General features: G+C 72.9%; 50 protein-coding genes (2 of these 50 cut by a window edge). 24 read left to right on the top strand and 26 right to left on the bottom strand.

Annotated features, from left to right (window positions below; all coding sequences use genetic code 11):
* The 3 genes in view from NYF13_RS16830 to NYF13_RS16820 are tightly spaced (each overlapping or abutting the next) and all read left to right on the top strand, a layout consistent with a single transcriptional unit that may run on beyond the window.
* On the top strand, positions 1 to 910 hold the 3' portion of the coding sequence (locus NYF13_RS16830; protein WP_315657945.1) for an NAD(P)/FAD-dependent oxidoreductase. Its footprint begins 674 nt before the window's first position; the window shows 910 of its 1584 coding nt (coding positions 675-1584); its start codon lies off the left edge, out of view; the stop codon is at positions 908 to 910.
* Complete coding sequence (locus NYF13_RS16825) at positions 910 to 1827, top strand: alpha/beta fold hydrolase (protein ID WP_315657944.1); 918 nt, start codon at positions 910 to 912, stop codon at positions 1825 to 1827. Before NYF13_RS16830 ends, NYF13_RS16825 begins: the two co-directional genes overlap by 1 nt.
* Entirely contained in the window at positions 1824 to 2669 is an 846-nt protein-coding gene (locus tag NYF13_RS16820) for an SDR family NAD(P)-dependent oxidoreductase (RefSeq protein ID WP_315657943.1), read from the top strand. Before NYF13_RS16825 ends, NYF13_RS16820 begins: the two co-directional genes overlap by 4 nt.
* Positions 2670 to 2719: 50 nt before the next feature.
* Here NYF13_RS16820 and NYF13_RS16815 read toward each other — a convergent pair whose 3' ends face one another.
* The 3 genes from NYF13_RS16815 to NYF13_RS16805 form a co-directional block, all read right to left on the bottom strand.
* On the bottom strand, positions 2720 to 2950 hold the full coding sequence (locus tag NYF13_RS16815; protein WP_315657942.1) for a PspC domain-containing protein: 231 nt from the start codon (positions 2948 to 2950) through the stop codon (positions 2720 to 2722).
* Between the two features lie 303 nt (positions 2951 to 3253).
* A complete protein-coding gene (locus NYF13_RS16810; protein ID WP_315657941.1) occupies positions 3254 to 3838 on the bottom strand; it encodes an HAAS signaling domain-containing protein in 585 nt (194 codons plus the stop codon).
* On the bottom strand, positions 3835 to 4155 hold the full coding sequence (locus NYF13_RS16805) for a PadR family transcriptional regulator (protein ID WP_315657939.1): 321 nt from the start codon (positions 4153 to 4155) through the stop codon (positions 3835 to 3837). The genes NYF13_RS16810 and NYF13_RS16805 overlap by 4 nt, the downstream gene beginning before the upstream one ends.
* A 171-nt stretch (positions 4156 to 4326) precedes the next feature.
* Here NYF13_RS16805 and NYF13_RS16800 point away from each other — a divergent pair, with 171 nt between their 5' ends.
* Positions 4327 to 5223 carry a hypothetical protein gene (locus tag NYF13_RS16800; protein WP_315657937.1) on the top strand — a complete coding sequence of 299 codons (897 nt, stop codon included), beginning with the start codon at positions 4327 to 4329 and terminating at the stop codon, positions 5221 to 5223.
* 9 nt (positions 5224 to 5232) lie between these two features.
* On the opposite strand, the gene NYF13_RS16795 is transcribed toward NYF13_RS16800, so the two are convergent.
* Both NYF13_RS16795 and NYF13_RS16790 read right to left on the bottom strand, forming a co-directional pair.
* On the bottom strand, positions 5233 to 5970 hold the full coding sequence (locus NYF13_RS16795) for a VIT1/CCC1 transporter family protein (protein ID WP_315657935.1): 738 nt from the start codon (positions 5968 to 5970) through the stop codon (positions 5233 to 5235).
* Between the two features lie 153 nt (positions 5971 to 6123).
* Positions 6124 to 6885 (bottom strand): sulfite exporter TauE/SafE family protein, encoded by a 762-nt coding sequence (locus NYF13_RS16790; protein ID WP_315657933.1) that lies wholly within the window; start codon positions 6883 to 6885, stop codon positions 6124 to 6126.
* A gap of 92 nt (positions 6886 to 6977) precedes the next feature.
* Here NYF13_RS16790 and NYF13_RS16785 point away from each other — a divergent pair, with 92 nt between their 5' ends.
* The 3 genes from NYF13_RS16785 to NYF13_RS16775 all read left to right on the top strand — a co-directional run bounded on the left by NYF13_RS16785 (position 6978) and on the right by NYF13_RS16775 (position 9517).
* Positions 6978 to 7748 carry a helix-turn-helix transcriptional regulator gene (locus NYF13_RS16785; protein ID WP_315657931.1) on the top strand — a complete coding sequence of 257 codons (771 nt, stop codon included), beginning with the start codon at positions 6978 to 6980 and terminating at the stop codon, positions 7746 to 7748.
* 187 nt (positions 7749 to 7935) lie between these two features.
* On the top strand, positions 7936 to 8679 hold the full coding sequence (locus NYF13_RS16780) for a DUF4232 domain-containing protein (protein WP_315657929.1): 744 nt from the start codon (positions 7936 to 7938) through the stop codon (positions 8677 to 8679).
* A 106-nt stretch (positions 8680 to 8785) separates the two neighbouring features.
* On the top strand, positions 8786 to 9517 hold the full coding sequence (locus NYF13_RS16775) for an HAD hydrolase-like protein (RefSeq protein ID WP_315657928.1): 732 nt from the start codon (positions 8786 to 8788) through the stop codon (positions 9515 to 9517).
* Positions 9518 to 9627: 110 nt separating this feature from the next.
* Here NYF13_RS16775 and NYF13_RS16770 read toward each other — a convergent pair whose 3' ends face one another.
* Positions 9628 to 10452: an alpha/beta hydrolase gene (locus tag NYF13_RS16770; protein WP_315657927.1), complete on the bottom strand. Its 825-nt coding sequence runs from the start codon at positions 10450 to 10452 to the stop codon at positions 9628 to 9630.
* Positions 10453 to 10580: 128 nt separating this feature from the next.
* Between NYF13_RS16770 and NYF13_RS16765 the strand changes: the two genes are divergently transcribed.
* A complete protein-coding gene (locus tag NYF13_RS16765) occupies positions 10581 to 10925 on the top strand; it encodes a helix-turn-helix domain-containing protein (RefSeq protein ID WP_315660338.1) in 345 nt (114 codons plus the stop codon).
* 96 nt (positions 10926 to 11021) lie between these two features.
* On the opposite strand, the gene NYF13_RS16760 is transcribed toward NYF13_RS16765, so the two are convergent.
* A complete protein-coding gene (locus NYF13_RS16760) occupies positions 11022 to 11957 on the bottom strand; it encodes a LysR family transcriptional regulator (RefSeq protein WP_315657926.1) in 936 nt (311 codons plus the stop codon).
* Positions 11958 to 12049: 92 nt separating this feature from the next.
* Here NYF13_RS16760 and NYF13_RS16755 point away from each other — a divergent pair, with 92 nt between their 5' ends.
* On the top strand, positions 12050 to 13027 hold the full coding sequence (locus NYF13_RS16755; protein ID WP_315657924.1) for a M64 family metallopeptidase: 978 nt from the start codon (positions 12050 to 12052) through the stop codon (positions 13025 to 13027).
* A 102-nt stretch (positions 13028 to 13129) separates the two neighbouring features.
* Here NYF13_RS16755 and NYF13_RS16750 read toward each other — a convergent pair whose 3' ends face one another.
* On the bottom strand, positions 13130 to 14014 hold the full coding sequence (locus tag NYF13_RS16750) for a type 1 glutamine amidotransferase domain-containing protein (protein WP_315657922.1): 885 nt from the start codon (positions 14012 to 14014) through the stop codon (positions 13130 to 13132).
* Between the two features lie 272 nt (positions 14015 to 14286).
* On the opposite strand from NYF13_RS16750, the gene NYF13_RS16745 reads away from it, so the two are divergent.
* Complete coding sequence (locus NYF13_RS16745; protein ID WP_315657920.1) at positions 14287 to 15465, top strand: hypothetical protein; 1179 nt, start codon at positions 14287 to 14289, stop codon at positions 15463 to 15465.
* A gap of 61 nt (positions 15466 to 15526) precedes the next feature.
* Here the strand turns inward: NYF13_RS16745 and NYF13_RS16740 are convergent, their stop codons facing one another.
* Entirely contained in the window at positions 15527 to 17800 is a 2274-nt protein-coding gene (locus NYF13_RS16740; protein WP_315657918.1) for a M4 family metallopeptidase, read from the bottom strand.
* A gap of 545 nt (positions 17801 to 18345) precedes the next feature.
* Between NYF13_RS16740 and ggt the strand changes: the two genes are divergently transcribed.
* Together ggt and NYF13_RS16730 are read left to right on the top strand one after the other, a co-directional pair.
* A complete protein-coding gene (gene ggt / locus NYF13_RS16735) occupies positions 18346 to 20145 on the top strand; it encodes a gamma-glutamyltransferase (protein WP_315657916.1) in 1800 nt (599 codons plus the stop codon).
* Positions 20146 to 20534: 389 nt separating this feature from the next.
* Entirely contained in the window at positions 20535 to 21572 is a 1038-nt protein-coding gene (locus NYF13_RS16730) for an NADPH:quinone reductase (RefSeq protein ID WP_315657914.1), read from the top strand.
* A 58-nt stretch (positions 21573 to 21630) separates the two neighbouring features.
* Here the strand turns inward: NYF13_RS16730 and NYF13_RS16725 are convergent, their stop codons facing one another.
* Positions 21631 to 23484 carry a hypothetical protein gene (locus tag NYF13_RS16725; protein ID WP_315657912.1) on the bottom strand — a complete coding sequence of 618 codons (1854 nt, stop codon included), beginning with the start codon at positions 23482 to 23484 and terminating at the stop codon, positions 21631 to 21633.
* Between the two features lie 249 nt (positions 23485 to 23733).
* Here NYF13_RS16725 and NYF13_RS16720 point away from each other — a divergent pair, with 249 nt between their 5' ends.
* Positions 23734 to 24168 (top strand): nitroreductase family deazaflavin-dependent oxidoreductase, encoded by a 435-nt coding sequence (locus NYF13_RS16720; protein ID WP_315657910.1) that lies wholly within the window; start codon positions 23734 to 23736, stop codon positions 24166 to 24168.
* A gap of 58 nt (positions 24169 to 24226) precedes the next feature.
* Here the strand turns inward: NYF13_RS16720 and NYF13_RS16715 are convergent, their stop codons facing one another.
* The 6 genes from NYF13_RS16715 to NYF13_RS16690 form a co-directional block, all read right to left on the bottom strand.
* Positions 24227 to 24535: a hypothetical protein gene (locus NYF13_RS16715; protein WP_315657908.1), complete on the bottom strand. Its 309-nt coding sequence runs from the start codon at positions 24533 to 24535 to the stop codon at positions 24227 to 24229.
* A 347-nt stretch (positions 24536 to 24882) separates the two neighbouring features.
* A complete protein-coding gene (locus tag NYF13_RS16710; protein WP_315657907.1) occupies positions 24883 to 26148 on the bottom strand; it encodes a cyclopropane-fatty-acyl-phospholipid synthase family protein in 1266 nt (421 codons plus the stop codon).
* 30 nt (positions 26149 to 26178) lie between these two features.
* Positions 26179 to 27576 carry an FAD-binding oxidoreductase gene (locus tag NYF13_RS16705; RefSeq protein WP_315657906.1) on the bottom strand — a complete coding sequence of 466 codons (1398 nt, stop codon included), beginning with the start codon at positions 27574 to 27576 and terminating at the stop codon, positions 26179 to 26181.
* A 282-nt stretch (positions 27577 to 27858) separates the two neighbouring features.
* Entirely contained in the window at positions 27859 to 29307 is a 1449-nt protein-coding gene (locus NYF13_RS16700) for a glycoside hydrolase family 30 beta sandwich domain-containing protein (RefSeq protein WP_315657904.1), read from the bottom strand.
* Between the two features lie 356 nt (positions 29308 to 29663).
* A complete protein-coding gene (locus tag NYF13_RS16695; RefSeq protein ID WP_315657902.1) occupies positions 29664 to 30410 on the bottom strand; it encodes a dienelactone hydrolase family protein in 747 nt (248 codons plus the stop codon).
* Between the two features lie 127 nt (positions 30411 to 30537).
* Complete coding sequence (locus NYF13_RS16690; protein ID WP_396287402.1) at positions 30538 to 32664, bottom strand: discoidin domain-containing protein; 2127 nt, start codon at positions 32662 to 32664, stop codon at positions 30538 to 30540.
* A gap of 240 nt (positions 32665 to 32904) precedes the next feature.
* Between NYF13_RS16690 and NYF13_RS16685 the strand changes: the two genes are divergently transcribed.
* Entirely contained in the window at positions 32905 to 33825 is a 921-nt protein-coding gene (locus tag NYF13_RS16685; protein WP_315657900.1) for a DUF1996 domain-containing protein, read from the top strand.
* On the top strand, positions 33822 to 34355 hold the full coding sequence (locus NYF13_RS16680) for a DUF305 domain-containing protein (RefSeq protein WP_315657898.1): 534 nt from the start codon (positions 33822 to 33824) through the stop codon (positions 34353 to 34355). Before NYF13_RS16685 ends, NYF13_RS16680 begins: the two co-directional genes overlap by 4 nt.
* 84 nt (positions 34356 to 34439) lie before the next feature.
* Here NYF13_RS16680 and NYF13_RS16675 read toward each other — a convergent pair whose 3' ends face one another.
* Positions 34440 to 35474 (bottom strand): LacI family DNA-binding transcriptional regulator, encoded by a 1035-nt coding sequence (locus NYF13_RS16675; protein WP_315657897.1) that lies wholly within the window; start codon positions 35472 to 35474, stop codon positions 34440 to 34442.
* A 226-nt stretch (positions 35475 to 35700) separates the two neighbouring features.
* On the opposite strand from NYF13_RS16675, the gene NYF13_RS16670 reads away from it, so the two are divergent.
* A complete protein-coding gene (locus NYF13_RS16670; RefSeq protein WP_315657895.1) occupies positions 35701 to 38358 on the top strand; it encodes an exo 1,3/1,4-beta-D-glucan glucohydrolase in 2658 nt (885 codons plus the stop codon).
* A gap of 39 nt (positions 38359 to 38397) precedes the next feature.
* Here NYF13_RS16670 and NYF13_RS16665 read toward each other — a convergent pair whose 3' ends face one another.
* A complete protein-coding gene (locus NYF13_RS16665) occupies positions 38398 to 39072 on the bottom strand; it encodes an NAD(P)H-dependent oxidoreductase (RefSeq protein WP_315657894.1) in 675 nt (224 codons plus the stop codon).
* 453 nt (positions 39073 to 39525) lie between these two features.
* Between NYF13_RS16665 and NYF13_RS16660 the strand changes: the two genes are divergently transcribed.
* Complete coding sequence (locus tag NYF13_RS16660) at positions 39526 to 40338, top strand: formylglycine-generating enzyme family protein (RefSeq protein ID WP_315657893.1); 813 nt, start codon at positions 39526 to 39528, stop codon at positions 40336 to 40338.
* A gap of 82 nt (positions 40339 to 40420) precedes the next feature.
* Positions 40421 to 41551, top strand: coding sequence for an epoxide hydrolase (locus NYF13_RS16655; RefSeq protein WP_315657892.1), 1131 nt, complete (start codon positions 40421 to 40423; stop codon positions 41549 to 41551).
* A 25-nt stretch (positions 41552 to 41576) separates the two neighbouring features.
* Here the strand turns inward: NYF13_RS16655 and NYF13_RS16650 are convergent, their stop codons facing one another.
* Positions 41577 to 42653 (bottom strand): YbhN family protein, encoded by a 1077-nt coding sequence (locus tag NYF13_RS16650; RefSeq protein ID WP_315657890.1) that lies wholly within the window; start codon positions 42651 to 42653, stop codon positions 41577 to 41579.
* A gap of 903 nt (positions 42654 to 43556) precedes the next feature.
* Positions 43557 to 44138: a TetR/AcrR family transcriptional regulator gene (locus NYF13_RS16645; RefSeq protein WP_315657888.1), complete on the bottom strand. Its 582-nt coding sequence runs from the start codon at positions 44136 to 44138 to the stop codon at positions 43557 to 43559.
* Positions 44139 to 44270: 132 nt separating this feature from the next.
* On the opposite strand from NYF13_RS16645, the gene NYF13_RS16640 reads away from it, so the two are divergent.
* The gene (locus NYF13_RS16640) at positions 44271 to 45290 is read left to right on the top strand and encodes an aldo/keto reductase (protein ID WP_315657887.1); all 1020 of its coding nucleotides are present in this window, start codon (positions 44271 to 44273) and stop codon (positions 45288 to 45290) included.
* A 25-nt stretch (positions 45291 to 45315) separates the two neighbouring features.
* Positions 45316 to 46182 (top strand): LLM class flavin-dependent oxidoreductase, encoded by an 867-nt coding sequence (locus tag NYF13_RS16635; protein WP_315657886.1) that lies wholly within the window; start codon positions 45316 to 45318, stop codon positions 46180 to 46182.
* Between the two features lie 290 nt (positions 46183 to 46472).
* Here NYF13_RS16635 and NYF13_RS16630 read toward each other — a convergent pair whose 3' ends face one another.
* Positions 46473 to 46649 carry a hypothetical protein gene (locus NYF13_RS16630; RefSeq protein ID WP_315657884.1) on the bottom strand — a complete coding sequence of 59 codons (177 nt, stop codon included), beginning with the start codon at positions 46647 to 46649 and terminating at the stop codon, positions 46473 to 46475.
* A gap of 127 nt (positions 46650 to 46776) precedes the next feature.
* Here NYF13_RS16630 and NYF13_RS16625 point away from each other — a divergent pair, with 127 nt between their 5' ends.
* Both NYF13_RS16625 and NYF13_RS16620 read left to right on the top strand, forming a co-directional pair.
* Positions 46777 to 48144: a sugar porter family MFS transporter gene (locus NYF13_RS16625; protein WP_315657883.1), complete on the top strand. Its 1368-nt coding sequence runs from the start codon at positions 46777 to 46779 to the stop codon at positions 48142 to 48144.
* A gap of 9 nt (positions 48145 to 48153) precedes the next feature.
* The gene (locus NYF13_RS16620) at positions 48154 to 49053 is read left to right on the top strand and encodes an NAD-dependent protein deacetylase (RefSeq protein WP_315657882.1); all 900 of its coding nucleotides are present in this window, start codon (positions 48154 to 48156) and stop codon (positions 49051 to 49053) included.
* Here NYF13_RS16620 and NYF13_RS16615 read toward each other — a convergent pair.
* Positions 49010 to 49591, bottom strand: a complete 582-nt coding sequence (locus tag NYF13_RS16615) for a TetR family transcriptional regulator (protein ID WP_315657881.1) — start codon at positions 49589 to 49591, stop codon at positions 49010 to 49012. The two genes, NYF13_RS16620 and NYF13_RS16615, sit on opposite strands and share 44 nt — an antisense overlap.
* A 280-nt stretch (positions 49592 to 49871) precedes the next feature.
* On the opposite strand from NYF13_RS16615, the gene NYF13_RS16610 reads away from it, so the two are divergent.
* Positions 49872 to 50276 (top strand): VOC family protein, encoded by a 405-nt coding sequence (locus tag NYF13_RS16610; protein ID WP_315657879.1) that lies wholly within the window; start codon positions 49872 to 49874, stop codon positions 50274 to 50276.
* A 1003-nt stretch (positions 50277 to 51279) separates the two neighbouring features.
* Here NYF13_RS16610 and NYF13_RS16605 read toward each other — a convergent pair.
* From NYF13_RS16605 to NYF13_RS16595, 3 genes are all read right to left on the bottom strand, one after another.
* Entirely contained in the window at positions 51280 to 53493 is a 2214-nt protein-coding gene (locus NYF13_RS16605; RefSeq protein WP_315660336.1) for a cation-translocating P-type ATPase, read from the bottom strand.
* A gap of 226 nt (positions 53494 to 53719) precedes the next feature.
* The gene (locus NYF13_RS16600; protein ID WP_315657878.1) at positions 53720 to 53998 is read right to left on the bottom strand and encodes a DUF1490 family protein; all 279 of its coding nucleotides are present in this window, start codon (positions 53996 to 53998) and stop codon (positions 53720 to 53722) included.
* 162 nt (positions 53999 to 54160) lie between these two features.
* On the bottom strand, positions 54161 to 54856 hold the full coding sequence (locus tag NYF13_RS16595) for a TetR/AcrR family transcriptional regulator (protein WP_315657877.1): 696 nt from the start codon (positions 54854 to 54856) through the stop codon (positions 54161 to 54163).
* Between the two features lie 143 nt (positions 54857 to 54999).
* On the opposite strand from NYF13_RS16595, the gene NYF13_RS16590 reads away from it, so the two are divergent.
* Positions 55000 to 55740 (top strand): SDR family oxidoreductase, encoded by a 741-nt coding sequence (locus NYF13_RS16590; RefSeq protein ID WP_315657876.1) that lies wholly within the window; start codon positions 55000 to 55002, stop codon positions 55738 to 55740.
* Positions 55741 to 55837: 97 nt separating this feature from the next.
* Here the strand turns inward: NYF13_RS16590 and NYF13_RS16585 are convergent, their stop codons facing one another.
* A protein-coding gene (locus tag NYF13_RS16585; protein ID WP_315657875.1) for a cytochrome P450 crosses the window boundary here: on the bottom strand, positions 55838 to 56128 show its 3' portion. Its footprint extends 924 nt past the window's final position; only the last 291 of its 1215 coding nucleotides appear in the window; the start codon falls outside the window, past its right edge; the stop codon is at positions 55838 to 55840.

Genomic DNA, 56128 nt, shown 5'->3' with positions numbered 1-56128 from the left:
GCCGACCGCCGCCCACGTCACCATGCTGCAGCGGACGCCGAGCTACATCCTGCCGATCTCGAAGAGCGACGCCCTCGCCCAGCGGTTCAAGCAGGTCTTCGGCGACGAGCGCGGGCACGCCATGGCCCGGTGGCTGGGGGCCTTCCGGCAGCGCGCGGTCTGGCGCTTCTGCCGGAGGTTCCCGAAGGCGGCCCGGCGGATCATCCGCTGGGTGACCGCCAAGCAGCTACCCGCGGGCTATCCGGTGGACGAGCACTTCAACCCGCCGTACGACCCGTGGGACCAGCGCCTGTGCCTCGTCCCGGACGGCGACCTGTTCCGGGCCATCCGCTCCGGCCGGGCCGGCGTCGTGACCGACCGGATCCGCACGTTCACCGAGAAGGGCCTGCTGCTGGAGTCCGGCCGTGAGCTGGAGGCGGACATCATCGTGACCGCCACCGGGCTCAACCTGCAGCCCTTCGGCGGCATCCCGCTGACCGTCGACGGCGCCGAGGTCGACCTCGCCGACACCGTGGCCTACAAGGGCATGATGCTCTCCGGGGTGCCGAACCTGTCCTTCGCCATCGGCTACACCACCGCCTCCTGGACGTTGAAGGTCGGCCTGCTGTGCGAGCACTTCTGCCGGCTGCTCTCGCACATGGACGCGCACGGCCACACCGTCTGCCGCCCCGAGCCCGCCGATCCGGCCATGCCGACCCGGCCGTTCCTGAACTTCGGCGCCGGCTACGTCCAGCGCTCGGTGGACCGGCTGCCCCGCCAGGGCGACCGCGCGCCCTGGCTGACCTCGATGGACTACCACTCCGACGTCAAGGTGCTGCGCCGGGCCAGCGTGCTCGACCCCGAGCTGCACTTCTCCCGCGCCACCGCGCCGGCGCCGGCCGAGCCCGCGGCCGAGGCGGTGGGCCGCTGATGCCCGCCGGAGACCGGTTCGCCGAACTCCCGGCCGGGCCCCGGATCTGCTACCGCGCCGAGGGCCCCGAGGACGGCCCGGCCCTGGTGCTGATCGCCGGGCTCGGGCTCGACCTGACCTCCTGGCCGCAGCGCCTGGTCGACGGGTTCACCGGCCGCGGTTTCCGGGTGATCCGCCTGGACAACCGCGACGCCGGCCGGTCGAGCCGGATCCCCCAGCGGTCCCCGGGGCGGCTGCGGCTGCTGCTGGCCCGGCCGCGGCCCGGGGCCTACGACCTCGGCGACCTGGCGGCCGACACCGTCGGGCTGCTGGACCACCTCGGGGTCGAGCGGGCCCACCTGGCCGGGATGTCCATGGGCGGGATGATCGCCCAGACCGTCGCGGCCCGCCACCCCGGCCGCGTCGCCACGCTCACCTCGATCTTCTCCACCACCGGGAACCGGCGGGTCGGGCAGCCGGCCCGCTCGACGCTGCGGTACCTGGCCCGGGCCCCGGCCCGCACGGCCGCGGAATCGGCCGCACGGCACCTGGCCCTGCTCGCGCACATCGGCTCGCAGACGCTGCCGCCCGACGCCGGGCTGGAGCACGCCTGGGCCAAGGCCGTGTGGGAGCGCACCGGCGGCCGGCTGCCCGGGGTGCCGCGCCAGATCAGCGCGATCCAGGCCTCGGGCGACCGCACCGCCGAACTGCGCCGCATCACCGCGCCCACGCTCGTCGTGCACGGCGACGAGGACCGCATGGTCCACCCGAGTGGCGGCCGGGCCACCGCGCAGGCCATCAGCGGCGCTCGCCACGTCGAAATCCCCGGGCTGGGCCACCACCTCGCGCCGGGGGTGCTCGACCGGCTGGTCGAGCTGACCACCGAGCTGGCGCGCACCGCCGTACCGTCGAAAACCCGTTCAGGAGGCATCCCATGAGCAGCGTGCACGGCAAGGTGGCCGCGGTGACCGGAGCCGGTTCCGGCATCGGCCGCCGGCTCGCGTTCGAACTGGCCCGCCGCGGCGCGCGCCTGGCCGTGTCCGACGTCGACGAGCTCGGCCTGGCCGAGACCGCGGACCGGGTCAAGGCCCTCGGCGCCGAGGTCCACTCCGCGCGGCTCGACGTCAGCGACCGCGAGGCGGTCGAAGCCTACGCGGAGACCGTCGCCGGGCATTTCGGTGTGGTGCACCAGATCTACAACAACGCCGGGGTCAGCGGCGGCCGCGGCGGCGTGCTCGACAACGACTGGGCGGACTACGAACGGGTCCTCGGGATCAACCTGTTCGGCGTCATCCACGGCACCAAGGCGTTCCTGCCGCACCTGATCGCCTCCGGCGACGGGCACGTGGTGAACGTCTCCAGCCTCAACGGGATCATGGCCCAGCCCGCGCTCAGCGACTACTGCGCGGCCAAGTTCGGCGTCCGCGGCTTCACCGAGAGCCTGCGGGCCGAACTGCTGCTGGCCCGCCACCCGGTGCGGGTGAGCGTGGTCCACCCCGGCGGGGTCAAGACCAACATCGCCAACGCCGGCCTCGAACGGGGACGGCAACTCGGCCTCCTGACCCCGCGCGCGGAGGCCAGGGCCCGCGTGTACAACGAAAAGCTGCTGAAGATGCCGGCCGAACAGGCCGCGGTCATCGTGGTCGACGGGGTGGTCGCGGGCCGCCCGCGCATCCTGGTCGGCACCGACGCCAAGGCCATGGACCTGATCGTCCGGCTGCTGCCCCGGCTCTACCCGAGGCTGGCCGTGGAGTTCGAGCGCCGGGTGATGAAGGGCTGATCCCGGCCGGGCCGAGACGGGTCCGGCCGAGGGGCAGGCCGCCGGTGCGGTCAGCGGCGCCGGGGCGCGTTCGGGATGGCGAACCACAGCACGAGGTAGAGCAGGAACTGCGGGCCGGGGATGAGGCAGGAGACCACGAACAGCAGCCGCACCTGGTACGGGGTCCAGCCGTAGAAGTCGGCCAGCCCACCGCAGACGCCCCCGAACACGTAGTGCTCCCGCGAACGCATCAGCTTGCGCGGCGCCGGGGCGGGCACGGGCGGGTTTTCGGGCTGGGTCATGGAAAATCCTCTCTGGAGCCGGACCGCGCACGGGCGATCCGGCGAAGTGGTTTCGAGGGCCCGAGGACCATCGAGCGGGACGAGAGCGGGATTTCGGGGCACGGCTGCACCGCGGCGGCGAGCGGCCGGACCACCGGGCCGCGGCGACGGTGAACCCCACGGTCACGGGCCCGGCGGCCGGACGCCGTCGCGGGCCCGCCTGCCGGACCCGCTCAAGCCCGCCGCCGGGCACCGGACACTGTCGCCAGCCCGGCGGCCGAACCGCTCAAGCCCGACGCCGGACACCGTCGCCAGCCGAACCGCTCAAGCCCGCCGCTGGGCCGCCGCGCGCATCAGCACCGCGAAGCCCGCGATCAGCCCGGCCAGGACGACCAGCCCGCCGATCAGCAGCACGGCCGGGCCCAGTCCCGCGTGGGCGACGAGCAGCAGCACCACGCCGACCACGATCGCGGCGGGCCAGATCAGGGTGCCCGCCCACTTCTCCCGGGTGCTCCAGCGCGGGCCGTTCCACAGCATCACCACGCCGGCGACCCAGCCCAGCACCGGGACCACGAACCCGCCGAGCAGCAGCACCAGTCCGGTGGCCACGTCGTAGGCCAGCTCGCCGCCGCCCGGGTGCGCGGTCCCGCCTTCGGCGGCCGCCGCGGCGGCGATCTCCTCGGGGGTGCCCAGTTCGTCGAGGACCTGGCGGGCCCGGGCCTCGTCGGCGTCCGGGCCGATCAGCTCGCTCAGGTGCGCGGTGATGTCGTCGATCAGCTCGGCCCGCCGCCCGGCGGGCAGCCCGGCGGCGGCCCGGCGCAGCCGGTCCAGGTATTCGGTGCTCAGTGCCTCGGCGGCGGACAACGGCTCGCTCCTGAACTGGCTCGTGGTGGTCGGTTCGGTACTCATGGGGCTCCCTTCTCCAGCAGCAGGTCGACCGCGTCGCGGAACTGCGCCCATTCCCCGCGGAAGGACTCCAGCGCCCGGCGCCCGGCCGGGGTCAGCCGGTAGTACCGCCGCGGCGGCCCCGACGGGGACTCCTTCCACGTCGTGACCACCAGCTCGTCCTCCCGCAGCCGGGACAGCAGCGGGTAGATGGTCCCCGCGCCGGCCGCCAGCGCCTGACTGTCGGTCAGCGCGCCGACCAGCTCCACCGCGTAGCGCTCCCGCTCGTCGAGCAGCGCGAGAACGCAGAACGCGATGGTGCCGCGCCGCAGCTCGGTCATCGGCTTCCTGCTCGCGCCAGCTACCATGCCACACATAGTACCTGGCGTCGCCCACCCGGGTCCACCGGTGGGCGATCTGTCCCGTTGTGTCAATGACAGCCGGAAAATCACCTCCTACCCTCATTTCCGGTCCGGATCGATGCCCCGTCCCCGAGGAAATCCGAGGCGATCATGCGCAGAGTCCTGTCCCTGGTGTGCGCCCTGGCGCTCGCCACCACCGTCCCCGCCACGGCCACCGCCGGACCGGCCGCGGCCGATCCGGCGGCCACCTGGCAGGAGCACTGGTTCGAGCACGACCAGCTCCTGAAGCGCGTGGCGTTCAACGACACCGTGGCGCTCTACTTCGACGACGACGTGGACCCCAGTGCGCAGAACTGGCTGATGCCCTACCTGACCGGACTGTGGAAGTACGCCCAGGGCACGTACGGCAACTCCGGCAACAGGATGACCGCCGACCGGCTGTACTCGATCCACCACGAGGGCAAGTACTCCGGCGGGCACCCCTCCACCGTCTACGACGCCTCCCACGACCACCGCAACGTCAGCGACGTCGGCGGCAGCAACTGGACGAGCCCGCAGTACGAGGTCGCCACGCACGAGACCGGGCACATCGTGGAGAGCATCGCCTCGGGCAAGCACGGCTCCCCCGCGTTCGGCCTCTGGGGCGACAGCAAGTGGATGGAGTTCTACATCTACGACGCCTACACCGCGCTCGGCCTGACCGCCCAGGCCCGGGACTTCTACGACCGGATGATGGCCGACAGCCACGTGGACGGCTTCCCGCGGGCGAACACGCACTGGTTCCGCGACTGGTTCTACCCGCTGTGGCGCGACCACGGGCACGCCCAGGTGATGGTCCGGTTCTTCGGCCTGCTGGGCCGGTACTTCCCGAACAACGGCACCGACTTCACCCGCGACCTGAACTGGGGTGAGTTCGTGCACTTCATGAGCGGCGCGGCCGGGGTCGACCTCAAACCGCTGGCCACCGCGGCGTTCGGCTGGCCCGCGGACCGGGAGGCCCAGTTCACCCGGGCCCGCGCCGACTTCCCGGGCATCACCTACCGCTGAGGGCGCCGGTCAGCCGACCGGCGTGCCGATCAGCTGGCCGATCCCGTAGGTCACCGCCACGGCCAGCGCGCCCAGCACGAGCTGGCGCAGGCCCGAACGCGGCAGCGGCCGTCCGGTGAGCCGTCCGACCACCATGCCGCCGGCCAGCAGCGCCAGCGCGGTGAGCACCAGCGAAACCACGAGGGTGCGGGCGCCGAACAGGTACGGCAGCAGCGGCAGGAGCGCGCCCAGGGAGAACGCGGCGAACGACGCCCCGCCGGCCAGCAGGGCGGACGGGAGGTCCTGCGGGTCGACGCCCAGCTCCTCGCGGGTGTGCAGCCGCAGCGCCTGGTCGGGGTCGCGCGAGACGGCTTCGGCCATGCGCTCGGCGGTCTCGGCGTCGGCGCCGTAGGAGGCGAACCGGCCGACCAGCTCCTCGTGCTCCTGCTGCGGGTAGCGGGCGTGCATCTCCGCCTCCAGCGCGACTTCGGCCTGCACCAGCTCGTTCTGGTTGGTCACCGAGACGTATTCGCCCGCGCCCATGGAGAACGCGCCGGCCACCAGCCCGGCCAGTCCGGTCAGCACGATCGTGTGCGGCGCCACGCCCCCGCCACCGACCCCCGCGATCAGGGCCGCGTTGGTGACCAGCCCGTCGACCGCGCCGAACACCGTGGGGCGCAGCCAGCCGCCCGAGACGTCGCGGTGCCGGTGGGTCCAGCCGGCCGGGCGGGCGCGCTCGGCGCCGGCCGGGTCCTGTTCTGCGTTCACGCGCGTCATTCTCGCCCGGGCCCGCCGATCACGCCGCCCGGGTGACGCGCTACCGCGCCCCGCCGCGGACGCTGGTCGGCGGGCACGAGTCTCAGGTGGAGTGCAGCGTGGACGGGACGGTGTGAATGGGCCGCCGAGCCGCTGCCGCGCTGGTCAGGCCAGCACCGCGACCAGCGCCACCACCAGGAGCCCGAGGTAGGCCACCACGTGCACCCGGTCGGGCAGTCGCCCGGCGAACCGCCGGACGAGCGCGATGGTCGGCAGCGAGCCGGCCAGCAGGGCCAGCGCCGCCGCCGGGTCCACATAACCGGCCGGGCCCGGGCCGGCGCTCGCGTACACCGCGGTCGCGACCAGGGCGACGGGCAGGCTGAGCGGGTTGGCCAGCGCGACCGCCGCCGTCATCGGCAGGCCCTTGCGGCGCAGCAGCGGCACCGTCATCACGCTGCCGCCGACGCCGAGGAAGCTCGCCACCGCACCGATGCCGACCCCGCCGGCGGTCACCGTCACCCGGCCCAGCGGACCGAGTTGCTCCGGCGGACGCAGGAATCCCCGGCGCAGCAGGCTGTCCAGGACGGTCACGGCGAGGTACGCGGCGAACAGCGCGCGCAGCAAGCCGTCCGGCGCCCGGGTCGCGGCGAACGCGCCCAGCACCGCGCCGAGCCCGACGAACCCGGTCAGCGGCCACAGATACTCCCGCCGCACCCGGCCCGACCGCAGCCCGGCGAAGGTCGCGCCGGCCGAGTTGACCGCCATCACCACCGCGGAGGTGGCCACCGCCACGTGCAGCGGGTCCGCGCCGCCGGCGACCGCGGCGATCACCGGCACGGTGACGAACCCCCCGCCGAACCCGAACAGGACCGTGGTGACGCCGCTGAGGCAGCCGAAGGCGAACAGGATGAGCAGGGATTCGGGCACCCGTCGAACTTAAGTGTCCGGGCCGCGGCGCGCATTCGAAAGGACGTCAGGTTCTTTCGCGGAACGGACAGGACCGGTCTAGGCTCGGACGGGTGCGCAACGTCCCGCTCGCCGAGGTCGACGGGCTCGACCGGGCCGTGCTGGCGATCAGCACCGACTACCCGCCCGGTCACCTGCTGCCCCGCCACCGGCACCGCCGTGCCCAGTTCCTCTACGGCGCCACCGGGTCCATGCGGGTCGAGACCGCGGACGGGACCTGGACCGTGCCCACCCGGCGCGCGGTGCTCATCCCGCCGGGCACCGACCACTCCGTGCTGATGACGGACGTCAGCACGTGCAGCCTCTACCTCGAACCGTCCGCCGTGCCGTGGTTCCCGCGCCGTTGCCGGGCCGTGGAGGTCGCCCCGCTGCTGCGGGAGCTGCTGCTGGCCGCGGTCGAGATCGAGCCCGAGTACGCCCGTCACGGACGCGACGCGGCCCTGAACGCGTTGCTGCTGCACGAGGTCTCGCGGTGCCTGCCGCTGCCGCTGGAGCTGCCGCTACCCCGGGACGAACGGCTGCGGGCCCTCTGCGAGTCCTTCGCGAAATCGCCGGACGTGCACGACGCGCCCGCACGCTGGGCCGCCCGGCTGCACCTGAGCGAGCGGACGCTGAACCGGCTGTTCCGTGCGGAAACCGGGCTGAGCTTCCTCCAGTGGCGCCGGCGGGCCTGCGTGCTGCACGCGCTGCCGCTGCTGGCCGCGGACCGCCCGGTGGCCGAGGTCGCGGCGGGCCTGGGGTACGGGAGCCCGGCCGCGTTCTCCACCATGTTCACCCAGCTGCTGGGGGCGCCGCCGAAGGACTACCGCGACCCGCCGCGCTGAGGCCGGCGAGGCGAACCCGGCCGCGTACGTCACCGGCGGGCCGACGTCCGGCGGGCGCGGGGGTTGCCCGGGTGCGGGTGATCTCACGGTGGTGCATCCCCGGCGGCGGCCTGGGCACCTCTGATACGGGGACGGCAGCGGCGCCGGTCCGAAAAGGACGGTCCGCGCGCCATCGGAGGGAGAGGTCATGGTCGGGGCTCGGGTGGAGCGGATGGCGATCGGCACCGCGGCGGTGGCGGGGGCGTTCGCCCTCACGGCCTGTGGTTCCGCAGGGAGCGGTCCGGTCGTCGCGCCGGTGGTCACCAGCGCGGCGCCCACGGCCGTGGCGAACGCCGCCCTGAACGGCTCGACCAGCTCGACCGCCCCGGCCGGTTCGGTCGCCGCGGCGGTTCCCGTCGCCACGAAGGCCCTCCCCGCCACCGCCGGGAACGCGCCCGCGGGGAACGCGCCCTCCGGCCGGGTCCCGGCCGGAACCACCCCGCGCTGCACCACCGCCGATCTCTCGGCCTCGCTCGGCCCCCCGCTGCCCCGCGAGAACGCACCGGGCCAGGCCGACGTGCCGCTGAGCTTCACCAACACCTCATCCGGCCCGTGCGAGCTGCACGGCGTCCCGGGCGTCGACCTGGTCGGCCCGGCCGATCCGAACGGCACCACCTACCACCTGCCCCGCGTCGGCAACGGCGGGCCGGTGAACGTGCTCGCCCCGGGCCGGTCCGCGACCGCGACGGTCACCGTGCTGGCCCAGACCCCGGGCGCGATCGGCAGCTCCGGCTCCACGAACTGGACGCCGGCCCGGCTGGTGACCATCCCGCCCGGCCAGACCCAGCCGCTCACCGTGGCCTGGCCCCCGTCCCTGACCGTGCTGCGCCAGGACGCCGCCACCCACCCGGGCAGCTTCGTCAACGGCATCTTCGCCGAGCCGCCCGCCTGACCTGGCGGCGAAGGCACCTCCGGATCGGCAGAGCACTCAGGCCGTCTCGGCCGAGGCGCCGTAGGGTGAGCCGAATCTTCGGACGAACGGAACCGGGAGGGGCGGCATGGGGAGCAGCGACGGGCCGGATGACGAGGCGGGTGTGCGCCGCACGGTGCTGTTCGACCTGGACGGCACCCTCGCCGATTCGGCCGCACTGATCACCGAGCACCTCGCCCTGGCGATCACGAAGATCGGCGGGCCGCGGCCGGCCCCCGAGGTCCTGCGGACGCTGGTCGGGCCGCCGCTCGACACCGGTCTGCTCGCGATCGGGCTGTCCGCCGATCAGACCCGGGCCGCGAGGCTCGCCTACGACGCCACCTACAACCCCATCGCGCCCACGCACACGCCGGTCTACCCGGGTATCCGCGAGCTGCTGGCCCGGCTGCGCGACGCCGGGATGCAGCTCGCGGTGGCGACGTCGAAGCCGGAGCCCCTGGCGGTGCGGGTGGCCGCGGGTCTGGGTTTCTCGGAGTTCCTGACCGTCGTCGGCGGCGCCGACGAGGCGAACGGCCGCGGCACCAAGGCCGACGTCGTCGCCTCCGTGCTCGAACGGCTGGGCCTCGACCCGGCGCACGCCCCGGTGGTGATGGTCGGCGACCGCCACCACGACGTCGACGGGGCCGCCGCCCACGGCGTGCCGGCCATCGGCGTCGGCTGGGGCTACGCCCGGCCCGGCGAACTCACCGGCGCCGTGGCCGTCGTCCCGGACGTGGCGGCGCTGGAGACCGTGCTGCTGGGCCCGTGGGCGTGGGCGGGAAACCGCGAAGCATCCGACCGGCGGGGACCCGGGCACTGACCACACGCTCCACAAAGGACGGACACCGCCCGGCCCCGGACGCGCGAAGACCGGCCGGGGGTTCACCGCGATCGGACACCGGGCGCTCCCGGCGCGGCCGGGGCCGGCGATCAGGCGAAGAAGTCCCTGAGCAGCGGGAGCAGCACGTCCGGCCGGTCGAGCGGGACGAGGTGGCCGCAGTCCGGGATGACGTGGCCGGTGAGGTCGTCGGCGATCGGCCGCAACTGCCGTTCGAGGCGGTCGCCCACCGGGTGCGCGCCGATGGCCATGGCCGGCACCACCAGCCGCGCGGCCCCGGTGGCGGCGAGGATCTGCCGCCCGGTTTCCGGGAACGCGCGGTAGTGCTCGAACGCGCCGCGCAGAGCGCCGGATCCGGTGTAGGCGTCGAGGAACCCGGCCCGGACCTCCGGCGGGACCCCATCGGCCCGGGTGCCCGCGTCGAGGAACCAGCCGACGTACTCGGCCTCGTGCCCGGCCAGGACGGTCTCGGCCAGACCGGGTACGGCGTGGAAGCCGAACCACCACGGCGCGGCGAAGCCCTCCGCACCGGGCAGCGGGCCCAGCACGGCCTCCATCAGCGCCAGCCGGCGCACCCGCTCGGGACGGCGCAGGGCCAGCAGGAACGCGGGCGCGGCCCCGAGGTCGATCCCGGCGACCGCGGCGGACGGCTCGCCCAGCGCGTCGAGCAGGGCCTCGGCGTCCGTCGCGAGGGTGCCCGCGTCGTAGCCCCGCCCGGGACGGCTGGTCTCGCCGAGCCCGCGCAGGTCGGGGGCGATCACCCGGTGGTCGCGGGCGAGCGCGGGGACGATGTGCGCCCACAGCCGCCAGGTGTGCGGGAACCCGTGCAGCAGCAGGACGGCCGGACCCTGCCCGGCGATCGCCACGTTCACCTCGAGCCCGTTCGCCGGGATCCGGTGCAGCGTGATCGTGGACATGACCCCTCCTTTGGTGGTTACCTTTGGTTACCTGGTGAAGATAGGTAATTCCAGGACGCCCGCCAAGAAGGCACCGCGAAGAAAGGTGGTAACCCGCAGGTGACCCCCTCCCCCGCCGCCGGGGCGACCTGTTCGACCCGGCCTGCCCCACCCGCCGCCTGCTCGATCGCATCGGCACGAAGTGGTTCTCCATGGCGGTCAAGGTGCTCGCCGAAGCCGAGCCGGACGAGGTCGGCTTCGCCGAGCTGCGGCGACGGATCCCCGGCATATCCCAGAAGATGCTGGCCTCGACGTTGCAGGGCATGGCCGCCGACGGGCTGCTCACCCGCCGCGTCGAAGCGGCGAACCCGCCGCGCGTGCACTACCGCCTCACCCCGCTCGGGCGGTCGCTGGACGCCCCGCTCGCCGCCGTCCGCGCCTGGGCCGAGGAGCACATGGCCGAGATCGACGAGGCCGGGGCCGCCGCGGGATGAACGCGCGCGGAGGCCATCCCCCGGCGACGGGCCGCCCCGGGAACGGCGGCGGTCAGGGCTTTCCGGCGAGTGCGGTGTGGTGCGGGGCCGACGGCGCTACGCCCGGGAGCTAAGCCACTTCCGGTGCGCCGGGCTGCTGTCGGTGTCGAACCGGTACGCGGCTTCGGCCGCCTCGATCAGCGGGCCCGGCTCGGCCCCGAAGAAGCCGCCGACCCGCCAGGCGATGAGGTAGCGCATCCACAGTGGATCGCCGACCAGCGGCCGGATCGCGATCTCCGGCGTCGCGGGAAAGGTGATCTGGCACGGGGAGATCGCCTGCCCGCCGGCGGTCAGCCGTTGCAGGGCCCGCAGTTCGGTGCTGCGGTGGGCGACCCGCGGCCGGAACCCGGCCCGCGCGCAGGCCTCTTCGAAGCACTCCGGCCAGCCCGCGCCGTCGGAGGGGCCGAGCACCCACCGCTCGCCTTCCAGCCGCGCCAGGTCGATCTCCGGGCCGGCCGCGGCCGGGTGGCCCGCGGCGAGCGCGACGAACACCGGCTGCACCCCCAGCGGGTGCAGTTCCACCCCCGGCGACGCCGGCAGCTCGTGGCCCGGGTAGTCGACCACCACGGCGGCGTCGAGCTGCCCCGCCACCAGCCGTTCGAGCAGCCGCACGGGCGAGAACTCGGTGCTGACCGAGACCGACGGGCCGCGGTCGAGGCGCCCGGCCAGCTCGACCACCAGCGAGGAGCCGACACCGCCGAGCGAGACCGGCCGCTCGGCCCCGTCCACCAGCCACCGCGAAGCGTCCCGGTGCATGACCTCCGCGGCCGCCAGCACCGCTCGCGCGCGCGAAAGCACGCACTCGCCGAACTCGGTCGGCACCACCCCGCCGGCGCTGCGGGTGAACAGCCGCCCGCCGAAGACGCGCTCGATCCGCTGCACCGAAGCGGTCAACGCCGGCTGGCTGCTGCCGATACCGGCCGCGGCCCGGGAAATGCTGCCGACGTCGGCCACCGCGCACAGGAGCCGCAGATGCCGGAGCTCGACGTCCATAACCCCGAGGTTATGGCCACTTGGGATGTGTCGGAAGCCGTCGAAAGTCGGGATCGTGAACGGGCTTCCCTTCCTCCCCGCAAGGAGTACCCATGCGACGAGCCTGCCTCGTGGCCGCGCTCAGCGGAGCGCTCGCCCTCGGATCCGCCCCCGCCGCGCCGGTGGTCGCGGCCGCCGGCTTCACCACATCGATGGAGGTCTTCGAACCCGGCGGCACCATCCACCGGGCGATGGTCACCCGGCCCGCCGGCGACCGGGCCGCCGCCCGGATCGCCCGCCCGGCCCAGGTCATCCCGATCGAGACGAACGGCCCCAGCGACACCACGTTCGACCTCGTGGTGGTCGGCGACGGCTACACCGCCGGCGAGATGTCCACCTTCTCCGGCCACGTCCGCGCCGCCGTCGACGCGTTGTTCTCGGTCGAGCCCTACAAGAGCTACCGCAAGCAGTTCAACATCTGGCAGGTCGACGTCGTGTCCCCGCAGTCGGGCATCACCAACGACCCGACCCAGGGCGTGCAGCGCAACACCGCGCTGGGCTCGTACTTCTGGTGCGGCGGCATCGAACGGCTGCTGTGCACCGACGAGACCAAGGCCAACCAGTACGCCGCCGCCGCACCCGACGTGGACCAGGTCCTCGTACTGGCCAACAGCACCAAGTACGGCGGCGCCGGCGGCGGGGTCGCGACGGCCTCGGGCGGCAACGGCCAGTCGACCCAGATCGTCGAGCACGAGCTGGGCCACTCCATCGGCGGGCTGGCCGACGAGTACGACTACGGCGACTGCGACCCGGCCGAGCCGACCAAGCCGAACGCCAGCGCGCTGACCGCGGACCGGATGCGCGCCCGGCAGGCCAAGTGGTACCGCTACCTCGGCCGGCCCTCCCCGGACGGCGGCACCGTCGGCGCGTACCAGGGTTCCCGCTACTGCCGGACCGGGATGTACCGGCCCAGCCAGAACTCGATCATGCGCACCCTCGGGCAGCCGTTCAACCCGCCGAGCACCGATGCGATGATCGCCGGGTTCTACCGCGAGGCCCCGAACCGGGCGCCGCACCGCCAGGTGGGCTGACGGCCCCCGGGAACGGGCCGGCCACCACCGGCCCGTTCCCGGCTCACCGGCGCAACAGCCGTCCCGGGCCCGGTCTCGGCGATCCGCACCGCGGCTCCTGGGTCAGCGGAGCCGGCCGGCGAACCTCGCGGCGAAGGTGTGGGCGTCCCCGGGCCAGCGGGCCGAGACGTAGCTGCCGTCCTCGACCACGAAGGCCGCGCTGTCGTCGCCGAGGCGGTCGCGGGACCGGCCGCTGGTCTTGCGGGCGGAGTCCGGCGGGGCGTCGAGGAAGTCCGAAGGGGCCGCGAGCGCCCGGGTGACCTCCTGCTGCACGGACAGGTACCCCTCGGGCTGCCCCGGCTGCTCCGGGTAGGTGCGGTAGTAGTCCGGGTCCCAGAACCGGCTGCGGCGCGCGATCCGCCACGCGGTGCGCTCCAGCGACCAGGTCAGCGCCGTCGTCCGGCGCCCGTGCAGCACGGAGCGGCCGGTCGCCGGGTCGATGCTGCGCGCGGCCAGCAGGACGCCGTGGCAGATCGCCCCCACCGGCAGGTCCCGCCGGAACGCCCCGACGATGAGTCCCTGCAGCACCGGGCTCTCCAGGTACTCGCGCATCCCCCGGGCCCGGTGCCCGCCCGGCAGGACCAGTCCGTCCACGTGGTCGAGGACGATCTCGTTCCACGCCAGCGGTTTCCGCCACGCGGGATCGGCCAGCATCGCTTCGTGGGCCGCGCGCCCCGCCCCGTCCGCCCGCAGCACCCGGCCGAGCGCGACGACCCGCCGCAGCCCCGGCACCCGGCCCCACGGGTCGAGCCCCCGGCCGGTCACCATCAGCTCGTCGCAGGCGGCCGGCGCTCCCGTGGGCGTGGCGAAGGACACCGTGTGCCCGGCCTCGGCCAGCACCCGCCAGGACACCGCGACCTCCGAAGGGTCCGAGTCCCGGGCCGGCACCGGGATCAGCACTGCCGCCATCACGTCCTCCTCGCGCTCCCCGCCGAGGATGCCAGCCACCGGCCACCGCCCGCCCCTCGGGGCGTCCGGCCACTGTGGACGGAGGGCCGCGCGACCCCCCGTGGTCCACGACCGGTCCGGCCGGACCCGGCCGCGGCGCCCCGCCACCCCGGCGAGCGGGCCGGGCGGGCCCGCCACGCCGAGGCCGGGCCCGGACCGGACCGGTCCGCGACCACCGCGCACCGGCCGCGGCCGGTGCGAAGCCACCGTCCGTGCCACCCGGGCCGGGCCCGCCCGGTACCTTCGGGGGTCCGGACCACGAGGAAGACACCTTGACCACACTTGCCGAACCCGCCGTCCCCGCCCGCGCGGAAACCCGCTGGTACCAGCGCCCGCACCTGCACGCGGTGCTCCTGTACCTGTTCGTGCGCGGGTTCAGCGTCGCCCTGCTCGCGCTGTTCGCCGCGAAGACCGGCCAGCCGCTGCTGGGCCGGCTCACGGCGTGGGACGGGCAGTTCTACCTGGACATCGCCGACTACGGCTACTTCGGCACCACGCGCGGCCTGTACGACGCGGCGGGCAACTACGCGCCGTTCACCCCGCTCGCGTTCTTCCCCGCGTACCCGACGCTGCTGCGGATCTTCACGCCGGTGATGCTGGGCAGCACCGCGCTGGCCGGGCTCCTGGTGAGCACGGTCTCCGGGTGCCTGGCCGCCGCCGCGATCTTCCGGCTGGCCCGGCGGGTGGACGGCGGGGTGCGGACCGGGCTGCTGCTGGTGGCGCTGTGGGCCGGCGCGCCGCTGGCCATCACCCAGTCCATGGTCTTCACCGAGGCGCTGTTCACCGCGTTCGCCGCCTGGGCGCTGGTCGGGGTGATCGAGCGCCGCTGGCTGCTGGCCGCCGCGTGCTGCCTGGGCGCGGGACTGACCCGGTCGACCGCGGCGGTGCTCATCGCCGTGGTCGGCGTCGCCGCGCTGATCGCCTTCTTCCGCGCCCGTGAGCGCTGGACGAGCCTGGTCTGCGTGGCGCTGTGCCCGCTCGGGCTGCTCGGCTGGTGGATCGCGGTCGCGCTCTGGACCGGCAACCCGACCGGCTGGTTCGACCTCGAGTGGGACAACTGGCGGACCCGCTTCGACGGCGGCACCGAGGCGGTGCGGTTCACCTGGGAAAACCTGGTCGCGGGCCCCTCGGTGATGGGAACGCTCACCGTGCTGATCATGCTGGGCGCGGCCGTGCTCGCGGTCCTGCTGGTCAAGACGCTGCGCCCGCTCTCGCAGTGGTGGCCGCTCGCCGCGTACGGCGCCGGGGTGGTGCTCCTGGTCGTGGGCACCGCGGGCCTGCCGACGGCGAAACCGCGGTTCCTGATCCCCGGTTTCATCCTGCTGTTCCCGATCGCCCGCGGGCTCGCCGCCCGCCGCCCGGGCACCGCCGTCGCCGCGGCCGCCGCCTTCGTGCTCCTGGGCGGCTGGATCAGCGCCTACTCGCTCACCGGCTGGCGGTACGTGATCTGAAGCGCGAAGCGGGTGGGGCGACCGGGAATCCGGCCGCCCCACCCGGGTGCTCACGATCGGGTCAGCTCAGGGTCACCGCCAGGTCGTCCAGGACGAAGGAGGTCTGCAGGGAGGCGTCCTCCACGCCGGTGAACTTCAGCGCGAGGGTCTGGCCGGCGTAGGAGGAGACGTCGACGGTCTTGGTGGCGTAGCCACTGTTGCTGTCGGCGTTCGAGTACGTGGCCAGGGTGCCCGAGCCGCCGGCGACGGTCAGCTTGTCATAGGCCGTGGAGCCGGTCTCCGCGGTGTCGACGTGCAGGGAGAAGGTCAGGCTGGCGTGGCAGCCGGCCGGGATGCTCACCGACTGGGCCAGGGTGTCGGTGTGCGACTGGCCGTACCCGTCGAGCCAGGCGTTCCAGGTGCCGCCGTGAGCGGGCTGCTGGCTGCCGTTCTGCGCGATCACGCCGGTCGAGGCCGTCCAGCCGGTGGTCCCGGACTCGAAGCCCGGGTTGGCCAGCTTCTGCCCGGAGCAGCCGCCGGTGGCTCCGACGGTCCAGGTGAAGGTGGCGGAGCCGCTGTGGCTGGCGCTGTCGGTCGCGGTCACCGTGACGTTCGAGGTCGCCGCCGTGGTCGGGGTGCCCGAGATGGTGCCGGTGGAGGCGTTGATCGACAGGCCGGCGGGCAGGCCGCTCGCGGTCCAGCGGTAGGGCGCGGTGCCGCCGCTGGCCGAGAGGGGCAGGTTGACCGCGGTGCCGACGGCCGTGGACTGGTTGCCCGGGCTGGACACCGTGACCGTGCCGGTGGCGGTGCACGTCGGGTCGCCCGACTGGGCCGGCACGCTGATCGCGTCCCAGGCCGCCTTCACGGTGTTGAACTGGGTGCAGCTGCCCGGGTACAGGCTCTTGGCCGCGCTCAGCGTCCAGGTGCGGTACTTCAGGTACGAGCTGCCCGAGGTCTTCAGCAGCATCGCGTTGTAGAAGATCTTGACCGCGTCCTTCACCCCGAGACCGGTGATCGTGGTGTTGTTGCAGGTGGTGCTGGTCGGCTGGCCGTTGGTCGGGTTGGTTCCCTCGGCCAGCAGGTAGAACCAGTGGTTGCCCGGGCCGGCCGAGGCGTGCACCTCGCCGTTCGGGACGGAGCTGTCGTAGCAGTTCTTGTCCCCCAGGGCGGAGGGGTTGTACATGTTGCGGATCGGGCCGTTGCCGACCAGGTTGATCTGCTCGCCGACCAGGAAGTCCGGCACGTCGTAGGGCGAGGGCTCGTTGGCGAACCACTCGGTCGAAGCGCCGAAGACGTCGGCGACGAACTCCTGCGTGCCGTTGCCCGAGATGCCGCCCGGGGTGTGGTCGTCCACGCCGTGGCCGTGCTCGTGGGCGACGACGTCGATCGAGCCGATCCACTGGTTGGCCGTGTTGTGCCCGATCTGGACCTGGGTGCCGTCGTAGTAGGCGTTCTCGTCGTTCAGCCCGACGCGGATCGGCCAGCCGCCGCCGTTGCCGTCGAAGCTGTTGCGGCCCAGCCACTGGGACAGCATCTTGTTCTCGGTCTGCGCGGCGAACAGCGCGTCGACGCAGCCGGTCTCACGGTTGGTCGCGTTGCCGTTGCCCCAGTGGTCGTCCGGGCCGCTGAAGGTGGTGTTGTTCGCGGCGTCCTGGCAGCTGACGTTGGTCAGCGTGGGGTCCTTCAGGCTGTAGGTGCTGCCCGAGTGCGTGGTGTTGAGGGGCACCGGGTTCGGCCCGTTCCACGCGCTGGTGCCGTCGCCGTGCAGGACGTGCTCCTGGGTGTGCAGGACCTGCCCGGTGGCGGCGTCGACGACCACGTCGAGCCGGCTCGGGCCTTCGGCGTCGCGGCCGACGACGGTGCTCTGCCACGCGAGCCGGGGCGTGCCCAGCGCGTAGGCGACGAGCTGCGCGGCGCCGACACTGTCCACTGTGGGCAGTTGACGGCGGGCGGTGCCCTCGGCCTGAGCCGCGGTCACGGCCGGGGTGGTGCTCGGCAGGTTGATGGTGGTGTCCTGCGCGACCGAGGTGCCCAGCACCTGGCCGGTGGAGTCGGTGGCGACCACGAAGTCCCCGCCGACCACGGGCAGGCCGCGGTAGGTGCGGTCGTACGGGACGTACTTGAGCCCGTTGGTGGAGGAGATCACGGCGTGCTGGACGAACGCGTCGTCCGCGCCGGCGTGCAGGGCGGCGGGCCGGGAGGCCACCAGCCCCGCGGCGGCGCCGAGGGCCATCGCGTCGGCGGTCTGCGCGGTGGCCGGGACGGCCGGCTGCGCCTGGGCGAGCGGGGTGACGGCCAGCGCGGCCGCCAGTGCCCCGGTGGAACCGAGAACGGTCAGGCGTCTCAGTCTTTTCATCGATGAGCTCCTCCGGGCAGGACGGACACGACCCGGGATGGCCGGGCCGTGCACGGTCGGGGTGGGAAGACCTGTCGGGATGTGCGACTCGCTGTGTGAAACTCTCGTGAAGTGGAGCGAGGAACGGGACTCAGGATCCGGCCCGGACACCACGGAAACAACCGACTAAGGTACTGATCTCATCAGCGGATGGCGATAAGTAACATATCGGACACATACTGCGGGTTCCGCTCGGCGAAAACCGTTGGGGCGGCTGAAGATCCGGCTCGCGGCATTACTCCGAACGGCGGCGGGAACCGGCGCGCGTGGATAGTCCACAAGGGAATTCGCCGGGTTCGGCCCGGAGCCCGGCCGGCCACCGGGAGCCCCCCGCGGCCGAGCCGTCCGGCCGCCGGCCGCTCCCTCATCCGGCTCAAGCCCATTTCGCTCGGGCCACCGTGGTGCTAGACAGAACTGATCCTGGCTGGCTCCGGCCCGCCGGTTCCGCGAGTCGCCCGAGGTACGGACCAGCCCGGCCGTCCGCCTCGGGCCGGGAAGGGATGCCCATGCCTGCCAGCAGGAACTTCAGAGCCGCGATGTCGATCGGGCTGGCCGCCGGCCTCGCCCTGGTCTGCACTCCGGCCCCCGGCTCGGCGCAGCCGCGGCCCGCCACGCAGCCGGTGGCCGAGGGCACCGGTGGCGCCGTCGTGTCCGATACGGCCGAATCCACCCAGGCCGGAATCGACGTGCTGCGCCGGGGCGGGACCGCCGCGGACGCCGCCGTCGCGGTGGCGGCCACGCTCGGGGTGACCGACCCGTACGTCGCCGGGCTCGGCGGCGGTGGCTACTTCGTCTACTACGACGCCCGCACCGGGAAGGTCTCCACCATCGACGGCCGCGAGACCACCCCCGCGGCCGACGGTGCGGAGATGTTCCTCGACCCGGCCACCGGCCGGCCCTACCCGTTCGAGACGGCGGTGGAAAGCGGCCGTTCGGTCGGTGTGCCCGGTACGCTCGCGACCTGGGAGCGCGCGCTGCGGCGGTGGGGCCGGTTCAGCCTGGCCGACAACCTGCGCCCGGCCGAACGGGTGGCCGACCGCGGGTTCGTGGTCACCCCGGCCTTCGCCCAGCAGACCCAGCAGAACGCGGCGAAGCTCGGGCACTTCAGCTCCAGCGCGGCCCTGTTCCTGCCCGGCGGCCGGGTTCCGGCGGCCGGGCAGGTGCTGCGCAACCCGGACCTGGCCGCCACCTACCGGCAGATCGCCCGCCAGGGCACCGGCGCGTTCTACGGCGGCGCGGTCGGCCGGGACGTGGTGCACACCGTGCAGCACCCGCCGCTGGCCCAGGGCGCCCCGATCCCGCGGATCACCGGGCCGATGCAGCTGTCCGACCTGCGCGCCTACCGGGCACTCGACGGGACGCCGACGCACCTGGACTACCGCGGTTACGACGTGTACGGCATGGCGCCGTCCTCCAGCGGCGGCATCACCGTCGGTGAATCGCTCAACATCCTCGGCACCTTCGACCTCGCGCGGATGGACCGGGTCCAGGCCCTGCACCACTACCTCGAGGCCAGCCGGCTCGCCTTCGCCGACCGCAACCGCTACATCGGCGACGCACGCTACGTGAACGTGCCGCAGCAGCAACTGCTGTCGAAGTCCTTCGCGGCGACGCGGGCCTGTCAGATCGACCCGGCGAAGGCGGGCAAGAGCCCGGTCGCGCCCGGCGACCCGTACTCGCCCGGCGGTGGCTGCAAGACGGTGCCCGCGGCTTCGTCGGACAGCAACGAGCAGCACACCAACCACTTCGTGGTCTCCGACCGCTGGGGCAACGTCGTCTCCTACACGAACACGATCGAGCAGTCGGCCGGCAGCGGCATCACCGTGCCGGGCCGCGGGTTCCTGCTCAACAACGAGCTGACCGACTTCAACTTCGCCCCGACGCAGGGCAGCGCCCCCGACCCGAACCTGCCCGAGGGGGGCAAGCGGCCGCGTTCGAGCATGTCGCCCACGATCGTGCTGAAGGACGGCAAGCCCTTCCTCGCCGTCGGCTCGCCGGGCGGGGCGACCATCATCACCACGGTGCTGCAGGTGCTGGTGAACCGGCTGGACCTGGGCATGACGCTGCCGCAGGCGATCGCCGCCCCGCGCGCCTCCCAGCGCAACGCCGCCACGAGCGACGCCGAACCGGCGTTCCTCGCCCAGCCCACCACCGCGGGACTGAAGGCCCTCGGCCAGAGCTTCACCGACGTCGGCCCCATCGGCGTCGCGGCCGGGCTGGAATTCCTGCCCCACGGCCGAATCCTGGCCGCGGGCGAACCCGTCCGCCGCGGCGGCACGGCGGCGGCGGTGGTGTCCCGGCGCTGAAGCCGGCCGCGCTCACGCACCGCCGGACCGGCGGCCGGACTCACGCGCACCGCCGAACGGCGGTTCCGGCCACGCTCGGCCACCCCCGCCGAGCCGCAGCCAGCTCCGCCACGCTCAGGGCCCGCCCGCGTGCCTCACCAGCCGCGGGCGGACCCTCTCCCGAGCGGCCGGGATTCGGATAGTCGATTTAGGACTGTCTCTATAGGACTATCCACGGAGGACACACCGAGCCCGGTACCGGCACCACGGGCCCTTCCGCCGCCCAGGCCCCCGGCCGCGGCGCCGGAGACCCGGTTGCGCGCCCGCGAACACCGGTCCGGTCCACCCCCGCCCCGGAGCCCGGCCCCCGCCCGGGAATAACCCGGCCACCCCGCGGGATTGCACTCCCCATGAGAGCAGTCACCTACCGCAGCACCGGCGGTCCCGAGGTCCTCACGCTGTCCGGCCGCGAAGCCGCCGAGCCCGGGGCGGGCGAGGTCCGGGTCCGGGTCGTGGTGTCCGCGGTCAACCCGACCGACGTCAAGCAGCGCCGGGGTTCCGGGCTGGTCACCGCGGACGGGACCGGGCCGACCGTGCCCCACCAGGACGGGGCGGGGGTCGTCGACGCGGTCGGGCCCGGGGTCACCGGGCTGGCGGCGGGCGACCGGGTCTGGCTGATCCTGGCCGCCGCGCACGGGCCCGCGTCCGGGAGCGCGCAGGAGTACACCGTGCTGCCCGCCGAACGGGTCTTCCCGCTGCCCGAGGGCGCCGGTTTCGACGAGGGGGCGGGCTTCGGCATCCCCGGCCTCACCGCGCACCGCGCCCTGACCGTGGCCGAAGGCGGGCCGGAGCGGCTCACGCCCGGCGCGCTCGACGGGGTCACCGTGCTGGTCGCCGGCGGGGCCGGGGCGGTCGGGAACTCGGCCGTGCAGCTCGCGCGCTGGGCGGGCGCGACCGTGATCAGCACGGTCAGCACCGAGGCGAAGGCCGAGCTGGCCCGCGCGGCCGGCGCCCACCACGTCCTGCGCTACACCGAGCCCGGCCTCGAAGACGCCATCAAGCGCCTCGCACCCGGCGGGGTCGACCTGATCGTCGAGGTCGCGGCCGGGGTCAACGCCGAGCTGGACTCGAAGGTCCTCCGGCCGCTGGGCACCATCGCGGTCTACGGCGACGACGGCGGCGACGGGACCGTGCGCCTTTCCTTCCCCGCCAACGCCTGGGCCAACACGCGCTACCAGTTCGTGATCCTCTACACCCTCGGCACCGAACGCCTCCGCCTCGGCGCCGAAGCGGTCTCGGCCGCCATCGCCGACGGCGCGCTCGTCCTCGGCGAAAAGGCCGGCGTGCCGGTCCACCGCTTCCCGCTGGAGGAGACCGCGCGGGCCCACGCCGCGGCCGAGCAGGGCGCGGTCGGGAAGGTCCTGATCGACGTCACCCCCGCGGGCTGAGCCCCGGGTGGCCGGTACGAGGGGGACCGGCCACCCGGTCCCCCTCGTACCGCTTAGCTCACGGGTAGCTGGTGACGTCCACCGGCTTCGTGCCCTCCGGCGTGACGTCACCGGTGTCGTTGACCACGTGGGTGATCGTGCCCCGGTGGTTGAGCGAGACCGTGAGCAGGCTGTGCAGCTTCACCCCGGCGTTGTCCGGCACCTCGAACGCGTGGTGGCTGGAGACCGCGGGGTTGGTGTCGAAGAAGCAGTAGCTGCCCAGCCCCCAGGCTTCGTGCGAAGTCACGTTCGCCCCCACCTTGTACGCCGCGTACCCGTTCACCCCGGGCGCGGAGTTCCAGGAAGCCTGGTCCGGCACGTCGTAGGGCATCTCGTTCTGGAAGAAGATGGTCTTGCCGCCCTGGCCGTTCCAGACCACCTGGAACTTCTGGTAGTGCTCGACGAACAGCCCGGTCGCTTCGACATCGTCGCCGTTGACCAGCACCCCGGTGTCGGCGGTGTTGGTGGTCCAGCCGACGGTGCCCGGATTGCCGTGGTCGGCGCGCCAGGCCCAGACGTGGTCGATGACGGTGTCGTCGCTGTTGACGACCAGGCTGGTGGTGGCCTTGCCGGCGATCTGCCCGCCGACCCGGAAGAACACGTCCTGCAGCGTCGTCGGGTCCGCCGCGTGGCTGGCGGACGAGCCCTGGTCGCCGACGGTCAGCAGCGCGGTCGAGTTCGTGGTCCCGGCGTCGAACAGCAGTCCCTTGACCCGGACGCCGTCGACGTCGGCCACGTGCATCGCGTCCACGCCGTGGTCCGGGACCAGGGTCGGGTAGCCGATCCCGAGCACCACGGTGCCGGGCCGGGTGATGTCCAGCGTGTGGTCGAGGTGGTAGGTGCCCGGGGTGAAGAACAGGTTGCAGCCCGAGGCCAGCGCGCTGTTGATCGTGTCCGCGGTGTCGCCCGCCTTCACCACGTGGAACCGGGTCATCGGCACCGAATCCCCGGGGGTGGCGCCGCCGGCCCAGCTCGGGCCGGACGCGTGGGTGCGCAGCGCGGGGCGGAACACCTGGTAGTCGCCGTTGCCGTCGACGTAGAGGTAGGGCACGTCGCGCGAGACCGGGGTGGAGTCAAGCGTGGTCTCCGGCGGGTTGGGGAAGGTGTTCGCCGGGGCGCCGGTGGTCCCGGAGAAGACCATGTTCCACACCCCTCCGTCCCAGCTGCCCAGCGTCGAGTCCCGCGTGTACCACTGCTGCTGCGAGATCGACGCGGCCTGACCGGACACCCGGGTGTCGGCCACGTAGCCGCCGCTGGCGTAGCCGTAACTGGCCGGGAAGAGCTGGAGCCCGCCCTTGACGTCCATCCGGCGGAACGGCGCGGCCTGCGAGACCGCCCACCGGTCGTCGCCGCTGGACGGGGTGACCGCCATGTTCTCGGCCGAGCGCCAGAAGTTCTGCAGCGCGGAGCCCTGGTCGGAGGCGTTGAAGGCGTCCACGGTGATGTCGCCGTTGATCTGCACGTCGTCCGGGTTCCGGCCCAGCCCCGCGACCGAGGTGTAGAAGCCCACGTTGTCGTGCACGTCGTAGGCGCCCGGCTTGAACAGGTGCGCCACGCGGCCGTCGGAGAACTGGGCGGACTGCGTGTCCTTCTGCGCTTCGAAGTCCCGGTCGAGCTGGGCCTGGATGGTCGCGGCGGGCATACCCGGGTCGAACACGTGCACGTTCGGGCCGAAGTCCGGCTGCGCGGGCTGACCGGAGCAGTCCGCCTGCGTGGCGTCCGCCCCCGGGAAGCCGCCGGCCTCGGCGACCGGGACGCCCAGTCCCGTCGTGACCAGCAGGGCCGACACGGTCAGGGCCGACGCGGCGACGGGGCCGCGCCGGTCTCGCACCACGCGCCGGCCTCGTAGTAGCTGTCCGAAAGTCCGGTCCACGCCGTGACACCTCCGCCGTTGGGGATTCACCGACCCGATATTTGTTGCAAGCGACAACAAAGTAACCGCCGCGTCCGGGCTCGAACGTCACGATGGAGTAACGGTTGTCTGGACCATGGATCGGCGAGGGCCGGTCCGGCGCCCAGGAGGGCCCGGCCGCGGTCACTCCCGATCGCGAAGCCGCCCGAGGGTCCCTCGTCCGGTCGACCCGGTGGAATAGTCACCTTCCGCATCGGGTTGACTTCGGGCATGGCCGATGAGAAAGCCGAATTCAGCCCGACGAGCTGGGTTCAGGACCAAACCAAGACCATCCTCGAGAACGGCACCACCGAGGGCCTGGACGTCGCCGGGTCGCCGATCGTGCTGCTGACGCTGCGCGGCGCCAAGTCCGGCAAGCTGCGCTACACGCCGGTGATGCGCGTGGAGCACGAGGGCAGCTACGCCGTGGTCGCCTCCAAGGGCGGCGCGGACGAGCACCCGGTCTGGTACCACAACATCAAGGCGCACCCCGAGTTCCCGCTGCAGGACGGGACCGTGACCAAGGACTACGCGGCCCGCGAAGTCGAGGGTGACGAGCGCGCCGCCTGGTGGGAGCGCGCGGTCGCGGCCTACCCCCCGTATGCCGACTACCAGGAGAAGACCGACCGCCTGATCCCGGTCTTCGTGCTCGAGCCCAAGGGCTGACCCTCGATCCGAACCCGCGCCGCGCCCGTCTCCCCGCCCCCGGGGCGGCGGGTGCGGCTCAGGACGAGCCGAACCAGTCGCGGTACCGGCCCACCGGCCGCGGCGCCTGCCGCGGGATGCGTTTGGGCAGCTCGGACCGCGGGATCACCAGCGTGTCCTGGTCGATCCACCGCGGGAAGCACTTGGGGCAGCGCTCGCCGCCGGGGCCGCCCGCGTCGAGCGTGCAGACGGCGCCGCACTCGGCGATGCCGAACACCTTGCCTTCGACCCGAAGCTGGTTCGCGCCGCCGTAGACCTCGTGCAGCACCCCGCAGTGCAGGACCGCGCGCCACACCGCGCTTTCGACCCGCTGTCCCGTTCTCCCCAATTTCCCTGCCCGTGCTCAACGGCGCGACCCGGCGGCGGCGTAGTGCTGGAGAATCGACGCGCCCGCGCGCAACGGCTGTGGTCCCCGACCTTCGGTGAACGGCGGCTCAAATCCCCGGGAAATCCCGGTTTCCCGGGACCGGCCGGCGGCGGTCTTCGTTCACCCGTATCCCCCTCGACGCGTCGGCACCGCCCCAGAATCACCCATCGGGCCAGACCGTGGGTACCTCCTAATGGGGCCCTCTTCCCGAGCCGGCCCGGTTGTCCCCGGGAAGGCGAACCGCACCCGGCCGAACCGTGCGCCGGCCCCGTTCGCGCGCGAGCGAACGGGCCGTACGGCGGGCGGGCTCAGACGCCCCAGTCCGGGCGCAGCGGCACGTGGGCCTGCCCGCCCGGCTCGACCTTCACGCCGAGGACCTGGTGCAGCTCGATCTCCCGGCGTTCGAAGGCGAGCCGGCAGGCGGCCATGTACAGGGCCCAGACCCGGCTGCGGCCCGCGCCCGCCTCGGCCACGGCCTCGTCCCAGTGCTCGTCCAGGTTGGCGCACCAGCCGGCCAGCGTGGCGGCGTAGTGCTCCCGCAGGTTCTCCGAGTGCCGGACCTCCAGGCCGCTGTCGTGCATCGCCGTGACGATCTCGCCCACGGCCTCCAGCTCGCCGTCGGGGAAGACGTAGCGGTCGATGAACCCGCGCGAGCGGTGCGCGACGCTCGTGTCCGGGTTCGTGATGCAGTGGTTGAGCAGCCGCCCGCCCGGCTTCAGCCGCTCGGCCAGGAACCCGAAGTAGGAGCCCAGGTTGCGCGCCCCGATGTGCTCGGTCAGCCCGATCGAGGAGATCGCGTCGAAACCGGTCTCGGTGATGTCGCGGTAATCGCTGTGGCGGATCTCGGCCCGGTCCGCGAGACCCTTGGCCTCCACGTCGGCCTGCGCCCAGCTCGCCTGCTCGCGCGACAACGTGACGCCGAGCACGGTGGCGCCGTAGTGCTCGGCCGCGTGCTCGGCCATGCCGCCCCAGCCGCAGCCCACGTCGAGCAGCCGCATGCCCGGCTTCAGCGCGAGCTTGCGGCAGACCAGGTCGAACTTGTTCGCCTGCGCCTCCTCCAGCGAGGCCTCCGCCTTCGGGAACACCGCGCAGGTGTAGGCCATCGACGGGCCGAGCACCAGCTCGTAGAACCGGTTGGACACGTCGTAGTGGTTGGCGATCGCGCTGCTGTCGCGGGCCTTGGAGTGCCGCAGCCCCCGCACCGTGCGGCGCAGCCGGCTCGGCAGCTCCTCGGCCGGCGGCGGCACGCGGCGCAGGTGCGTCGAGCCGAGCCTGCGCAGCAGCCAGACGCGGTCGGCCGTGGTGAGCTGGTCGACCTGCGCGGCCAGCGCGTGCAGCGCCGTGTACAGATCGCCCTTGACCTCCAGCGTGCCCGCCACGAAGGCGCGGGCGAGGCCGAGGTCCCCCGGCGAGGACATCAGGTACGTCAGCGCCAGCGGCGAGCGGACCTCGATCGCCACCGGGGCGTCCTCGGGGCCGCTGCGGCTGCCGTCGTAGGCCGTGATCGACACCTCGGTGCTCGGGCCGAGCAGCCGGGTGAAGACCTCGCCGACCGGGGTAAGGACCTTGTTCATGTGCTTGTCTCCCTGTTCAGGCCGGTGGGCTCAGCGCTGCCGGACGCACTTCTCGTGCAGGTCCAGCAGGCGGCCGTCCGGGTCGTAGGCGCTCTTGAGCTTCCGGTAGGCGTCGCCGTTGTAGAGCCGCCAGAACTCACCGGCCTCGTAGAAGCTGTCGGAGTACAGCGACTTCCGGCCGCCGAGGGCGGTCACCTCGCCCTCGATCATCCGGTTGTGCGCGTCGCCGGCCTCGCCCGGCTCCAGCGGCACCGAGGACCAGAAGCCGAAGTTGACGTACAGCGCGTCCGGGTTCATCTCGTACAACGGCCAGCTCACGCCGCCCGGGCGCCCCTTGAGCGGGCACACCCAGACCGGGCTGATCGGGATCTCGCGCTGGAAGAACTCCAGGAACTCCGCGGCCCGCTCCAGCGGCACCTCGATGTCCTGGACCACCGTCTCCTCCGGCGGCAGCCCGCGCAGCTTCAGCAGCCGCGCCGCGAACCGGAACCTCCGGTCCAGCGCGACCAGCTTCCAGTACACCGAGGAGCGCAGCAGCCGGCGGCCGAGCAGCAGCCGCGGCAGCCGGCTCTGGATGCCGAACGCGCGGGAGCACCAGAACCAGTCGGTGTCCCAGCGCCACAGGTAGTCGCGCACGGTGAGGTGGTCGGTGCCGCGGCGCTGGATGGAGCGGTAGTAGATGCCGAGCCAGGTGTAGTCGCTGGTCGCGGGCACGGAGTCGGTGAAGGTGCCCAGCGTCAGGTACAGCTCGTCCGGGCCGAACACGGTGCCGTCCACGAAGTCGGCGGCCTCCCCCTCGTGCGCCCTGGTCCGGCAGACCTCGCCGAGGGCGGTGAAGTAGCTGTCGCGGTCGTGGAAGCGGAGGTGGCGCAGCTTGACGTAGGGCCGCACCGGCTCCAGCTCGATCTTCAGCCGCAGCGCGTAGCCGAGGGTGCCGTAGGAGTTGGCGAAACCGTGGAACAGCTCGCGGTGCTCGTTGTCCGGCCGGGCCACGACCACCCGGCCGTCGCCGGTGAGCAGCTCCATCTCCAGCACCGACTCGTGCGGCATGCCGTTGCGGAACGAGGAGGACTCGATGCCGAGCCCGGTCACCGCGCCGCCCAGGGTGATGGTCTTGAGCTGCGGCACGACCAGCGGCATCAGTCCGTGGGCCAGGGTCGCGTCCACCAGCTGCTCGTAGGTGACCATGCCCTCGACCTCGGCGGTGCGGGCCTGCGGGTCGACGCGCAGCACGTGGGTGAAGCCGGACACGTCCAGCCCCGGGGTCCGGTTCGCCGCCCGGGACCGGAACAGGTTGGAGGTCCGCTTGGCCAGCCGGACCGTGCCGTGCCGCGGGATGGCCGCCAGCTGCTTCAGCAGCTCCGCGACGCGCAGCTCGTGGGCCGGGAACTCCGGGCGCCCGGTCCGGGTGGTGGGGTCACTCGTCATGCTTGATCGCCATCACCCCATCGTGCCCCACGGGCGGCGCGGGCGCAGCTACGGCTCCGCCTCGGGAGCCGGGTTCCCACCACCGGGGTCACTGTGCGGAGCCGGGTCGCTGCAGCGCGGTGAGCCGGCCCTCCCGGCGACCGGAAGGGATCGGCTGTGCGCCTCGGCCGCGGCCGGGTCGCCGGCCCGGGGCCCGGGGCCGGGTTGTCCATTGTGGCCGGTGTGGCACCGGGGCGCGGAACCCCCGTCCGGAGTGGACCGGAAGGGGGCTCCGCCCGCCGGCTACCAGGTGAAGGTGGCCGAGGTGTGCCCGGGCAGCGGGTAGGTGAAGGACTGCCCGCCCCAGTTGACCCGGACGTTCTGGGTGCCGGTGCTGGAGTTGTACGCGATCAGCGCCTTCGACCCGTCCGGGTTCTTCCAGGCGACGTTGCGCACGGTGGAGTTGTCGTTCGAGCCGATCCGGACCGCGCCCGGCTTCACGAACTTGGTCAGGTGGCCCATGGTGTAGTACTCGACGGTGTAGTCGACCTGCCCGCTGCGGGAGTCTCCGTTGTGGACGGTGACGAACCCGGTGCAGGTGCCGCAGCCGCCGTTGTGCGGGCCCATGTTCTGGTCCACCGCGAGGCTCCACTTGGTGACGGTGCGGCTCCAGTTCCGCGTGTAGTCGACGATGTTGTCCATGTCCTCGGCCTGCTGGTTGCCGATCCAGGTGCCGCCCGAGTGCTCGGTGGAGTAGGCGTTCACCGCCGGGTACCGGTCGTGCACGGTGCTCTGCTGGCCCACGTCACCGCCGTAGCCGTGCCAGGCCAGGCCGCCGAAGTTCGGGTCGGTGCGGATGGCCGCGTCGTCCAGGCTCGGGGCGGCGAAGGACTGGTACTGGTCCCAGTTCCAGTCCAGCGCCAGGACCTTGGTCGCCAGCCCGGCGCCGTGCAGCGCCGGGAGCAGGTCGTTCTTGGTGAAGTAGGCCAGTCCCGAGCCGTTCCAGTTGGTGGAGGGGTAGCCGTCGCAGCAGGTCGGCTCGTTCTGCACCGAGACGTAGTCGACCGGTACCCCGGCGTTCTTGTACGCCTGCAGGTACTTCACGAAGTACTGGGCGTAGGCGTTGTAGTACCGGGACTGGACCCAGCCCAGGTTGTAGCTGTCGTTGTCCTTCATCCACGGCGGCGCGCTCCACGGCGAGGCCATGAGCTTCAGCTGCGGGTTGAGCCGGCGGGCCTGCTGGGTCAGCGGCAGCACGTCGGCCTGGTCGTGGGCGATGGAGAAGTGCGCGAGGGTGGCGTCGGTCTGCCCGGAGGGCACGTCGTCGAAGGTGTAGCTGGAGCGCGCCAGGTCGGAGGCCCCGATCGGGTTGCGCACGAAGCTCAGGCCGATCCCGGAGGCAGGGTCGAACAGCTTCTGCATCACCGAGTCGCGGGTGCTCGGCGAGAGCGCGCCGGAGGAGTTCATCAGCCATGCGGCGGTGTCGGTGAAGGACGCGCCGCCGCCTTCGAACTGCTGGTAGGTGGTGTTGTCGTCGACCGTGATGGTCTGCTGACCGGTCCCGGTGCCGGCGGAAAAGCCGATCGGGGCCTGCTTCTGCAGCCCGCGGGTCACCGCGCGGCCGCCGGAGTCGCTGGTCGTGGTGAGCCAGATGTTCACCGGCTCGTTCGCCGCCTGCGCGGCCGGCACCGCCAGGGTCGAGACCACCAGGGCCGCGGCGCCGAGCAGGGACAGCAAGGGTGGTCTGCTCATGCGCGGGCGCCGCCCGCGGCTCCGGGGGGAGGGGGAGATGGACACCGTTGTCACCTCTCTGCCGGGGCACGCCGGGCGCGCCCGCACGGATCGACCGGAACGGGCGCCGCAGGCCGCCGAGAGGGAGCGGGGGCGGTGGGAAACCGACGACTTCGCTGGGCCCGCGAGAAAGTATGCATGCCGCGCCCCAGCCGGGCAATCCTTCACCGGCATTTTTTTCTCGACTCGAATTAAGGCGCGAACCTCGGTGGCACCCCCACTTTCCGCTCAGCGGAACCCGGGCACGAGCTCGATACGAAACCGGGGTACCGCGTCCCCGAGGACGCGGTACCCCGGCCGGAGTTCGGCCCGAAGGCTCAGCCGTTCACCCGCTCCAGCAGCGCGAACAGGTTCTCCCAGTGCCGGCGCTCGCCCTCTTCGTGGTAAGCCGCCGTGTCGGTCATGGTGTAGCCGTGCGACGCGCCCTCGTAGACCTCCGAGCGGTAGCGGACGCCGGCCTCGTCGAGGGCGGACTCCAGGGTCTTGATCTGCTCGGCCGTCATGGCGTGGTCCTGGTCGGCGTGGCCGAAGTACAGCTCGCCGGTGATCCGGCCGGCCTTCAGGTGCGGGCTGTCCGGCTCGTCGGTGGCCAGCCGGCCGCCGTGGAAGCTGGCGATCGCCTTGACCCGGTCCGGGAAGGCCTCGATCACGCGCAGCGCGTTGGTGCCGCCCATGCAGTAGCCGGTGATCGTCACCGGCCCGGGGTCCATCCCGTCCTGCGCGGCGAAGAAGTCGAGGTAGGCGCGGGCGTCCCGGGTGATCGCGGCGGTGTCGAGGGAGGAGATCAGCGGCATGATCTTCTCGAAGATCGGCCCGCGCCGCTCCGGGTCTTCGAGCCCGGCCAGGTCGATCCACCCGGCCCGCCCGCCGCGGTAGAGCAGGTTCGGCGCCAGCACGGCGTACCCGCGCGCGGCGATCCGGTTCGCCATCTCCTCGATCCGGGGGCGCAGCCCGAACGCGTCCGGGAACAGCAGCACCCCGGGGTGCGGGCCGCCGTCCGGCACGGCCAGGTACGAGTCGGCGGTGCCGTCCTCGGTCGGGACGTCCACCATCGCAGTGCGCATCCGTCGTCACTCCCATCACGTCGGCTCGGGTCTTCTCCTCCGCCAACCTACTCGCGGGCCGGGCGGTGCGGCGGCGCCGGCGGGTGATCCACGCCCGCCGGCGCCGCCGGTCCCCCGCCCCCGGGGGTCAGGTGCGGTAGACGCCGAACTCGTAGAGCGAGTAGCCGTACGCCGTGCCGCGCTGGGTGGCCGCCATCCGGACGTAGCGCCCGGTGCCGCTGACGGCCAGGTCGTCCGCGCCGCCGTCGCCGGTCGTGGTGGTGTAGACGCTGCGCCAGGTGCTGCCGTCGTCACTGGTCTGGATCTGGTAGGCCTTGCCGTAGGCCGATTCCCAGATCAGCTGCACGTGGTCGAAGGACTGCGAGCGGCCCAGGTCGACCTGCAGCCACTGCGGGTCGGTCCAGTCGCTGGCCCAGCGCGTGGTGGTGTCGCCGTCGGTCGCGGCCTGGGGCGGGAACGGCGCGCCCGGGCCGTTCGCCTGGTAGCTCGACGCGGTGGTGACGGCGCCGCGCGCGAGGTTCGTGCCGTTCACCGGCGGCGCCACCACCCGCAGCGAGCGGGTCTCGATGCCGACGTTGCCGTGACCGTCGCGGGCGTAGAGGTAGAGCTTCCACACCCCGAGCGTCGACGGCGCGGTGACGGTGAACGGGCCGCTGCCGGTGAACTGCGCGGGGATCAGCCCGCCGGCGCCGTTGATGTACTTGCTGTTGTAGCCCATGGTGTAGGTGATCGGGTCGCCGTCGGGATCGGCCACGTCGGCGGTCAGGGTGAACGGGGCGCCCGCGGGCACGTCGGTGGTGCGGCTGAGGTCCATCGAGCGGATCACCGGCGGGGTGTTGCCGTCGGTCCGTCCACTGTAGAGCTTGCGGACGGCGTACCAGGACAGCCGCTTCTCGTTGCCGGTGGTGATGTTGAACCACACGCCGCCGAAGTCGCCCTCGCTGCCGTAGTGGAACAGCGTCGCGCCGAGCGCCACCCCGGGGTGGGCGAGGATGCAGTTCCACGCGTTCACGTACCCGTCGCGCTTCTGCACGTCGGTCGGCTCGGCCGGCACCCCGTTCGCGTCGTTCGGCACCTCCCACTCCCCCGCGGGCCCGGTCTCGGTGACGACGTAGGGCTTGGTGTAGCCGCCGGCGATCCAGTCCTGCTTCACCCCGCAGACCTGCTTGTAGGCGTTGACCGAGTACAGGTCCAGGCTCGGGGTGTGGGCCTTGTAGTACGGCCAGGCCCCGGTCCACGCGTCGGTGGAGGTGACCGGGTGGTTCGCGTCGATCGCGTGGATCGCCTGCGCCGCCTGCTCGACGAACTGCGCGTAGGCGACGCGCTCCTGCTCCAGCGGGGTGCCGGAGTAGCAGTTCTGCAGGCCGAGGAGCGACTCGTTGCCGACGTTCCACATCAGCACGCCCGGGTTGGCGCGGTACTCGGTCACCCAGCGCTGGATCTCGCCGAGCACGGTGTTCTTGTAGTTCGCGTCGGTCAGGTAGTCGACGCAGCCGCCGCTGCCCGGTCCGCCGCCGGGCTGCAGCCAGAACCCGCTGATCACCTTGAGCCCGTTGGCCGCGGCCGCGTCGAGCAGGGGTTTGGTGGTGGCGTCGGTGCCCCAGGTGCGCACGGTGTTCACGCCGGCCTCGTGCAGCTCCGGCATCCGCGCGGCGGCCTCGCTGACCGGCGGGCCCCAGGTGAGGCCCTTGACCACGTACGGCGCGCCGTCGACGGTCAGCTGCCAGTTGCCCTGCGTGCCGGTCACCTTGGTCACGCCCGGGCCGGCCGGGGTGCTGGAGCCGAAGCTGCCGGAGACCTGGAACTCCCAGAGCGAGTAGCCGTAGCCGCCGGCCCGGTGGGTGCCGTACATCCGGACGTACCGGCCGGAGCCGGTGACCGCCAGCTTCTGCACTCCCCCGGCGCCGGTCGTGGTGCGGTAGACCGGCTGCCAGTTCACGGCGTCGTCGGAAACCTGGATCTCGTAGGCCGTGGCGTAGGCCGTTTCCCAGTTCAGCGTGACCCCGGTGATCGAAGCGGTGGCGCCGAGGTCCACCTGCAGCCACTGCGGGTCGGCGAAAGCGCTTGCCCAGCGCGTACCGGTGTCGCCGTCGACGGCGGCCGAGGCGGGGGTGCCCGCGCCTTCGCTGGACGAAGCGGTAGCGGTTTTTCCTTGGGACAGCAGGCTTTCCGCTCGTGCGGCCGGGGGCACGGCGAGCCAGCAGAGCACGAGCAGCACAGCCAGCGCCAGAGCGGAACGGGGGCGCGCGGTCACAGGCGATGAACGGTCCACGATGACTCCCGCGGCAGGGGGACGAATGGGAGAGCGCTCTCCAGTGCGGAGAGAGGTTCGCGCCGCCACCGGGGGCGTGTCAAGGGTTTGCCGGAAACCCGGCCGGAAATGGACAGGAACCGATCACGTACGACCCCGGGGGCTTCTTGACAGGAGACCGGCGTGGTCACATGCTGACCGGAGAGCGCTCTCCCACATCGGCCCCCTCACCGTGGAGGACTCTTGTCTTCGAAACTCGCGCTCCTCGCCTGCGCGGCCGCCGCGGCCCTCACCGCGGCGTTCTTCACCACCCCCGCCGGCGCGGACGACGTGGTGACCCACCACGAGTTCCAGGTCAACTGCTCGCCGAGCCACCACCAGCCCGACGACCCCATCGTGTTCCCGGGCCTGCCCGGCGCCTCGCACGACCACACCTTCCTGGGCAACAACACCACCAACGCGAACACGACCACCGAGTCCCTGCTGGCCGCGGGCACCGGCAACACCACCTGCCTGGCCCCGGACGACCTGTCCGCCTACTGGTTCCCGACCGTGCTCAACGGCAGCCAGGTCGTGCTGCCCAACTTCGCGCAGGTGGTCTACTACAAGTCCGGCGTGCTGGACTACAAGAGCGTCAAGCCGTTCCCGCAGGGCCTGCGCTACCTGGCCGGCGACATGAACGCCACCAAGGACCAGTTCCAGCACGCGGCCGGCGCCATCGAGGGCTGGGAGTGCGGCGAGAGCTTCCACAACTGGGACATCCCGGTGACCTGCTCGCCCGGCAGCCAGCTCAACATCCGCTACCAGGCCCCGAGCTGCTGGGACGGGGTGCACCTGGACTCGGCCGATCACCGCAGTCACATGGCCTACCCGGACCCGGTCACGCTGACCTGCCCGGCCGCTCATCCGGTGCCGGTGCCGATGCTGGAGTTCAAGATGGCGTTCCCGGTCTCCGGCGACATGTCCGGGGTGCACCTGTCCAGCGGGCGCGGGTACTCGTGGCACTACGACTTCTTCAACGCCTGGGACCCGGAGACGCTCGCCGCCCTGGTCACCCACTGCATCAACGGGGGCCTGCAGTGCGACCCGCGCGGGTTCGACGTGTACAAGCCCGACCGCGGCGGCGTGCTCGGCCCGAACTACCGGCTGCCCGGCCGGCCGTGAAGGGCGCCGTCGCGTTCGTGGTGGTGGCGCTGCTGGCCGCCGGCTGCGCCACCACCACCGCGGCGGTCCCGGCCGCCGCCCCCGCCCCCGCGGTCTCGTCCGCGTTCGACCCGACCGACGTGGCCTGGCTCGAGCTGACCGTGCCGATGACCGGGAACGCCGTGGCCGCACTGGAGCTGGCCGCCTCCCACGGGGCCGCCACCGAGGCCACGGCGCGCCTGCTGGCGAGCCAGCGCGAACTGCTCACCCGGCTCCAGGCCGCGCGCACGCGGGCCGGACTGCCCGACACGGACATCCACAGTGGACACCGGATGCCGGGCCTGGTCACCGAGGCCGACCTGATCGCCCTGCGCGACGCCCACGGCGACGACTTCGGCCGCCGGCTGCGCCCGCTGGTCAGGGCCCACCTGGCCCAGCTCGTCGTGCTCTCCCGCGGTGAGCAGCAGTCCGGTTCCGAGCCCGGGGTGCGCGCGCTGGCCGTCGACGTGGCGAAGGCCGCGCAGGCGCAGCAGGACCTGGTCCGCGGCTGAGCCGATCACCGCGGGGCGCCCGTGCCCCGTCCCGGTGGGCAGCCGGGAGGCGACGGACCCGGGAACCCGCCGGGGCGCAGGCGGTCAGCCCGATTCGCGGACCACCAGCACCGGGTCGAACACCTGGGAGACCGCGCGCAGGCCCGGATCGGCCATGCGGTCGAGGACCATCCGGACCATCGCCGCCCCCATGTCCTCCACCGGCTGGCGGATCGTGGTCAGCGCGGGTTTGCAGGTGAGCGCGGCCGGGCTGTCGTCGAAGCCGATCACCGCGACGTCGTCCGGGACGCGGCGGCCGTGCTCGCGCAGCACCGCCAGGGCGCCGTAGGCCATCAGGTCGTTGGCCACGAACAGTCCGTCCAGCCCGGGCTCCTCGGCGAGCAGCCGCTCCATCGCCTGCTCCCCGCCGAGCTGGGTGAAGTTCGCCTCGGCGACGGCGACGTAGGCGTGCCCGCGGCGGGCCATCGCGTCGCGGAAGCCGGTCAGCCGGTCCTGGCCCGCGGCGGTGTCGGCCGGGCCGGCGATCGTGGCCACCTGACGGCAGCCGCGGGCCAGGAGGCGGTCGGCCGCGATCCGGGCACCGTCCTGGTGCGCGACGTCGACCCAGCACACCGGCGCCGGGCGGGCCGGGCGGGCGAACAACGCCGTGGGCACACCGGCCCCGGTGAGCATCCGGGGCAGCGGGTCGGTGCCGTGCAAGGAGATCATCAGCACCCCGCCGACGTTCTCCTGCCGCAGCTTGCCCACCAGCTTCGCCCGCTCGTCGTCGCTGTCGACGACCATCAGCAGCGGGTACCGGCCGTGCGGGCGCAGTTCGGCCAGCGCGCCGTCGAGCACCCGGCCGAAGAACGGGTCGCCGAACACCCCGCCGCCGAACTCCTCCTGGCCGATGTGCCGGTCCGGCTCGGACACGACCAGCGCGACCGTCGCCGTCCGCCGGTTCACCAGCGTCCGCGCGGCCTGGTTGGGCACGTACCCGGTGTCGGCGATGGCCCGCTCGACCGTCTCCCGGAGCCGGGGGTCGACGTTGCGCACCCCGTTCACCACCCGGGACACGGTGGCGCGCGAGACCCCGGCCACGCGCGCCACGTCCTCGAGCGTCGGCGGCGGCGTGGTCACCTGCCCTTTCTAGCACGGGTGAGAGCGCTCTCCCACCCGGCGCACCCCGGTTCGATCGGGGATTTCCCGCCGACCGGGCGGAGGTGACCGGCCCCCCTTTGTTCAGGGCGAGAATTAACGGGGCCGCACCGGGTCCGAAACCCTTGACGCCATCCGGTCCGCCCGGTCAGGATCGCCTGGGCCCAGCCGGGCCGCTCCCCTGCCGCCCCTGCCGAACGGACTGCCGATGGCCAGAAGACACCCCGGGTGGTCCCGGGCCCGCCGGACCACGTTCGCCGCACTCGCCGGCCTCACGCTGCTCGGCGGGGTCGCGCACGCCGCCCCCGCCGCCGGGACCGCTCCCGTCCCCGCCGCCCGGCCCGAGATCGGGGCACCCGCCCTGGACGGGAACGGCTGCGCCCGCATCGAGCCGTCCCTGCCGGCCCTGGCCGACTGGCCCAAGGTCGACAGCCGGATGGCCCGGAACCCCAAGGACGAACAGCGCATCGCCCAGATCCTCGCCGGCCTGACGCTGGAGGAGAAGGTCGGGCAGATGACCCAGCCCGAGATCGCCGCGATCACCCCGGCCGAGGTGAAGCAGTACGCCATCGGCTCGGTGCTCAACGGCGGCGGTTCGTGGCCGGGCGGCAACAAGCACGCCACCCAGCAGGACTGGCTGAAGCTCGCCGACTCCTACTGGGCCGCCTCGAAGTCCACCCGGACGCACATCCCGGTGATCTGGGGCATCGACGCCGTGCACGGCAACAACAACGTCTACGGCGCCACCGTCTTCCCGCAGAACATCGCGCTCGGCGCGGCCCACGACTCCTGCCTGGTCCGCGACGTGGAGAACGCGACCGCGCGCCAGATCCGCGCCACCGGCCAGGACTGGGCCTTCGCCCCGACGCTGGCCGTGGTCCAGGACGACCGCTGGGGCCGCACCTACGAGGGCTTCTCCGAGGACCCGCGCATCACCCGCGCCTACGGCTACGAGGCCATCAACGGCCTCCAGGACGGCGCCACCCGGCGCATCGGCTACAACGGCGTGATCGCCACCGCCAAGCACTTCATCGGCGACGGCGGCACCACCAACGGCCAGGACCAGGGGGTCAACGCCGCCTCCGAAGCCGACATGATCAACCTCCACGGCCAGGGCTACTACGGCGCGCTCGCGGCCGGCAGCCAGACCGTGATGGCGTCGTTCAACAGCTGGACCAACCCCGAACTCGGCATCAACGAGGGCAAGATCCACGGCAGCGACCGGGCGCTCACCCAGATCCTCAAGGGCAAGATGGGCTTCGACGGACTGGTCGTGTCCGACTGGAACGGCATCGGCCAGGTGGCCGGCTGCACCAACTCCAGCTGCCCGAAGGCGATCAACGCCGGCATCGACCTGGTCATGGTGCCGAACGACTGGAAGGCGTTCATCACCAACACCGTCGCCCAGGTGCGCGACGGCGAGATCGCCCAGTCGCGCATCGACGACGCGGTCACCCGCATCCTGCGCGTGAAGCTGCGCGCCGGGCTGTTCGAGTCGCAGAAGCCTTCGGACCGCTCGTACGCCAACTCCGACGAGGCGCTGAAGGACAACTGGCTCGCCCGGGACGCGGTGCGCGAGTCGCAGACCCTGTTGAAGAACAACCACAACGTGCTGCCGCTGAAGTCCCGGTCGAAGGTGCTGGTGGTCGGCAAGAGCGCCGACAGCATCCAGAACCAGACCGGCGGCTGGACGCTGTCGTGGCAGGGCACCGGCAACACCAACGCCGACTTCCCCAACGCCACCTCGATCCTCGGCGGCCTGCGCCAGGACCTCGGCGCCGCCAACGTCACCTACGACCCGGCCGGCACCGTGGACCCCAGGGGCTACGACGCCGTGATCGCGGTGATCGGCGAGACCCCGTACGCCGAAGGGGTCGGCGACCTGCAGCGCAAGTCGCTGGAGGCGGCCAAGCTCTACCCCGAGGACCTGGCCACCCTGGACCGGGTCAGCGGCAAGGGCGCCCCGGTGGTCACGGTCTACGTCAGCGGCCGCCCGCTGTACGTGAACAAGGAGCTCAACCGCTCCGACGCGTTCGTCGCGGCCTGGCTGCCCGGCACCGAGGGTGGCGGCGTGGCCGACCTGCTGGTCAAGGGCAAGGACGGCACCGGGTTCCAGGGCAAGCTGTCCTACTCCTGGCCCAAGAGCGCGTGCCAGACCCCGCTGAACCCGTGGAGCGCGAACTACGACCCGCTGTTCCCGCTCGGCTACGGGCTCAAGACCGGGCAGCGCGCCACCGTCGGCCCGCTCGACGAGACCGAGGGCCCGGCGACCTGCGGGTCCACCGGGGGCGGCGGCACCGCGACCGAGGACCTGCCGATCTTCGACCGCACCCCGGTGGCGCCGTACCACGCCTTCATCGGCTCGGCGGAGAACTGGGGCGGTACCGAGATCGGCCCGGACGGCACCGCGGCGCACGCGGCGATCACCGTGGCCCCGGCCGACGTCAACGTGCAGGCCGACGGCCTCAAGACGACCTGGACCGGCACCGGCCCGGCCCAGGTCTACCTGCAGAACCCCGGTGGCACCAACGATCTGCGCGGGTACCCGAACGCGGACGCGGCGCTGGAGTTCGACGTGATCGTGAACTCGCCCCCGGTCAACCGCACGGTGGTGAGCATGCACTGCGTCTACCCGTGCTCGTCCGAGGTCACCGCGACCAAGCTGTTCACCGGGCTGCCCCCGGGTCAGAAGTCGACGGTGAAGATCCCGCTCTCGTGCTTCGCGAGCGGGCTGGACTTCCAGAACATCAACACCCCGTTCCTGGTCTACACCGACGGCAAGTTCTCGGCCTCGTTCGCGAACGTGCGGTGGTCGCCCGGCGGAGCCAGGGATCCGGACGCGAAGGCGTGTTCGGATCTGACCTGACCCAGGCCCGCCGGGAGTCCGCTCCCGGCGGGCTTTCCGTTATCCCGCCTGCAGCTTCCCGGCCAGTTCGGTCACCTCGGCGGCCAGTGGGTCGGTGGCCGGCGCTCCGCGCGCGGAGAACTTGCGCGCCCGGGTCAGCTCCGCCTTCACGAACGAAAGGCGCTCCGGGACCACGCCGAGGTTCGCGAGGTAGGCGCGCAGGTAGGGCAACTGGAAGTCGAACGCCTCGCGCGGCGCGCCGGGCCCGTAACCGCCGCCCCGCGCGGCGATCACCACGAAGTTCGTGCCGCGCAGCAGCCGCTCCCCCGTGTGCGGATCGGTGAACGCGCCCGGGAAGGTGAGCCGGTCGATCCACGCCTTCACCGCGGCGGGCACGGTGAAGTTGTACATCGGCACGCCCAGCAGCACCGTGTGCGCGGCCCGGACCTGCTCGACCAGCGGCCGGGTCAGCTCCCACTCGCCCCGCTCGGCCTCGTCGGCGGCCAGCGCGGCGACGTCTTCGAGGGCGGTGGGCCCGTGCCGTCCCACACTGCGGCCGAGCGCCGCGTACGCCGCGCGGATCAGCGGCACCGGCTCCTCGACCAGGTCGTGGCGCCGCACCGGTCCGCGCCAGACCGAGGCGAACAACGCGGTCAGCCGCCGGCTCACCGATTCGGCCCCGTCGACGCTGGAGTCGAGGTGCAGCAGCCGCGCCCCGGTTGGCATGTCGGTCATCCCGTTCGCTCTCCCGTCCCGGTCGCCTTGGCCGAACCCGACGCAGCAGTACGAGCATAAGGTGACCCATCCCCGAGGACAACACCACAACACCACGGCCAGGCGGCTCAAGGCGCAGTGCCCGGCGCGAGACGATGTCCGAACCGGTGCCGGAGCATCGGCGAGAAGCCGTGTAGAGCGTTATACACCTGACCGGCCGGCGATTGCCGTCCACAGTGGACATCGAGGATCGGCCGTGGGCCAACGGGTTCCGGCCCGGATCGGTCTTCGGCGAACCGGACGCTGGTGGTAGGTTCGGCGCGGCCGGTCGTGAGCCCCGGCGGGGAGGGAACGCGCGTGCCCGGTTGCTGCCCGCCCGGCCGCCGCGGCCCGGACCGCCCGGGCCGCCCGTCCGGTGCCACCGCCACCTCGCCGGCCGAAGGCATGATCCGCTTGCCCGGGGGGACTTTCCGCATGGGCACCGACGATCCGGACGGTTTCCCGCAAGACCGCGAAGGCCCGGTCCGCGCGGTCACCGTGGCCCCGTTCGCGATCGACCCGCGCACCGTGACCAACGAGCGGTTCGCCGCGTTCGCCGACGCCACCGGGTACCGCACCGACGCCGAGGAGTTCGGCTGGGCGTACGTGTTCGCGAAGTTCCTGCCCGGACCGCTGCGCAAGAGCTCCCCGCGCCCGGCGTCGGCGCCGTGGTGGTGCGGGGTGTCCGGGGCGAGCTGGCGCCGGCCCGAGGGACCCGGCAGCTCGGTGGCCGGCCGCGCGGGTCACCCGGTCGTGCAGGTCTCCTGGAACGACGCGGCGGCCTACTGCGCCTGGGTCGGCCTGCGCCTGCCGTCCGAGGCCGAATGGGAGTACGCGGCCCGCGGTGGTCTCGACCAGGCCCGCTACCCCTGGGGCGACGAGCTGACCCCGGACGGCCGCCACCGCTGCAACATCTGGCAGGGCCGCTTCCCGGTCCGCGACACCGCCGAGGACGGGTATTCGGGTACCGCCCCCGCCGGCGCCTTCGAGCCCAACGGGTTCGGCCTGTACAACGTCGCGGGCAACGTCTGGGAGTGGTGCGCCGACCCGTTCGCCCCGGCCTCGGGCCACCGCTCGATGCGCGGCGGCTCGTACCTGTGCCACGAGTCGTACTGCAACCGCTACCGCGTCGCCGCCCGCACCTCCAACAGCCCGGACACCTCCAGCGGCAACACCGGCTTCCGCTGCGCCGCGGACGTCGACCGGGAGCCGCCGTCGCCCGGCGGCCGGTCCGCATCCGCGTCCTGAGGCAGAACCGGCCGAACCCGCCCACGAAGGTGGCGGCACCGGCCCGCCGCGCCGGTGGCGGGGACGCACTACCGTGGGCCCCGTGATCGAACCCTTCACCGCGCGGGCCGATCCCGCCGCGCTCGAGGAGCTCCGCACCCGGCTGCGCCTGACCCGCTGGCCGGACGCCCCGCCGGACGCCGGCTGGTCGCTCGGCGCCGACGTCGGCTACCTCCGGGACCTGGTGGAGTACTGGGCCGACGGGTTCGACTGGCCGGCGCAGGAGGAAGCCCTCGCGCGGCTGCCCCGCTTCCGCACCACCCTCGGCGGCCTCGGCCTGCACTTCGTGCACGCCCGCGCCGCGGTCCCGGGCGCGCTGCCGCTGGTGCTCACGCACGGCTGGCCGGACTCGTTCTGGCGCTACAGCAAGGTCGTCCCGCTGCTGACCGACCCCGAAGACCCGGCCGACGCGTTCGACGTGATCGTGCCCGACCTGCCCGGCTTCGGTTTCTCCGAGCCGCCCGCGGGAGCGCCGCTGGACTCGGTGGCGGTGGCCGGGCTCTGGGCGGAGCTGATGACCGAACTCGGCTACCCGCGGTTCGCCGCCGCGGGCGGGGACATCGGCAGCAGCGTCAGCCGGTTCCTCGCCCTCGACCAGCCGGAGCGGGTCGTGGCCGTGCACCGGATGGACGCCGGTCTGCCCGTCTACACCGGCGACCCGGCCGACCTGACCCCCGAGGAGCGCGGCTGGCTCGCCGACACCGCGGCTTGGAGCCGGGACGAAGGCGCGTACGCGGCCATGCACCGCACCAAACCCCAGACCGCCGCGATGGGCCTCCACGACTCCCCCGCGGGGCTCGCCGCGTGGATCGTGGAAAAGCTTCGCTCGTGGAGCGACTGCCACGGCGACCTCGAAAGCAGCTTCACCCGCGACGAGATCCTCACGAACGTCACGCTCTACTGGCTGACCGGCACGATCGGCTCGTCGATGCGGATGTACCACGCGAACGCGGCGATCCCGCCCGAGCAACACGCCCGCCGGGTCGAGGTCCCATCCGGTTTCTCCCGGTTTCCCGGGGACATCGCCTTTCCGCCGCGCGCGTGGCTGGACCGCGTCGCGAACGTCCAGCGCGTCACCGACCACCCGCGTGGCGGGCACTTCGCGCCGTTCGAGGAGCCGGAGGCCTACGCCGCGGAGCTGCGCGAGTTCTTCCGCCCCTACCGGGAAGGCTGAGCCCTCGTCCGTCCGAAGTGGACGCTCAGACGTCGGCCAGGTGGCGGTGGCCGGGCTGGTCCTGGTGCTCCCGGCCGGGGCGGAAGTGCTGGGTGGCCACCACGATCCAGCCGATCAGCACCACGCTGCCGGTGGAGAGCACGCGGTAGAGCAGCACGCTGGCCAGGGCCGAACCGGCCCCGCCCGAGACGGTCAGCGACAGGGCCATCGCGGCCTCCACCGCGCCCAGCCCGGACGGCACCGGCAGCAGGCCGCCGGCCGCCATCCCGGCGGCGTAGGTGAGCAGCAGCACCGGCAGGCCGACGTGCATGCCGACGGCGGCGCAGCAGGCGGCGAGGCAGGCCAGGTCGAGCACCCAGTTGAGCACGGCCAGCAGCAGCGCGCCGATCCAGTGGTACCCGGCCGGCCGGATGATGTAGAGGTCTTCGACGATCGAATCGAGCCGCGCGTGCCCGGTCTCGGGCGGCCGGCGCCGGGCCCGGTTGTACCGGCGCAGCAGCCGGTGCCCGAGCCGCACCAGCGGCTGCGGCCGGCGGACCAGCCGCACCACCAGCGCGAACACGGCGATCGAGGCCAGCACCTTCACCGCCAGCCCGGGGGCCGACCCCAGCGCCCCGCCGCTCAGCCCGACCCCGACCAGCCCCACCGCACCCAGCGTGACCGCGGAAAGCAGCCCGGTGACGGTGAGCGACCAGGTGACGGCCGAGGACGAGGCACCCTGGCGGCGCAGCGAGCGGAAGGCGTAGGTGGTGGAGAAAACCGCGCCGGCCGGAAGCGTGGCGTGGACGGCCCCGGCGCCGTAACTGATCGCGATGGTGCGCAGGATCGACACCCGCGAACCGGCCGCGGCCAGCGTCAGCGCCCTCATCACCGCGAACGCGACCATCGAGCCCACCGTGGCCGCCAGCCCGAGCAGCAGCCACCGCGGCGACGCCCGGGCCACCCCGTGGACCGCTTCGGTGATCGTGTGCCCTTCGACCACGACGCAGGCCACCACCACCGCGACCAGCACGACGGTGAGCACCCCGCGCCGGGTCACGGCCACCCGGCCGGACGCCTTCCGGTCCGGACCCGCGGGCGAAGACGACGGCAGTCCGGTCATCGCCGTCCTCCTTTCGCCCGTCCGGGTCCGCCGGGTCGCCGGCATCGGTCGGCTCAACGCTAGCGCGTCACCCGGATCGCGCAGCGGAGGTCCGGCCCCCACGGCCCCGGCGCGGCCCGCCCCGCGGCGGGAACCCCGGCTGCGCCGACGCGCCCGGCGCCACTCGGTCCGCTGGCCAGGCCCCGATCACGCGGGCTCACCGGCTGCGGACGGCGGGCGGCCCGGGCCCCCACCGGCGCCGCAACCTTGGCCTGATCGTGTCCTTTCGGCCCCGCTGGGTCCCCGTCTCGCCACGACCCGGTGAGGCCACCCGGTGACCTGATGCGTTCGCACGGACACCCGGCGGATCCGCGAGGAGACCGGGCCCCGCGTCGTCCGGCGCGGGTCACCTCCTGCAGCGGCCCTGAACGGCCGCGCACATCGCTACGCTTTCCCTGCCTTCGAGTTCGACGTGCACGACAACGGCTACGCGAGCACCCGCGACTACGGTGTCGGCCACGGCGGTCCCGGCGCCCTGGTCGACCACGCGGGCAACCCGGCGCCGAACGACCTGCACGACTGGCTGTCGGTGGTAGACACCTGGTCGGCCGCACACCCGGCGGCCGGGTCACCTGGAACCGGCACGCCGCTACGACAGCGGCCGGACCCCGGCCCTCGCGCTGGACGACACGGGCCGGATCGTCGAGGTGCACCAGTCGCCCACCGCCGCCATGCTCTGGTGCTGACCAGCAAGGCAGCCGAGTAGGACCGGCACCGGCCCAGGATGGGCGCGATGGTGGTCAGCACCCAGCCGGGCGCGGACCCGGTCGAAACCCGCGACGCGAGCCAGCACCGGCGCGCTCGGCCCGCAGCAAGGCTGGTCCCCTCCCGCCGCCCTAGGTCCGGAGGGGACCGATCCGGACGTCAGCGCCCCTCGCGCAGTCCGGCGATGAGCACCCCGACCAGTCGCCGCGCGTCGTAGCGGGAGGGCGGTTCCGCGCCGATGCAGAGGTTGCCGACGCCCCGCATCAGTTCGAGGGCCTGCAGGTCGGAGCGGATTTCGCCGGCGGCGGCCGCGGCGGCCAGCAGTTCGGCGCACACCGGGAGCAAGCGGTCCAGGAAGTAGGTGTGCAGCGTTTCGAACCCGGCGTTGTCGGACCGCAGCACACCGGCCAGGCCGTGCTTGGTGACCAGGAAGTCGACGAACCGGTCGATCCACCGCCGCAGCGCCGCGTGCGGGCCCTCGCCGCCGGCCAGCAGGGCCGGCCCGGCCTCGGCGAGCGCTTCCACCTGGTGGCGGTAGACGGCGATGATCAGGTCCGCCCGCGTCGGGAAGTGGCGGTAGATCGTGCCCATCCCCACCCCTGCCTTGGCCGCGATGTCCCGCACCGGCGCCTCCACCCCCGACGCGACGAACACCGCGGCCGCCGCGTCGAGCAGGACCTCCTCGTTGCGCCGCGCGTCCGCCCGCTTCGACCGGCCCGCCGGCTCCTCGCTCCCGCCCACGCCGCCACCTTTCCCCATCGACCCTTGAAAAACGGAACAACGCTCCGTATGGTTATCGGAACAAGGTTCCGCTTGTTCATCATGCCAGAGCGGCGGACCCGCGACCACGTCCCGTCACGGAGGACCACGACCATGCAGTACCGCACCCTGGGCCGCACCGGCGTCCAGGTCAGCACCCTCGCGCTCGGCACGATGAACTTCGGCGCGATCGGGCGCACCACCCAGGCCGACGCCACCGCCCTCGTCGACGGCGCCCTGGAAGCCGGGATCAACTTCGTCGACACCGCCGACTGGTACGGCCAGGGCGAATCGGAGGAGCTGCTCGGCCGCGCCATCGCCGGGCGCCGCGACGACCTCGTGCTGGCCACCAAGGCGAACAACCCGATGGGCGAGGAGCGCAACCGCCAGGGCAGCTCGCGCCGCTGGCTGGTCACCGAGCTGGAGCACAGCCTGCGCCGGCTCGGCGTCGACCACGTCGACCTGTACCAGATCCACCGCTGGGACCCGAAGACCAGCGACGAGGAGACCCTCTCGGCCCTGACCGACCTGCAGCGCGCCGGGAAGATCCGCTACTTCGGCTCCTCGACCTTCCCCGCCCACCGGATCGTGCAGGCCCAGTGGGCCGCCCGCGAGCACCACCTCGGCCGGTACGTCACCGAGCAGCCCGGGTACTCCGTCCTGCAGCGCGCGGCCGAGGCGCACGTGCTGCCGGTGGCCGCGGAGTACGGGCTCGGCGTGCTGGTGTGGAGCCCGCTGGCCTCGGGCTGGCTCTCCGGCGCCGTCCGCGCAGGCCGGCCGGTCACCACCCACCGCTCGGCGATGCTGCCGGACCGCTTCGACCCGGCCGTCCCCGCGAACCGCGCCAAGCTCGACGCGGTCGAGCGGCTGGCCGCGATCGCCGAGGGGGCCGGGCTGAGCCTGATCCAGCTCGCGCTCGGCTTCGTCACCGCCCACCCGGCCGTGACCAGCGCGATCATCGGCCCGCGCACCACCGCACACCTGGATTCGCAGCTCGCCGCCGCGGACACGGTGCTGCCCGCCGACGTGCTCGACGCGATCGACGCCGTGGTCGCCCCCGGCCTCGACCTGGCCCCGCACGAGAAGTTCGACGCCCCGCCCGCCCTGCTCGACCCGGCCCTGCGCCGCCGCTGACCTCCGGAAAGGACCACGAAAACCCATGTCCACCACCAGTTTCGGACTGATGACCGCCCCGCAGCAGGTCGGTTACCCCGACGTGCTGCGCGTCTGGCGCGAGGCCGACCGGATCCCCGAGATCGAGCACGCCTGGCTGTTCGACCACCTGATGCCGATCGGCGGCGACCCGGACGGCCCGATCTTCGAGGGCTGGACCCTGCTTTCCGCCCTGGCCGCCTCGACCGAGCGGCTGCGGCTCGGCCTGATGGTCACCAGCAACCGCTTCCGCCCGCCCGCCGTCCTGGCCAAGATCGCCACCACGGTGGACGTCGTCTCCGGCGGGCGGCTCGAATTCGGCCTCGGCGCCGGCTCCCGGCCCAGCGCGCCGATGGCCCGGCGCGAATACGACGCGCACGGCCTCCCCTACCACGACGCCGCGCACGCCGTGGCGAGCCTGGCCGAGGCCTGCACGGTGATCCGGCGGCTGTGGACCGAGACGGAGCCGTTCGACTTCGCCGGCACCCACCACCGGCTCACCGGGGCTTTCGCCAATCCGAAACCGGTCCAGCGCCCGCATCCGCCGATCGTCATCGGCGGGCGCGCCACCGCCACCCTGCGCGTGGTCGCCGAGCACGCCGACCGGTGGAACATCCCCGGCGGCGACCTGGCGGACGCGGTCCGCCGCAGCGCCCTGCTCGACCGCTACTGCGCGGAGATCGGCCGCGACCCGGGCGGGATCACCCGCTCGATCTTCCTGCCCGTGTCCTACGACCAGCCGGAAACCACCCGCACGGCGATCCGCGAGGCCACCGGCGCCGGATTTTCCCACGTCATCCTCGGCCTGTCCTCGCCCTACCCGGAGGGCGTCGCCCACTGGCTCGCCGAAGAGGTGATCGGCCGGTCCGCCTGAACCGGAGCCGGTCAGGCCCCGGCACAGCCTCCGAGGCCGACCTGGTCACCGATACGCATCCGGCCGAGAGCAATCACCCGCGACCCCCAGGACTGCCCAGGTCCGGATACGCAGACGGGCCGGGCTACCTCACCCCGACGGAGGCAGCCCGGCCCGGTCCCCACCGGTGCCCGCACCGGACATCGTCCCTGGCCGCGAACGGCCATGCCCGGCACCGCACCTGATTCCCGCCACCCGCACGGCGTTCCCAGGCGCCGTGCGAAAAACAGGAAGTCTTCTCCCGCCCGCGCTCAGCCCGGCAGCGCGACGGTGCCCATCGCCGCCAGCGGCGGGCGGCTCTCGTACTCCGGAACCGGCTCCGGAGCAAGGACCTTCGCTCTCGCCGGGACCTCGGCGTAATGCTCGACGCGCTCCATGAGCAGCGCGCCGATCATCAGGACCACCGGAGTTCCCAACGCGAACCACATGTCGGCGAAGTACCCAGCGATCCCGCGAACGAATCACCGCACCGCCGAACTCACCGCATTTCCCCGCCCTGGCCCCGAAATCCGGCCTCACCCGGCGAATGGACCGTTACCGGGCGATGATCGGCGGGTGAACGGACCCCGGAAATCGAACTTCGGCATCTGGTTCTTCGGCGCGCTCGGCGGCATCCTCTGGGGCTACGACACCGGGGTGATCTCCGGCGCGCTGCTCTACATCGGCCGCGACATCCCGCTGAGCCCGATCGTGCAGGGCCTGGTGGTCTCCGGACTGCTGGCCGGTTCGATGGCGGGCGCGGGCTTGGCCGGGCGGCTGGCCGACTCGCTGGGGCGGCGCAAGATGATCCTCGGCTCCGGCGCGGTGTTCACCGTCGGCACGCTGGGCGCGGCGCTCTCGGGCAGCGCGCCGCTGCTGGTGGCGTCCCGGTTCGTGATGGGCATCGGCGTCGGCATCGCCTCGGTGGTGGTGCCGATGTACCTGTCCGAGCTGGCGCCGAAGGAGGTCCGCGGCAAGCTCACCTCGCTGATGCAGCTGCTGGTCACGATCGGCATCCTGGTCGCCTACATCACCGACTACGCGCTGTCCGGCGCGGGCGCGTGGCGCTGGATGATCGGTCTCGGCGTGGTGCCCGCGGTGCTGCTGATGGCCGGGATCTACACGCAGCCGGAGAGCCCGCGCTGGCTGGCGGTCAACCACCACGACGAACCCGGGGCCAAGAAGGTCCTCACCGGCCTGCGCGGCAGCGAGGCCGCCGCCGAGGCCGAGCTGTCCGACATCCGCGCCGGCGCCCGCGCCGCGGCCGAGAACGAGGAGCCGCTGCGCCTGCGCATGCTCACCGGCGGACGGCTGCGGAAGGTGTTCGTCGTCGGCCTGCTGCTGGTGTTCTTCCAGAACTTCGTCGGGATCAACACGATCATCTACTACGCCCCCACGCTGCTGACCAACGTCGGCTTCGGCTCCTCCGGCGCGATCCTGGCCAACGTCGGCATCGGCGCGGTCAACATGCTGATGACCCTGCCCGCGATGCGGCTGATCGACCGCGCCGGGCGCCGTCCGCTGCTGCTGGTCGGCGCGCTCGGCATGTGCGGCGCGATGATCCTGCTGGCCGTGGCCAACCTCGTCGGACTGACCAAGGGCCCGCTGCTGCTGGGGCTGACCCTGGCCGGTATCGCGGTCTACGTCGCGTCGTTCTCGGTGTCCTGGGGCCCGGTCCAGTGGGTCGCCCTGCCGGAGCTGTTCCCGCTGCGGGTCCGCGCGGCCGCGGTGGGCGTGTGCGTGGTGTTCAACTGGTTGTTCAACCTGGTCGTGGCCCTGGTCTTCCCGCCGCTGCTGGCCGGGTTCGGCGCCGGGCCGAACTTCCTGTTCTTCGCCGTGACCACGGCACTGGCCTTCGTGTTCGTCAAGAAGCTGATGCCCGAGACCAAGGGCCGCAGCCTGGAGGACCTCGAGCGCGAGCTGTCCGAGCCGGGCCGGACGTAAACTGGCCGGGTGCGCACTAGACCGACGTTGACCTGGGCCGGCACCGGCGACCCGCTGCCGCGCACCGGCAGCGTGGCCGAGGTGGCCGAGGTGCTGGCCGGCGGCCGCGTCGTGGCGCTGTCCGGCGCCGGGCTCTCCACCGAGTCCGGCATCCCGGACTACCGCGGCGAATCCGGCAGCCTGCGCCGCCACACCCCGATGACCTACGGCGAGTTCGTCGCCGGCGAGGACGGCCGCCGCCGCTACTGGGCCCGCAGCCACCTGGGCTGGCGGACCATCGCCCGCGCGGCGCCGAACGACGGCCACCGCGCCGTCGCCGCCCTGCGCGCCGCCGGTCACCTGTCCGGGGTGATCACGCAGAACGTCGACGGGTTGCACCGCGCGGCCGGCACCCCCGGTGTCATCGAGCTGCACGGCAATCTCGACCGGGTGGTCTGCCTGGGCTGCCGCCGCTCCAGCGCCCGCGAGGAGCTCGACGCCCGGCTGCGCGCGGTGAACCCCGGTTTCGGCGGCACCGCCACCCGGATCAACCCGGACGGCGACGCCGAGCTCGACGAGGCCACCGTCCGTTCTTTCCGGCTGGTCCCCTGCTCGGCCTGTGCGGGCGTGCTCAAGCCGGACGTGGTCTTCTTCGGCGAGAACGTGCCCCGGGCCCGGGTCGAACGCTGTTACCGCCTGGTCGACGAGGCGGCCGCGCTGCTCGTCCTCGGCTCGTCGCTCACCGTGATGTCCGGCCTGCGCTTCGTCCGTCACGCCGCGAAGACGGGCAAGCCCGTGCTGATCGTCAACCGCGGTGAAACCCGCGGCGACATCCACGCGGACGTGCGGGTGGACCGTCCGCTGGGGCTCGCCCTGACCGAGCTGCTCACCCGGCTGGCGGTGACACCAGCCGTTCCACCAGCACGGTGACCAGCCGGTCGGCCTGGTCCTCGGTGATCAGCTCGGGCAGGGTCAGGCGCTCGACGATCAGCCAGTTGAACGCCAGGTGGAGCAGCATGGCCGCGGTCGCGTCGCCCGGCCGGGTCCCGTCCTCGCGCAGGACGGCGTTCGCGTCCAGGTCTTCCCGCAGCCGCGCGGTCAGCACCGAGCGCAGCTCCGGCCGCCGGACCGCCTCGAGCCGCAGCTCCAGCAGCGCCAGGTAGAGCGAGTGCGACCGGGTGAGCCGCTCCAGCCCCGCTCGCACCAGCCGGGCCACCCCGTCGCGGTCGGGCGCGGTCTCCAGCAGCGATCCCATGGTCGGGGAGTCCGGGGTCAGCCGGTCGTAGGCCCGCATCCCGGCCTGGGTGAGCAGCACGTCCCGGTTCTTGAAGTAGTTCGACGCGGTCCCCGGCGGCAGCCGCGCCTGCGCGTCCACCGCCCGGAAGGTCAGCGCACGGGCCCCGTCGCGGGCCAGCACCGCCAACGCCGCGTCGACGAGGGTGATCCGGCGTTGCCGGTTGTGCCTCATGCCGTGCCCCTGGGTCGTTTTCACTCTGTTCGTAGTGGTATCACCGTGATACCACTACAAACGCAGTAATCGGAGCCCAGGACGCGCCCCCCTGGCCCACGTCACCCGACGGGTACCGGCCGATCATGACCACGCCCGCCCGCGCCGTCCGGAGTTCGGCGTCCACTCCCCCGGCTCGCTCGACCTGGTGCCGACGCAGGCCGGACGTCGATTCGTGGCCGGTCGAAGCCGGTCAGTTCCGGAGAAGCGCCCGTGCCCGCGCCCGGCTAGCGTCGGGCCCATGACCGTTTCGATCAGCCACGTGCACGTCCTCGTCGACGACCCCGACGCCGCGCTCGTCTTCTACCGCGACACGCTCGGGCTCACCGTGCGCAACGAGGTGTCGCAGGGCGGATTCCGCTGGATCACCCTCGCGACCGCCACCCAGCCCGAGATCCAGATCGTGCTGTCCCAGCCACACGCCGGCCGCTCCCAGGAGGACGGCGACGCCCTGGCCGCACTCCTGGCCAAGGGCGAGCTGCGCCCCTTGCAGTTCAGCAGCGACAACCTCGACGAAACCTTCGACAAGGTAGCCGCCGCCCCCGGCGCCGACGTGGTGCAGGAACCCGTCAGCCAACCCTGGGGCGCCCGCGACGCCGCAGTACGCGACCCCGCGGGCAACCTGGTGCGCATCGAGCAGAGCTGACCCCCAACCCAGGTCGCCCCACGGCGGCCGGGCCCGCGGCACACGGGTTCGCGGGTTAGTCCCCAGCGGATTGGTCCGCCGTAGGTTGGTCCGTGTCGGGTTGGTCCGCTGCGCGCTGATCCGCAGCGGATTCGCCCACTTCGGATTGATCCGCGGCGGATTGATCCGCGGCGGATTGGCCCATGCCGGACGGGCCCGTGGCGCGTTGGCCAACATGGATTGATCCATGGCGGGTCGGTCCGTAGACGATTGGCCTGCGACGGGTTGAGCGGACCCGGATTGATCCACAGCGGATCAATCCAAGCCGAACTGGCGGACTTAGGTCAATCCGCAGCAGACCAACCCTCGCGGATTAACCGCCAGCGAATTAATCCACACCGGGCTGCGCCAAGCCGGATTGAACTTCCCGGATAGGTTCCCGGGCCGGGTTGGTCCGTAGTGGATTGATCCATACCGGACCAATCCGCAGCAGACCGACCCACGCCGGATCAGTCCACGCCGGATTGTTCCCTTGCGGATTGGCTCGAACCGGGTCGGTCCGCAGCATCGCGACCCACGCCGCACCAGCCCAGGCCCTATTACTTCCCGCGGGCTGACTCAAACCGGACTAGCCCGCAGCGGACTAACCCGATCCGGGCCAGCCCAACCCCCATTGCTCCCCCGCAGACTAACCCGAACCGGACTAATCCAAGCCCGATTACTCCCCCGCAGACCGACCCAAACCGGACTAATCCGAGCCCGATTACTCTCCCGCGAAGTGGCGCAAACCGGACTAGTCCGCGATGGGCTGATCCGAGCCGAACCGGTCCCAGCCGGGTCAGTCCACCGCAGATTGGTCCATGCGAAATGGTTCACAGCAGGTTGATCCGGGCTGGACCGATCCGCGGCGAACCAATCCGCACCAGGCTGGCCCGAACCGGCCCAGCCCAGCCCGGCCCAACCCTGCTGGCCCAACCCGGCCCAACCCGGCCCGGCCGGCCCGACCAGGCCAGCCCGCAGCGAATCAGTCCGCAGCGGCTTCCCCCGGCTCGCGGGGAATGCGGTAGCGGATCAGCCGGGAGCTGTTGCCGACCACCGCGACCGAAGAGGCGTTGTGCAGCACCGCCGCGACCACCGGGGACAGCGCGCCCGCGGCCGAGACCAGCAGGCCGACCGTGTTGACCGCGATGGAGAGCCCGTAGTTCTGCCGGATCAGGGTGATGCTGCGGCGGCCGAGGTCGCGCAGGGCCAGCAAGGCGTGGAGGTCGTCCGCGGCGAGGGCGACGTCGGCGGTCTCAACGGCGACGTCGGTGCCGCCGACGCCCATGGCGATGCCGATGTCGGCCAGCGCGAGCGCGGGGGCGTCGTTGGTGCCGTCGCCGACGACCGCGACCACGTGTCCCTCGGCCTGCAGCCGGCGCACCACGTCCTGCTTGTCCTCCGGCATGACCTGGGCGCGGAACTCGGTGATGCCCAGCTCCGCGGCGACGGCGGTGGCCGTCTCCGGGTGGTCGCCGGTGAGCAGCACGACGCGCCGGACGCCGTCGGCCCGCAGCGCGGTCAGCACCTCCCGGGCCTCGGGGCGGACGGTGTCGCGCAGGGAGACCAGCCCGGTCAGCCGGCCGTCGACCGCGAGCAGCAACGGCGTCTCGGCCGCCTGCTGGAGCTTCGCCACCCACTCGGTCGCGGCCTCGGGCAGCTCGACGCCCTCGGCCCGCAGCAGCCCGGCGCTGCCGATGAGCAGCACCCGGCCGTCGCTGGCGACGCGCATGCCTTGTCCCAGCAGGACTTCGCACTGCTCGTGCGGCGGGATGCGGATCCGGCGCTCCTCGGTGGAGCGGATCACGGCCTGCGCCAGCGGGTGCCGGGAGTGGATCTCCGAACTGGCCGCGTGGGCCAGCACGTCCTCGGGCGACCAGTCGTCGTCGAAGGAGATCACGTTGGTGACCACCGGGCGGCCGAGGGTCAGCGTGCCGGTCTTGTCGAACACGATCGCGTCGACGCGGCCGGCCGCTTCGAGGTGCGCCCCGCCCTTGACCAGGATGCCGCGGCGGGCGCCGTTGCCGATCGCCGCGCTGATCGCGGTCGGCGTGGCCAGGCCGACCGCGCACGGGCAGGCGACCAGCAGCATCGTCATGGCGCGCCGGACGTCCCGGGTGACCAGCAAGGTCAAGGCGGACAGGGCGAACGACGCCGGGACGAAGCGGCGCGAAAAGGTGTCGGCGACCGTCTGGATCGGCGCGCGGTCCTCCTGCGCCTGCTCGACGCGGCGGATGATGCGCCCGATCGCGGTGTCGGCGCCGACCGCCGTCGCCCGCACCACGAGCCGTCCGCGCAGCAGCACCGAACCGGCGTGCAGCGCGGCGCCCGCGGTGACGGCGACCGGCAGCTGCTCGCCGGTGACCGCGGCCTGGTCCACGATGCCGTCGCCGTCGACGACCACGCCGTCAACCGGCAGCACGACGTGCTCGTGCAGCACGACCTCGTCGCCCAGCACCAGGTCCGCGATGTCCATTTCGGACTCGACCGCGCCCGCGTGGCGTACCCACACGCGGGTCTGCGTGCCGGTCAGCAGTTCGGAGACGGCCCGGCGGCTGCGGCGGAGGGTGAGGTCCTGGAGGTATTCGCCGATGTTCAGCAGCCACAGCACGGTCAGGGCGACGACGTTCTCCCGCAGCACCAGGCTCGCCACCGTCGCGGCGGAGACCAGTGCGTCGGTGCCCGCCCCGCGTCCGCCCGCGAGGGAGCGCAGGGCGCCGCGAAGGAACGGGTACCCGGTGAAGATGGTGACCCCGGTGGCCGCCGCCCGCCCCGCCGCACCGAGCATCGGTGGGCGGCGAAGGCCGTAACGGCGCAGTCCCAGCACCGCGAGCGCGAACCCGCCGGCGACGAGCCGCACCAGATCGGCGTTGCGAACGTCCGCCGACCTCGGCGTCCGGGCGGGCACGGGGCCGGCCGCCTCGGCCAGTGCGGCCCGGATCGCCGCCACGAGCCCGTCCCGGTCGCACCGCCGGTCGTCGTACCAGACGACCACGCTGCCACTGCGCGGGTACGCATGCACCTGCCGCACTCCGCCGACGCGGTCGACCGCGTCCTCCACCGCTACTGCGCGCGCCACCGAACCCCGCAGTCCGGACGCCTGGAACCGGACCCGCCCGGCGGCATCGGAGCGGACGCGAAGGTCGGCGGACAGCGCTGCCGCTCGACGGCCCGGACTGCCTTGCCCATGCGGCCCCACTTGCCCGCCCGGGCTGATTCGGCCGTCCGGCTCGGCCGCAATCACCTGCACTGCTGATCCACCCGGCCCGGGCCGCCCGGCGGGGTCCACTCGCGACAGTGCCGTGGGGGCAGCCGTTCGGCCCGCCGCGCCGGTGGTTTCCGCGCCACCGTCGCGGTCGACGCCGTTCCCAGCGGTCCCGTCCCGGCCGGAGCCGGACCCTTGGGGGCCACCTGTCGGCGGCATCTCAGTGCTCGTGGCCGTGGCCGGCCGGCGTCCCGGGCACCGGAGACTGCTCGCCGGTGCGGGCGCGGGCCTCGCTGACCACGTCGGCGGTGGCGAGGCGGACCTTCTCCGCGCCGGTTTCGGCGGCGCGGGCGCCCTTGAGACCCCAGGCGGTCACCGAGACCGTGGCCGACCGGATTGCACCCGACCGGGCGAAGCGCTTGACGCCGTCGTACGCGGCGGCGCCGGCCAGACCGGTCACCACCAGTCCCACCGCCCTGCCCGCGATACCGCTCTTCATGATCAGACCTCCACAGCTCAGTGTTCACACCGCGACGCGCGCCGACCCGGGTGAGGGCGGGGCCACGCGGAGTTTCCGTCGAGCCGCGCAGCGTAACCGCCCGGACGGCGGCTGTCTTCGCGTGACACGACCACTTTCGTGGAGCTTACCTGATAACGATTGTCACTTCCCTGAAGGCCCGGCCAGTTCTTCGAGCCACTTCCGCAACAGCCGCGTCTCCGGCTCGCCCAAGGAGGTCCGCTCGGTCCGCAGCAGGGCGGCCAGGTGCAGCGCGACCCCGGGCAGTGGCGTACCGACGGGCTGCGCGACCTGGTCCAGGGGGACCAGCAGGCTGTCGTGGATCGCGTCGCGGACGCGGGGCGACAGGCCGGAGTCGGTGTAGGTGCCCGGCTGGCTGACCAGACTGAGGGCGACGCCGATGTTGGCCGCCATGATCCGCTGGGCCGCGACGTCCGGGTCGACCCGCAGGCAGCCCACCGCCGCGCAGCGCACCAGTACCGCGCGCAGCAGCCGCAGAGCCTCCTGCGCAGCGCTCGGCACTTCGACGAAGGCCGGTGAATACATCAGCCGGTAGACGGCCGGGTGCGCCTCGGCGAAGGCGACGTGGGTGTCCCAGCCCGTCTTCAGGTCCGCCACCGGGTCGGCTGACGGCGCGGCGGCCCGCTTGGTCGCCAGGTAGCGGTCGAACCCGTGGTCCACCACCGCGCTGAGCAACCCGTTCTTGTCGCCGAACAGCCGGTACAGCATGGGCGCTCCGACCCCGACCGCTTCGCAGACCGCCCGCGTGGAGATGTCGCGGTCCGGCGAGGCGTCGAGCAGCCGCTCGGCCGCTTCCAGCATCTGCAGTCGCACGTCCATGCGATGCAGGTTAGCGCAGATACCACCGAACCGTAGCAATGTTACGTACCTCATGACGCCACCACTGGTGTCGCTCCGACCGAATGCGTAGCTTTGCTATCGAGATACCGAAACGTCGCTACGGCGTTCGAAGGGAGACCGACATGAGCAGCACCGGCAACACCCGCGTTGCTATCGTCACCGGCGGTTCCGGCGGGATCGGGCGGGCGGCAGCGCAGCGGCTGGCCGCCGATGGGATGAGCGTGCTCGTCCACTACGCCGGTCACCCGGCCCGCGCCGAGGAGGTCGTCGCGGCGATCACCGCCGAAGGGGGCACGGCGAGCGCCGCGCGGGCCGACGTCGCCGACGAGACGCAGGTCGCGGCCCTGTTCGACACCGCGGAGCAGCGTTACGGCGGGGTCGACGTGGTCGTGCACACCGCGGGCATCATGCTGCTTTCCCCACTGGCCGAACTGGACCTCGACGACCTCGACCGGATGCACCGCACCAACATCCGCGGCACCTTCGTGGTCGACCAGCAAGCCGCGCGCCGCCTGCGCCCCGGGGGCGCACTGGTCAACTTCTCCACCTCGGTGGTCAAGATCGGCCAGGTCGGCTACACCGCGTACGCCGCGACCAAGGGCGCCGTCGACGCCATCACCCTGATCCTGGCCCGCGAGCTGCGAGGCCGTGACGTCACCGTCAACGCCGTGGCCCCCGGCCCGACCGCCACCCCGCTCTTCCTCGACGGCAAGGACGAGGAGACCGTCGACCACCTGGCGAAACTGGCCCCGCTGGAGCGTCTCGGCCGCCCCGAGGACATCGCCGAGACCGTCGCCTTCCTGGCCGGGCCCGCGCGCTGGGTCAACGGCCAGGTGCTCTACGCCAACGGTGGTATCGCCTGATTCCCCTCGAAACGCGTCGCTCCCGGGGACCGCACGGCCGCCGAAGACGGACGACCGGCCACAGTGGACGATTTAGACCGTCCACTGTGGCCGGTCTTCACCAGACGACGGGCACGCTGGTCAGGCCGCCGGTCAGCCGGTTCGAGCGCACGTCCAGCTCCTCGGCCGGCACGGCCAGGCGCAGTCCGGGGAAGCGCCGGAACAGGCTGCCGAACACGATCCGCAGCTCGGTGCGGGCCAGGCTGGCGCCGATGCAGAAGAACCCGCCGTAACCGAAGGCGATGTGGGAGTTCGGCTTGCGGTCGGCGTCGAACTCGTCGGGGTTCTCGAACACCGATTCGTCCCGGTTGGCCGAGGCGGTGGAGATGATCACCGCGTCACCGGTCCG

Origin of the sequence: Amycolatopsis sp. PS_44_ISF1 (assembly GCF_032335455.1) — a bacterium.
Classification (GTDB): Bacteria; Actinomycetota; Actinomycetes; order Mycobacteriales; family Pseudonocardiaceae; genus Amycolatopsis.
This window is presented reverse-complemented; position numbering and strand designations above follow the sequence as displayed.

Excerpts from the sequence above, each read along its gene's own strand:
- NYF13_RS16825 (WP_315657944.1), top strand. The coding sequence starts at position 910 with ATGCCCGCCGGAGACCGGTTCGCCGAACTCCCGGCCGGGCCCCGGATC.
- NYF13_RS16820 (WP_315657943.1), top strand. The coding sequence starts at position 1,824 with ATGAGCAGCGTGCACGGCAAGGTGGCCGCGGTGACCGGAGCCGGTTCC.
- NYF13_RS16815 (WP_315657942.1), bottom strand. The coding sequence starts at position 2,950 with ATGACCCAGCCCGAAAACCCGCCCGTGCCCGCCCCGGCGCCGCGCAAG.
- NYF13_RS16810 (WP_315657941.1), bottom strand. The coding sequence starts at position 3,838 with ATGAGTACCGAACCGACCACCACGAGCCAGTTCAGGAGCGAGCCGTTG.
- NYF13_RS16805 (WP_315657939.1), bottom strand. The coding sequence starts at position 4,155 with ATGACCGAGCTGCGGCGCGGCACCATCGCGTTCTGCGTTCTCGCGCTG.
- NYF13_RS16800 (WP_315657937.1), top strand. The coding sequence starts at position 4,327 with ATGCGCAGAGTCCTGTCCCTGGTGTGCGCCCTGGCGCTCGCCACCACC.
- NYF13_RS16780 (WP_315657929.1), top strand. The coding sequence starts at position 7,936 with ATGGTCGGGGCTCGGGTGGAGCGGATGGCGATCGGCACCGCGGCGGTG.
- NYF13_RS16775 (WP_315657928.1), top strand. The coding sequence starts at position 8,786 with ATGGGGAGCAGCGACGGGCCGGATGACGAGGCGGGTGTGCGCCGCACG.
- NYF13_RS16770 (WP_315657927.1), bottom strand. The coding sequence starts at position 10,452 with ATGTCCACGATCACGCTGCACCGGATCCCGGCGAACGGGCTCGAGGTG.
- NYF13_RS16760 (WP_315657926.1), bottom strand. The coding sequence starts at position 11,957 with ATGGACGTCGAGCTCCGGCATCTGCGGCTCCTGTGCGCGGTGGCCGAC.
- NYF13_RS16755 (WP_315657924.1), top strand. The coding sequence starts at position 12,050 with ATGCGACGAGCCTGCCTCGTGGCCGCGCTCAGCGGAGCGCTCGCCCTC.
- NYF13_RS16740 (WP_315657918.1), bottom strand. The coding sequence starts at position 17,800 with ATGAAAAGACTGAGACGCCTGACCGTTCTCGGTTCCACCGGGGCACTG.
- ggt (WP_315657916.1), top strand. The coding sequence starts at position 18,346 with ATGCCTGCCAGCAGGAACTTCAGAGCCGCGATGTCGATCGGGCTGGCC.
- NYF13_RS16730 (WP_315657914.1), top strand. The coding sequence starts at position 20,535 with ATGAGAGCAGTCACCTACCGCAGCACCGGCGGTCCCGAGGTCCTCACG.
- NYF13_RS16720 (WP_315657910.1), top strand. The coding sequence starts at position 23,734 with ATGGCCGATGAGAAAGCCGAATTCAGCCCGACGAGCTGGGTTCAGGAC.
- NYF13_RS16710 (WP_315657907.1), bottom strand. The coding sequence starts at position 26,148 with ATGAACAAGGTCCTTACCCCGGTCGGCGAGGTCTTCACCCGGCTGCTC.
- NYF13_RS16705 (WP_315657906.1), bottom strand. The coding sequence starts at position 27,576 with ATGACGAGTGACCCCACCACCCGGACCGGGCGCCCGGAGTTCCCGGCC.
- NYF13_RS16700 (WP_315657904.1), bottom strand. The coding sequence starts at position 29,307 with ATGAGCAGACCACCCTTGCTGTCCCTGCTCGGCGCCGCGGCCCTGGTG.
- NYF13_RS16695 (WP_315657902.1), bottom strand. The coding sequence starts at position 30,410 with ATGCGCACTGCGATGGTGGACGTCCCGACCGAGGACGGCACCGCCGAC.
- NYF13_RS16670 (WP_315657895.1), top strand. The coding sequence starts at position 35,701 with ATGGCCAGAAGACACCCCGGGTGGTCCCGGGCCCGCCGGACCACGTTC.
- NYF13_RS16665 (WP_315657894.1), bottom strand. The coding sequence starts at position 39,072 with ATGACCGACATGCCAACCGGGGCGCGGCTGCTGCACCTCGACTCCAGC.
- NYF13_RS16660 (WP_315657893.1), top strand. The coding sequence starts at position 39,526 with ATGGGCACCGACGATCCGGACGGTTTCCCGCAAGACCGCGAAGGCCCG.
- NYF13_RS16650 (WP_315657890.1), bottom strand. The coding sequence starts at position 42,653 with ATGACCGGACTGCCGTCGTCTTCGCCCGCGGGTCCGGACCGGAAGGCG.
- NYF13_RS16640 (WP_315657887.1), top strand. The coding sequence starts at position 44,271 with ATGCAGTACCGCACCCTGGGCCGCACCGGCGTCCAGGTCAGCACCCTC.
- NYF13_RS16635 (WP_315657886.1), top strand. The coding sequence starts at position 45,316 with ATGTCCACCACCAGTTTCGGACTGATGACCGCCCCGCAGCAGGTCGGT.
- NYF13_RS16630 (WP_315657884.1), bottom strand. The coding sequence starts at position 46,649 with ATGTGGTTCGCGTTGGGAACTCCGGTGGTCCTGATGATCGGCGCGCTG.
- NYF13_RS16615 (WP_315657881.1), bottom strand. The coding sequence starts at position 49,591 with ATGAGGCACAACCGGCAACGCCGGATCACCCTCGTCGACGCGGCGTTG.
- NYF13_RS16610 (WP_315657879.1), top strand. The coding sequence starts at position 49,872 with ATGACCGTTTCGATCAGCCACGTGCACGTCCTCGTCGACGACCCCGAC.
- NYF13_RS16600 (WP_315657878.1), bottom strand. The coding sequence starts at position 53,998 with ATGAAGAGCGGTATCGCGGGCAGGGCGGTGGGACTGGTGGTGACCGGT.
- NYF13_RS16595 (WP_315657877.1), bottom strand. The coding sequence starts at position 54,856 with ATGGACGTGCGACTGCAGATGCTGGAAGCGGCCGAGCGGCTGCTCGAC.
- NYF13_RS16590 (WP_315657876.1), top strand. The coding sequence starts at position 55,000 with ATGAGCAGCACCGGCAACACCCGCGTTGCTATCGTCACCGGCGGTTCC.